Raw genomic sequence first — 56,317 nt, forward strand, 5'->3', positions numbered from 1 at the left:
CCATCTTCGCCATCAGCCGTCGCACCCGTTTGCGACTGACGCAATAGCCCTGATTGCGCAGATGTCGGGCCATCTGGCGGCTGCCGTAGAACGGCGTTTCCATGAACTGCGCGTCGATCAGCTTCATCAGCGCCAGGTTCAGCGGGGTCTCGCTGCTCGCCGGACCATGACCCACGACGACCGGCTGATGCCGATCAGGGCACATTGCCGTTTCACCGGCAAAGACGGGTGGCGAGGTTCGATCATTTCTCGCCTCCGTGTCACGCTCATCGACCGGAGGCTTTCACTAAAAAATCCCGCTCCACCACCAATTGGCCGATCTTGGCGTGCAGCTTTTCGATCTCGCCTTCCTTCTCAGCCGCCTTCGCCCCGGCCTTGCCCGAGAAAATCGCGGCCATGCCCTCGAGCGCCTGACGCTTCCAAGAGTGGATCACCGTCTGATGCACGCCGTGCTTCACCACCAGCTCGGCGATCGTCGCCTCGCCACGAATGGCTTCAAGCGCCACCTTCGCCTTGAAGTCCGCGCTGTAGTTCTTCCGTTTGCCAGCCACGCTGTTCGTCCTCGTCTTCCTTGGCGGCAAGCTTAGCAAACTGTCCGCTGGCTGGGGACCACCTCAGACTGCCCGGTCCGGTCAGCGGCCCCTTCACCATCATCATCACTTGAGGAACGACATGTCTGGCGTGAATACCACCAATCTGATCACTGCGACGCTGCTCGACAGCGTTCTGGGCAATCGGGCCGGGACCACCGTCAAAGCGTCGGTGGCAGATCTGGCGGCACAGCTCGCCGCGTCAGGGGCGATCGCCGATCGGCTCAATGAAATCGACGCCGCGCTGACCGGGGTCCCGATCGTCCTGTTTGTGGCCGGGCAAAGCAACGCCGCGAACAGGACGGCCTATGCGCCGTTTGTGGCGCCGCCGAACCTCTGGATGTGGTCCTATGCAGGCTCCACCCTGAGCAATGCTGCCGCGACGACGACGGTGGGGAACTTCGAAACCGGATCTGCTCTCGCTGGTAAGGCAAACTGGGGCATGATGATCGGGGCGCGGGCCGCGATCGACAATCCGACCCGCCCGGTGTTCGTCGTCAACATTTCCAAGGGCGGGGCGCAGATCGCACAATGGGATGTTGCCGCCGCCGATCCGAACATGTGGACCGCGACGCTGGCGAATATCCCGGCGGCGCTTGCCGAGATCGCCGCGTTGACTGGCCAAACGGTGACCCGCTTCGATGCCGCTTTCTGGTGGCAAGGCGAGTCCGACTTGGACACCAACACCACCTATGCTGCTGCACTTGATGCGCTGATCAATCGGTTTCGGGCGCAAAGCTGGTTCGGCGTCACGACACCGGTCATCTGCTCGGGCCTGTCGCCGTACTGGAACACCGATCTCAGCGTGATGAACAAGAACATTCGTCAGGCTGTGTCGATGGATGCGAGCCGCCGTCGGTTCGTGGCCACCAGTATCCTGCCTCAGGCGCTTTGGGATGCGTCTTCGAACTACATCCACATGTCCGGAGCTGGCTACTGGGAAGCTGCCAAGCTGGCCTGGGACGCTTATGCAAATGGGATCGGCTTTGATGGGGTCGGCGCGAACTGGCAATACGATCCTGAGGATACTGGTGGCTTCGTGTTCGGGCAGGGAAAGCCGCTGGATGGCTATCTGATCCAGTTCGTGAAGGATCAGCCGGGATCGACGATTGTCGCGGCTTACAATCCGAGCACAGACACGGCTGCGCGCGCGAAGTTTCAGGCGCGCGTCGCGGAAAAGCAGGTCACGCTCGAATGCGATCCGACGCTCGGGGCCAGGCTGGTTTCCACCGACGACTACATCGGGCTGATCGCAGCCGGAAAGCCTCTTTTCTTCTGCAATTCCCCGAATGCCGACAACCAGACCTCTGCGACGCTGCTTTTGCAGATCGGCGGCGCCCTCGTCTCCAAGCGCGTCCTTGTCGGCGCCGCGGATTCCGCGGGTACCGAGTTTCGGACACTGCGGGTTCAGAACTGAGACAGGGCCGATGTGCGGCCAGCCCCGAGCAATCGACAGCCCCGCAAGGCTATGCGGTGGGCGCATAGCTCACCGCAGAAGTCTTCCCGGTCGCCGGGATGGTTCAACAGTCGCGGCTTGGCGCCCAGATCACGCGTAAGTACTTGCTTTCGCGCAACTTTGCACTCAACGCTCCCGAATGCCTCCGAAGTGCAAAGTTCAGGCTGCTTCGCGTCCTCTCCAATGCGCCGTAAAATCTGTGCTTTAGGCTGTTTTTCGGCAACGTGAGCCAAGGCGCCTGCGATCACTGTTTGGACGATTATCTGCGCCCTTGTCGCAACTCGTCATGCCGTCGAAGTGCAAAGTTCGAGCGATGCCAGACGCTTCGGCCGCCATCTAACACATTGTAATTGCGCGCGTTATCGCCTGTTACCGGCTATTCCCAGCTGTTCCCGGTTTTTGTCCGATGTACCGGGTGTTTTTGTCGGGTGACAGGGTGGTCTTCTCCTCCTTCATCGAAACCTCCTGTCTGACGAGTGGGAAGACCCAAATCGTCAGCCCAGAAAGGCCTCACACAAAGCGCAACGCTGAATTGGGAGCCGAGCGCCAACCACAGGCGCCAATGCCGCGGAGCGGCTTAGTCCTCCCGCCCTTCACGTCGGGGTGAAGTTACGCCCAGCGCCCGCACAAGGGGTCGGAATGACTTGCACAAGCCTCTCGCCGTGAAATGCATCAGCGGCGGCTGCGGATGACTGCGCCCAGATGGGCCATCTGCGGTTCAGGGCCGGGTGCCTCTGTCAGCGATGCGCCAGATACTCGGCCGCGACATAGCCCGAGACGTTGGGCCGGTCGGTGAGGAAGACCCGGCACCAGACCTTGCCCGCCCGTGTCACACAGGCGCCCCGGGTCAGGCGGGTGCCATCGGGCAGGCCGATGATGATCTTGTGATCAAGGCCCGGGCCGTCGCGCAGTTTCAGAAGATCGTCGGGCCCGGCCCCCTTGACCACGGCGCCGTTCCCGGGCGCACAGCCGGCGGCGATCAGCAGGGCGAAAAGGGCGGCAAAGGGGGGGCGCATGATCTGTCCTGAGCTGTTTTTCCCAGCATAGGACATCCTTGCGCGCGCCGAAAGCCGGACGTCACCGGAACAGCTTCTGCAGCCGGGGGCGCAGCCGCAGGAAGCGGCGATAGGCGGCCTCGAAGGCCGGGGCGAGGGGCGGCCACCCGGCCAGAAGCCCAAGCGGGCGCAGGATCGGAACCGCCCGCCACATTGCGCCAAAGGCTGCCGCCCCCGAAAGCAGGCGGCCATTTTCCTCGGCGTGAAACCGGGCGAGCAGCTCGGCGCGGTCGATCGGGCAGGGGGCGTCGGGGGTGCAAAGATCAACGAAGCGGATCGCCCCGCGCCGGTCGAGCCTGCGCACAAGCGCGATCTCGCGCGCACAAAGCGGACAGCCGCTGTCGAACCAGACCGTCAGAGAAGGTGCCATGCCGGGCCTCGCTTTGTCAGAGGAATCGGCTGAAACATGGGGCGGGTCTTGCGGCGGTCAAGCCTTGCAGGGCCGGACGGACTGGGGGTCGCCCTCAGCCCGCCCGGTTCAGTCGCGGAAGGTGCGGGCCTTTTCGGCGCCTCCTCGCCACGCAAGGCCACATAGGAGAGCCCCGAGCACAGGAAGCCGAAGGGAGGCGTTCGCGTCAGCCTTCCGAAGCCTGTCGCCGCACGAACGGCACCTGCCGCTCCCGCGCTGCCCGCTCCAGCCTTGCCCCGGTCGGCTCGGACATCGGCGTCACGATGAAACCCTGCCTCGGATCGTTGTCCATCCAGGCGGAATCGAACCCGACCACGATGAGCCCGCGCCGCGCCTCCCGTTGCGTCGCTGAAAGACCGACCGCTTCGCCCATCGCCTGCTCCCCCGTGCGATCCCTTGGGACGAGGTAAGCATGCGGCGGGCGGGCGTGCAAGCGGCTGATACCATCGGCTCGGAGGACCGTCCGGTGCGACCCGCCGCCCGCAGGACAGAAAGAGCGATCCCCCGCGAGGGTGCTTGGCCTTGCTTGCCCCCTTTGCCCTTTCTTGTCCTTTCTTGACGAAAGCTTGATCAGTCTTGATATGCCGAAATCGTCGTTTCTCAGGTCTCGAGGGCGCGAAGGACATCGAGGTCGGTGGGGCGGGCCCAAGGCAGATGACGCTCGAGGATCTGTCCGATTTCCAGCATCGCGCCTTGAGCTGCGTGGGCATCGGACCGGACGGTTTCGCGGCGGATTGCGTCGTTCGGCCGTTTGGTCAGCCGAGGCAGTGCCACCACTGTTGATGCGGGCCAACCCAGCGGCAAGACCGCATGAACTGCTTCGTCGTGGCGATATTCTGCCACCAGTTCCGCCGCCGAAACCGTGCCCGGTTCGACATGCGCGAGCCGGTGCAGCAGCCACGCGATCAACCGATATTGCGCCAGCGTACCGGTGGATGACGGCAGCCCGCGCAGCAGGCTTCCCACCGGTGAAAGAAGCGTTTGGGGCTTCCCCTCCGGGCTGAGGGACGCGGTCCACAGGTCATGCGTGATCAGCCCCAACCCGGACAGCACCGCGATTTCCGCGCCGTTTCGGCCGAACCGGATCGGATGATGCGCGGCCAGATCCGCGAGGGGAAACAGGTCGAAACCCGGGCGATCTGGGTGCTGCCAATGCGCAAGAGCGAGGGATCGGGCCGCAGTCCGGCCCGCCCTTCAAGGGGATCCGTTTGCCCGGGCAGAGCAATCTCGATCAGCGCACGGAGGGCGGAAACGCCACCGAGACGGGCCGCCATTCTCGGCGCCGTCGCGCAGGCCGGGTCTCGCACGATCGGATTGGGGAACACCGCCTCTCGGGATTGAGCGGCCGGGCCCGCGGGGCGGAGCAGGCGGCAACGGGTCGCTGTGGGGTCGCGGCGGTCTGCGAGGCCGTTTTCGAGTGAGTCCACGGCTTCCAGCGCGACGAGGCGATCCACAATCTGGCCAGCTTCGTACCGGCTGCACGCGAGCGACTTCGTGATCGCCAACCGACCCGAGCGGGTAAGGGCGTTTTCGGCATCGGTTCCCGCGCCAAGAACGAGGTAGGCAATGAGTTCCGTGGCTGTCATCCCTCGTGCGATCAGTTCATCAATCGTCAGCACGTCGACAGTGAAATAACCGCCCACCTTCGGTTTTACGGCGGGTTTGCGAATGGCTTGGATCGAATTGGGCATGTCTCTCTCCGAGGCAGGAATTTCATGGATTTTCAGAGAGATGCTCTCTTGCGAGTATATCGTGATCCGCAGTCGGTCACGCCGGATTTCGAGGTTTTCCACAATCGCGGCACACCGAGCGCCTGATTTTCTCAAAATGACCTAGGAATCTTCGTCGGTCTGTTTGAGTTTTTCTTCGGGACCTCGGACGATGGGGCAGAAAGCACCGGAGCCCCTCATGGACGACGAACAGAGCGACTTGTTTGCAGATGTTCACCTCGTCGATCGCTGGCGGGCTGTTGCCGGTGTTGGTGACCAGCCCTCGCGATCCGCGACCGACAAAATCGATGGCTAAGACGTCTCAGCGCGCCTGTTTGACGACATCCATGCGCTCGCGAACCTTTGCGCCAATGCCGTCATTCCCGAGAGTTCGTCCGCACCGATTGCTCTGAAAGCGTTCCGGATTTCGCGCTGTCACGCGATGATGCACGGTTGGCTCCTGTGGATGGGCCGATCGGCACGGACCCATCGTTTTTGCGCCTGTCTCGGCACCGCTCAAGGGGCGATGGGGTGAAATGCGCCAAGCCGGAACCCGGAAGAGGCTTCGGATCAACTGCAAATTCCGGGGACCATCTCGCGTGATCATTTTCAGCGCGCCGCAGGCGCAGTTGCGGAGGTGGCGTCCCCGTCCGCGTGGGCCGCCTCCGCGTCCTGATCAAAGCGATAGCACCCTGCGTCACGAAAGCCGTGCAACCCGCTGGGGCGACCGCGTCGGACTTATGCCTCGGCTGTTGCGAATTCGGTCTGCCGGCAAGGTCGGGCGGAAAGCGGCTGCCTTCTTGTCCGTTCGCGCGATCAGGGCCTGGCGCAGTGACAACCTGCTTGCGGGAGGTTCGGCCAGCCTGAATGAAAGGCCCGGCAAATCCGGGGCGCTTCACTCTGACGACCAGGATGCACGTCAAATCAGGTGAAAATCCTGCTGTCCGCAATCGCTGCGGGAGCGGGTTTCATCCCCGATCGGCGCTGTCTTTGGAACGCAGAGCGGGGAAATCCGTGATACTGCTATTGGCGCAATCGAGAGTATCCGACCCCTCCCAACCTGCTGCGCTCCGTGCGGCAGGGTTGGTGTCGCTTTGCCGGTGCCCCTCGATCCTTCGATGACCCCGACCGACAAGGACAGATCATGCAAGTTGCGCAGGCGATTGCCGACGACAGGATCGGCGATCTGAGGAAGACCCCCACCATCGGCATCGATATCGGCTCGCGGCAGGCCAAGGCCGTGCTTCTGGACGATGCCGAGGTGCATACGGTGATCACCGCCTCCGGTGTCGATGCGCAGGACACGGCGGACCGGCTGGTGAAGAAGCTGTTGCGCCAATCGGGCCGTGACCGCGCCGACATCGCCTATGTCGTTGGCACCGGCTATGGCCGGATCGCGCTGGGCTATGACGACATCCCGACGCAGATCGTCACCGAAATTTCCTGTCACGCGATGGGCGCGCATTTCCTCAATGCGGGCACGCGCTCCATCATCGACATCGGCGGGCAGGACAGCAAGGCGATCAAGGTCGATCCCGACACGGGCCGGGTGCGGGAATTCGTGATGAACGACAAATGCGCGGCGGGCACGGGGCGGTTTCTGGAGAAGATTGCCGAACTGCTCGACTATCGGCTCGATGAACTGGGCGACCGGGCGCTCGAGGCCGAGGAGAGGGCAACGATTTCCAGCCAATGCGTGGTGTTTGCCGAATCCGAGGTGATTTCGCTGAAGGTGCGCGGCACCCGGCGCGAGGATATCGCGGCGGGCATCCACTACGCCTCGGCGCGGCGTGTGCGCAATCTGGTGAACCGCATCGGCCTTGATCCCGAGATCGTCTTCACTGGCGGTGTCTCGAACAACAAGGGGATGAAACGGGCGCTTGAGGATCTGATCGGCGCGCCGATCAGCGAAACGAAACTCGATACCACCTATGCAGGTGCCTTGGGCGCGGCGGTGATCGCGCAGCAGTATTACGATGGCGCCTTGGTGCAGTGAGGGACGAGCGATGAGATTTCAAGACGTTATCGACCCGATGCTGAGTGCCGAGCTGGCCGGGGCGACGGTGCTGGGCATCGACATCGGCTCGCGCGGGGGAAAGGCGGTGCTTCTGCACGAGGGCCATATCCATACCGCGCAGGTGGCGACCGGTGTTTTCATGCAGGACACGGCGAACGAGTTGCTGGAAGACATCCTGATGGCGTCCGAGATCGACTTTGCGGAGATCGACCATATCGTCGCCACTGGCTATGGCCGGATCGCGCTCGAATTTTCGGGCATCGCCACCGATGTGGTGACCGAAATTTCCTGTCACGCGATGGGCGCGCATTTCCTCAACGCCGCCACTCGGACAATCATCGACATCGGCGGGCAGGACAGCAAGGCCATTCAGGTTGATCCGGACACCGGCAAGGTGATCAAGTTCCTGATGAACGACAAATGCGCCGCCGGAACCGGGCGGTTTCTGGAAAAAGCCTCGGCGCTCTTGGGGTTTTCGATCACCGAGGTCGGGCCTGCGTCGCTGCGGGCCGAGACGGTGCCCAATGTCTCGAGCCAATGCACGGTCTTTGCGGAATCCGAGGTGATTTCGCTGCGTGCGCGCGGCGTGCCGCCCGAGGACATCGCGGCGGGGCTGCATTTCGCCTCGGCGCGGCGGGTGCGCAATCTGGTCTCCAAGGTGCCGCTCGAGGCCGATCTGGTGTTCACCGGAGGCGTGTCGAACAATGTGGGCATGAAACATGCGCTGGAAACGCTGATCGGCTTTCCGATCACCGTTCCGAAGCTCGACATGGTCTACGCAGGCGCGCTGGGCGCGGCGATCTATGCGCAAAAGCACCATGTCGAGGCGAAGCGGGCCTTGCGCAAGGCCGAAGCGCAGAAAGCCTATGATTTCGAGGGCTTGTCGCGCCTTCTTCAGGCAGCGGAAGATCATTTCGTGGCCAGCGACGACGCAAAAAAGGTGGGGTATCTGTGCAACTATACCCCGCTTGAGCTGCTCAACGCTTCAGGCGCGGCGCATCTGCGGCTTTTCAAATGCGGTGGCACCGAAGAGGTTTCGCGCGGCGAGCAGATCACCAAATCGGTGTTTTGCGATTTCACCAAGAGCGTGCTCGGCCATTTTGCCACCAAGCATCCGGTGAACGAGGCGATCGACAAGGTTTTCACCTTTTACACCTGCGATTCCATGCGGGCGACCTCGCAGGCGATCGACAATTTCTACAAATCCTCGCGCGGGTTCATCGTGCCCCGCAACGCTGACAGTGCCGCCTCGCGGGCGTTCTTCCGGCAGGAAATTCTGGCGTTCCGCGATGAACTCGAGACGCTGACGGGGCGCGAAATCCACGACGAGGACCTTCAAGCCCAGATCCGGCTCTACAACCGCGTGCGGGCGCTGATCCGGCAGATTTCGGAGTTGCGCAAGCGCGATAGTCCGGCGCTTTCGGGGCGCGATTTCCTTGAAGCCGTGCGGGCCTTTTTCTATCTCGAACCCGAGGCGCTGGTGCCGCTTTACGAGGATATGCACCGCCAGCTTGCGACGGCGGCCAGTTCCGGCACGCGACCGCTGCGGCTGATGATGTGCGGTGGCGTGGTGGCGGATGGCGACCGGCGCATCCTCGATCTGGTCGAAGACGACATCGGCGCGCGGATCGTGGTCGAAGATCACTGCACCGGCCTTGGCCCCTTTCTGCACCAGACCCGCGAAGGCGACGACCCCTGGGCGGCGCTGGCCGATGCCTATCTCGACCAGACGCCCTGCGCGCGGCAATTCCCGCTTGAACGGCGGATCGAGGCCGCGCTGGCCTTGGCGCGGGACTATCGCGTTGATGCCGTGCTTTACACCTATCTCAAGTTCTGCCCCTGCTACGGGCTGACCAAGAACCTGTTCCTCAAACGCTTTCAGGAGGCGGGGATCCCCGTCCTCGAACTCGGCAGCGATTATTCCGCGGGCGATCTGGGCCAGATCAAGACCCGGCTCGAAGCCTTTGTCGAGGTTCTGGCCGAGAGGGCCGAGGCGTGACCTTCCCCTGTCCCACATTCCCCGCAGACCGCGATGACGCTTGAAACGATTGACACCCGGGACGACGGCGCGTCGCTCGCCGATCTGGCGCGCGCGGGCGGCACGACCCCCGCCCGGACCGGCGAGGCGCTTGAAAGCCAGCTTGCCTATTTGCGCGAAACCCGCGCCGATCATGGCTATTCCCCGGCCGTGAACCGGTTCTTTGACCTTGTGCTGAGCTATATCGACGATGCCGAGGCGGGCCACCGCGCGGGCACCGCCAAGGCGGCGTGGATGTGTGGCGGCCTTTGGTCGCCGCTTTACTATGCCTGCGACACGATCCCGATCTCGATCAACGAGGTCGGGCGGCTCGGCTCTGCCGACGCGATGAACGTGGCCGAGGATTACTTTCAGCTGCCCAAGGAATCCTGCTCGATGGTGGGGGCGGTTCTTGGCGAATATTTCCTGCGCCGCGAGCGCACGGTGCCGCGTCTTGCCACCTACAACATGATGTGCGAGCCGCTCAACATCGCCTGGGAGCTTTTGCGTGCCGAAGGGGTGGATGTGTTCCGCGTCGAGGGCGCGAACCGACCCAACACCCAGGATGATCCGAGGCGGCTTGAACAGATCGAGAGCTTCATTCGCGATGAGCTGCGTGCGCTCTCCGTCTGGCTTCGCGGCAGCCCCGCCGACGAGACGCGGCTTGGCGATGAAATCAAGCGCTACAATCGCATCCTCGCCAAGGTTCGCCGCATCTTGCATCTGCGCACCGACAATCCGCTTTACATCCGCTCGCTTGCCACCATGTATCTGCTCATCGGCACCGGGCATTACTTCGGCAAGCCAGAGGCTTACGAAGAGGTGGTCGATGAGTTGCTTGCCGAGCTTGAGCGTCCCGGCAATCTGCGGCCCTATCCGAAAAATCTGGTGCGGCTGGTCTGGTCGGGCGGGCGCGGGCAGGAATTCGGCGTCTACAAGACGATCGACGACTCGGGCGGGGCGGTGACGGCTTGGCATACCCCCGACGAATGGACGCGCGGCTACCGCGAGGATCTGCCGCCTTGGCAGTCTTACGCCGATTACCTGATCACCGGGCGCACGATGATCGGCACGCCGGTGCGCCATCTGGCGCGGATCGAAGAGACCATCGCGCCCTTCAAAGCGCAGGGGATCCTGTTTTACGGCTATGTCGGCTGCTCTTTCGCGGGGATTCACCGAGAGATTCAGGCCACGCATTTTCAGAAGAAGGGCATCCCCACCATCGCGCTGGAAGGCTCGTTTCAGGTCGGTCCGCCCTCGGGGCAACTGCTCACCCGGATCCGGGCCTTCGTCGAAATGCTCAGCCGCTGAGCCCTCCGTGCGGTCAGATACCGCCACGGAACATCCTGCAATCGGGGGTGCAGGGGGCGTCTTGCCCGGGGCATCGGCAAGGTGAAGCCGAACGAGGCAGGGTGCCAAGGTCTCCGACGGATGCTGAAAACAGAGGTCCTCTTGGCTGCCGCGCGATGGCAAAGATCATTTCCGCCCGGGAGAAGATCTTGCTGCGCGGCCCGATGGCTGCCGGGGACAAGGCTTTCGGGGCCTGACCGCCCTGCATCACAAAGAACGTCCCTTCGCCGTTGCGGGCTGACACTGTGTGCGTTGTCCGACATCGGCAGCCTGCGCCGCGGATAGGTGCAGAGGGGGCTGTCGTGCGGCATCTGGCCGGCTATTGCCGCAGCGCCCCCGGGATCATCGAAGACCATCTGGCCACCTCGATGGCGTCAGAGGCAGCAACAGTGTCGATGACCCTTTGCCCAAGGCCCTGCCGATTGCGGGCCTGAGTCGACTCATTTGGTCGTGATTCGAGACCTTGGTCCCCAACGCGCGGGGAAAAAACTGCTGCGCGCGCAGCATGGCGCAGAAGCGTGCTTTCTGTGAAACGGCGAAAAATAGAAAAATACAATAAAAACAATGGCTAATATTGACGTTGCTGCGGCGATGGACTTGGTTTGGGGCATGAAACAGGCAAAAGCCTCACCGGAGTTCCCCAAGATGAGCACCTTGCAAACCTTCCGAAATGCCGCCCGAACACTTGCCGCTGCGGCGGCTGTGGCGGCTGCGGTTCTGCCCACCTTCGCCTCGGCTGGCCCGACGCTCGACCGCATCAAGGAGCGCGGCGTGATCAAGGTCGGCGTCGGCACCACGCCCGGCTTCTTCGCCCCCGACAGCGCGGGCAAATGGCAGGGCTTCTTCATCGACTATGGCCGGGCGCTGTCGATTGCCGTCTTTGGCAGCCCCGACAAGGTGGAATTCACCTCCTCCTCGCCGCAACAACGCCTGCCCGCGCTGCAGGCGGGGGAATTCGACGTGCTGCTGTCGGGCGTCACGGTCACCATCACCCGCGCCTTCAAGCTGGGCTTCCACTTCGGCCCGACGATCTTCTATGACGGTCAGGCGATCCTCGCGCGCAAGGATCTGGGGGTGAAGAGCGCCTCGGAACTCGACGGCGCCACCATCGGCGTGCAATCGGGCACGACGGGCGAGCTGAACATCGCCGATTTCTTCCGCAAGACCGGCAAGGCCTTCAGCCCGGTGACGATCGAGGACACGTCGGAGTTCCTCGCCGCGCTCGAAAGCGGCCGGGTCGATGCGATCACGCAAGACAGCTCCGACCTTGTGGGCAAGCTGCAACAGCTGAAGAAACCCGATGACTATGTGCTCTTGCCCGAGCGGCTGTCGAAAGAGCCGCTGGCTCCGGCCATCGTCGCGGGCGACGACCGCTGGCTCGAGATCGTCAACTGGACGGTCTATGCGACGATCCAGGCCGAAGAATGGGGCATCACCTCAAAGAACGTCGACACGTTCCTGACCTCGCAGGATCCGGCGATCCAGCGCTTCCTCGGCGTCGATCCGTCGCTGGCGCAGGATATCGGGCTCGATCCGAAATGGGCCTACAATATCATCAAGACGGTCGGCAACTACGGCGAGATCTACGAGCGCAACCTTGCGCCGCTGGGCTGGGAGCGTGGCTACAACCAGCTCTGGACCAAGGGCGGTCTGCTTTATGCGCCGCCGTTCCGGTAAGACAGCCGTGACCTTCCTCCCTGAAAACGTCACGGATCGGGCAGTCCGCCCGCAGCAGCGCGGCCCCTGGGCCGCGCTCGTTGCGTGGTGGGGTCCACGGCCCTTCGCGCAGATCGCCGTCCTTCTCGGGCTTGCGGCGCTGCTTTTGTGGTTTGGCCACAATGCCGCCGCAGCCCTGCACCGGGCGGGCATTTCGCCCGGGTTCGCCTTCCTCGGCCGCACCGCGAACTTTCAGATCGGCGAGGCGCCGATCGCGTTTCAGGCGGGCGACACCTACCTGCGCGCGATTGCGGTGGGGCTTTTGAACACGCTGAAGGCCGCGCTGGCAGGCTGCCTGTCCGCCACGATTTTGGGTGTCGCGCTCGGCGTTCTCAGCCTGACGCGCAGCCGCTTCGTGAGGGCGCTGGTGCGCAGCTATATCGAGGTGATCCGCAACACGCCGCTGCTCTTGCAACTCTTCTTCTGGATCGCGCTCGCCCATGCTTTGCCCGGCCCGCGGCAGGCGCCCGCGGCGCTGGGGGTGGTGCTGTCGAACCGGGGTATTTTCGTCCCCGCGCTCACCGCCCCGGAGGGCTGGGCCTTGCCACTGGCGGGCGTAGGGTTGGCGCTGATCTCGGCCATCCTGGGCAACCGGATTCTGGCGCGCAGCATCGGGCGCGGCTCGGCGCTTGTCTGGATCCTCGCGGTGCTGGCGGCGGGTTCGGTGGCGATCTCCAGCGGCGTCACGCTCGATCTCCCGCATCTGCAGGGGTTCAACATTCGCGGCGGGGCGTCGCTCTCGCCCGAATTCGCGGCGCTCGTCTTCGGGCTCACGATCAAATTCGCCGCCTCGATCGCCGAGATCGTCCGGGCCGGTATTCTTTCGGTGCCGCAGGGCCAGCGCGAGGCCGCCCGCGCGTTGGGGCTGAACGAGGCGCAGATCCTGCGCCTTGTCGTGCTGCCACAGGCGCTGCGGGTGATCGTGCCGCTGATCACCTCGAATTTCCTCGATCTGGCGAAGGATTCGAGCCTTGCGGTGGCGATCGGCTTTCCCGATCTGGTCTCGATCCTCAACACCACCGCCAACACCACCGGGCAGGCGATCGAGGCGGTGTTCATCATGACGGTGACCTTCCTGGCGATCAACCTGTCGGTGGCGGCGCTGATGAACCGCTATAACACCCGCGTTGCGCTGCGCGGGCAGGGCAGGGGGGCGGGCCGATGATCGGGTTCAAGTTCCGGTCCGGGGACGGTTTGCGCGCCGATCTGCGCGGTCTTGCGCTCTCGCTCGCAGCTGTGGTGCTGTGCCTTCTGGTGCTGCGGGAGTTGGCGGATTGGCTGCTGGTGCAGGCGACCTTCGCGGGCGACATGGCCACCTGCCGCGCTGCCGAGGGCGCGTGCTGGCCGTTTCTGGTGGCGAAGCTGCGCTTCATCCTGTTTGCCTTCTACCCCACCGATCAGCTTTGGCGGCCAATTGCGGTCATCGTCGGACTGCTCTCCCTGATGGGCGTTTCGGCGCTGCCGCGGTTCTGGGGCAAGGGGCTGCTGGCGGGCTGGGGCTTCGGGCTTGCGGCGGCTTGGGGGCTGATGTCGGGCGGCGTCGGGCTTGTGCCCGTCTCGGTCAACGACTGGGGCGGGCTGCCGGTGACGCTGCTCCTCTGGGCCTCCTGCATGGGCTTTGCCTTTCCGGCGGCGATCCTGCTCGCGCTCGCGCGGCAATCGCGGATGGGCGGGCTGCGCGTGCTCTCGGTCCTTTACATCGAGGTGATGCGGGCCACGCCGATGGTGGCGATCCTCTACTTCGCCATGCTGATCCTGCCGCTTGGACTGCCCGAGGGGGTGATCTTCGACAAGATCACCCGCGCCGCGATCATGACCGCGCTTTTCTTCACCGCCTATCTGGCCGAGGTGGTGCGGGGCGGCTTGCAGACCATTCCGCCCGGTCAGGCCGAGGCGGCGGCGGCGCTTGGGATTGGCTACTGGCGCATGGTGCAGCTGGTGATCCTGCCGCAGGCGCTGCAAAAGGTGATCCCGGGGCTCGTCAATCTGGCGATCGGCTTTCTGCTGGCCACCTCGCTTCTGGCGGTGATCGGGGTCTTTGACCTTTTGAACGCCGCCAAGGCCGCGACCACCGATCCGCTTTGGCTCGGCTTTCACGATGAGGCCTATCTCTTTGTTGCGGCGATCTATTTCGCGCTTTGCTTTGGCGGATCGCGCTACAGCCTCTGGCTGGAACGGCGTCTGGCCCGCGGCTGAGGGCGAGATGCGAAGCGGGCCACGGGTTGCGTCTTCCCCGTGGCCCGCTTTTTTGCTTTCGTGCCGTCCTTACCCGCGCACGGCGGCGAAGGATTGTTCCAGATCCCAGATCAGATCGTCCAGATCCTCGGTGCCGACCGAGAGCCGGATCTGCTCGGGCTTGACGCCCGCCAGCCGCTGTTCGGCTTCGGTCAGCTGCCCATGCGTGACCGTCGCCGGATGCACGATCAGCGATTTCGAATCCCCGACATTGGCCAGGAAGGAGAAAAGCTTCGTCGCCTCGATGAAGCGTTTCGCCTGTTCAAACCCGCCTTTGACGCCGAAGGTCAGGATCGAGCCGGCGCCCTTGGGCAGGTATTTCTGCGCCAACGCGTGATGCGGGCTGCTTTTCAGCCCCGGATAATTCACCCAGGCCACCTGCGGATGCGCTTCGAGAAATTCGGCAATCGCCTGCGCGTTCTTCACCTGCCGCTCGAGCCGGAACGACAGCGTTTCAAGCCCTTGCAGGAACAGGAAGGCGTTGAACGGGCTCAGCGCGGCACCGAAATCGCGCAGGTAATGCAGCCGCGCCTTGATGATATAGGCGATGTTGCCCGCACCCGGATAATTCCCCCATTTTTCCCAATGCACGAAGCCGCCATAGGCCGGATCGGGGGTGGTGAAATCGGGAAAATTGCCGTTGGCCCAGTTGAAGTTGCCGCCATCGACGATCAGCCCGCCGATCGAGGTGCCATGCCCGCCGATGAATTTCGTCGCCGAATGCACCGTGACATTGGCGCCATGATCGAAGGGGCGAAAGAGGAACGGCGTGCCGAAGGTGTTGTCGATGATCAGGGGCAGCCCATGCGCCTCGGCGATCCGCGCCACCGCCTCGAAATCGATCACGTTGATGTCGGGGTTGCCGATCGTCTCGACGAAGATCAGCTTCGTTTTCGGCGTGATCGCGCGGGCGAAATTTTCCGGGTCGGTGGGGTCGACGAGCGTCGTCTTGAGGCCGTGCTTGGGCAGGGTGTTGACGAACAGGTTGAAGGTGCCGCCGTAAAGCGTTTTCGCCGCCACGATCTCGTCGCCCGCATGGGTGATGTTGAGGATCGCAGTGGCCGTTGCCGCCGAGCCCGAGGCGACGGAGAGCGCCCCCGAGCCGCCTTCGAGCGCGGCGATGCGGTTTTCCAGCACTTCGTTCGTCGGGTTGGTGATGCGCGAATAGTCGAAGCCGAATTCCTCGACCGAGGAGATCGCCTTGGCGGCGGCGAAATCCTTGAACACGAAAGAGGTCGTTTGATAGATCGGCACGGCGCGGGCGCCGGTGGCGGGATCGGGGCTTTGGCCTGCGTGCAGCTGCTGCGTGGCAAAGCCATAGGTGCGGTCGGTCATGATCGGATCCTGTCAGGCGAAATAGGCTTCGGGCTGGATGCGGAACGGGTCGAGTTCCTCGTCCACGTCGATCTGCAGCGCGCTGTTGAAGACGTTGTTGACGATCATCAGCGCGCCGAAGGTGGTCAGCTCGACGATCTGGGTCGGGTTGAACTCGGCCGAGAGCCGCTCGAAGAGCGCATCCGAGACCCGGTTCGGGTCCTTGGCGATCTGCGTGCCGTAATCCCAGATCACCTGCTGGCGTTCGTCCAGCGTCAGCTGCTCGGGGTTTTCGCCCCAGCCCGCGATGGCGCGGCGCATGAAGGTGGTGCAAAGTTCGCAGGCATTGGCGCGCGAGATGGCAAAGCAGAACAGGATCGCCTCGCGCTGGCCCAGCCAGGGCTTGACCGCATCGAACAGCGAATACCATTCGAGCACGGCCTTCAGCGCCACGGGCGAGCGCAGAAGCGTGGCCTTCATGTTGGTCAGGGCATGGGACTTGGTGATTTCATCATGATAGGCGCGGATTTCGGGGGTGGCGGTGGCCAGATTGACCTTGGTGACGCGGGTCATGGATTTTTCCTTTGTGTGTTGGCGGAAAGGACGGGGGGAAGGACGGCGTGGATGGCGCCGGTGACGATATCGGCGATGGCCTCTAGCTCCGCGTCGGGCGTGGTCAGTGGCGGCGCAAGGCAGATCACGTCGGTGAGCACCCGGGTGGAGAGGCCGCGGGCGAACAGCTCGCGGCGCAGGCGCGGGGCCAGATCGGTCTCGGGTCCGAAGCGGCGTTTCGTGGTCCGGTCGGCGACCAGTTCGATGCCGAACAGCAGGCCAAGGCCGCGGATGTCGCCAACGTTCGGATGATCGGCCAGCCCGGCGTGCAACCGGCCAAGCAGATGCTTGCCCTTTCGCGCCGCACGCTCGGCCAACCCCTCCGCCTCAAGGATGCGGATGGTTTCCAGCGCCACCGCACAGGCAACCGGATGGGCCGAGGCGGTGAAGCCGTGCCACCAGCGTTTGGCGGGCGGTGCGGCATCAAGCGCCGCCTTGATCCGGCCGCTGACGCCGATCCCGCCCAGCGGAATGTAGCCCGAGGTGATGCCCTTGGCGAATTGCACGATGTCGGGGCGCACCCCCCAGTGCGCGACCGCAAACCAATGTCCGGTGCGGCCAAAGCCGGTGATCACCTCGTCGGCGATGAAAAGCACATCGTAGCGGTCGCAGATTTCGCGGATGCGGGGGAAATAATCGTCCTGCGGTACGATCACCCCGCCGCCACCGCCCTGCACCGGTTCCGCGATAAAGGCGGCCACGGTCTCCGGCCCCTCGCGCAGGATCGCCTGTTCCAGCAGGTCGGCGGCCTCCTGCCCGGTGCCCTCGAAGCGGTAGGGATAGGGCGAGGGGATGTGCAGGATATCGGGCGCGGGCGGGCCGAAGCCTTGCGAAAACTCGGTCACCCCGGTGACGCTCGCCGCCACCCCGGTCGAGCCGTGATAGGAATAGTCGCGCGAGATGATCTTGGTCTTGCGCGGCTGCCCCACCGATTGCCAGAACCAGCGCGCCGTGCGCACCGAGGTTTCCGTGGCCTCGCTGCCCGAGGTGGTGAAGAAGAACGCCTCGATGCCTTCAGGGGCGATTTCGGAGAGTTTCTCGGCCAAGGCCACGCCCGGGCCGTGGCTGGCCCCGGCATAGGTATTGGCGAAGGCGAGTTGTTGCAGCTGCGTGGTCGCTGCCGCGATCAGTTCCGGGCGGGCATGCCCGAGGTGAACGTTCCACATGCCCGAGAGGCCGTCGATCAGCCGCCGCCCCTCGGCATCAATCAGGAAGGCGCCTTCCCCACGAGACCAAAGCACCGGGGCGGCATGGTCGACGGGGTGGTGCTGCGGATGGATGAGATGGGCGCGGTCAGCCTCGTGCCAGCCTGGCGGAGCCTCCGCCGCGGCGGAAGGATTGAGAAAGGGATGGGTCATGCTGGATCACTCCGCCGGAACGGCTTGGGTGGCGGTTTCGAGATCGTCCTCGATCCGCCGCAGCACCTGCGGGTTCGACCAGCGCAGCCAGAGGAAATGCACGACGCCGAGGCCCAGAAGCCCAAGGAAGGCATAGGGCAGCAGGTTGAAGGGCGCGGGCGGCACCGGGTAAAGCAGCCCGATCAGCGGCAGCGACAGCAAGCCAACCGAGGCGACGGAAATCGCGACGTGGTGCGGGCGCAACTCGCCGCGCCGTGCCAGAAACACCGGTGCGCCGATCGCGACAAGGATATAGGCCGCAAGGAAGCCGAGCGTGGCGATGGTGCCAAGCCAGGCGAAGATGTCGAGCAACCCATTGCCCGCGAGCGTCAGCGGCAGGGACAGCGCCGCCACGACGAGCGCCGAGATCGCCACCGCGACATGGGGCGTTTCATGCACCTCATGCGCATCGCCCGCCCGGCCGTGAATGATCCCGTGCCGCGAGAGCAGATAGATCACGCGCGCCCCCGCATTGATCGAGGCCAGCGCCGAGGCGAAGAAGCTTGCCGAAACACCCGCTGCGATCACCGGACCCAGCACGCCCAAGCCAAGCCGCGCGGCGAGCGCCGACAGCGGCGCATCGATGCCGCCAAGCCCGGTCACCTCGCCCTGAAACGCCGCGACCAGCACATAGGCCGAGACGGTGAAGAACAGCCCGGTTGCGAGAACCGTCGTGATCACCGAGCGCGGGATCACCCGCAGCGGATCTTTCGCCTCGTGGCCAAGAACAGTGGCGCTTTCAAACCCCACGAAAGAGAAAAAGGCGAGCACGAGGCCAAGGCGCAGGTTTTCGCTCGCCACGCCCTGCAGCGTCAGTTGCGCTTGGTCGGCGCCCGCCGCGCCTTGCCAAAGGGCGACGCCCAGAACGATCAGCACCGCGCCCACGGTGATCGCCTCGAGCGTCAGCGACAGCCGGGTCGACAGCCGGATCGAGCGCCAGGCGATGGCAAAGGCCAGCCCGATGGCCAACGCCGACAGCAGCACCGCGGGCAGGTGGTTATCAAAGGCGCCAAAGGCCAGATGCAGCACTTCAAGCGCATAGCTCACCGAGCCTGCGACCACGGCCCCGGCGGTGAAAAGATAGGCGATGACGAGCGACCAGCCCGCCACCGTGCCCCAGAACGGCCCGAGACCTTGCCCCGCAAAGGCGTAAAGCGCGCCGGGCGAGGCGGAGCGGCTGGAAAAGGCGGTGATGGTGACCGAAAGCACCAGAAGGGCCAGTGTGGCAAAGAGATAGGCAAGCCAGGTGCCGTTGCCCGCGGTGGCGAAAACGCCAAGGATCACGAAGGCCGGGGTGCCCGAAGGCGCGATGGTGCCGACGGCCTGCGCGACAACGTCGAGAAAGGAGAGATGGTCACGCTTCAGCGCGCCCGAAGAGCGTTCGAGAGAGGTCATGGGTCCTGTCCATGCTGGGAATGTCGATGGGAAGGCGGGTGTTGCGGCGACAGCCTCAGGCTGCCGCCCATCTACACGGGTCCGCCGCGCCCTTGACCGAGGCAAGGATGATCGCAAACCCGGCAAAACCGGTGACCTCCTTCCAGGGCTGGGGCACAAACGACATTTCGGCCTCTTTCGGCGCTTGGGATGACTTTTCGGATGCTGCATCCTCGCCCGTAAATCACGACTCATTCAATGGATAATACTCAGCCTTTCGCGGGGCTCGCGCAGAAGGAATGCAGTGCGCAGCCCGCGCCGGGCGCAAGTTTTCTTCCCTGCGACGAGTCGGCTGGGTGTTGCAGAGCTTACGGATCAGGGGGGCGTGGCGGGTGCCTCCGCGGCCGGGCGCGGAAAAACTTTCTCTCTGTGGCGCCGGGTTTGGAAGCGGGCGTTCGTTTTGCCCGCTGTCTTCGCTGGGGCTGTTTTCTTGACCGGGTCTTGGGTGGGTGCGATAAAAAATCAAATGAAATCATATATGTGAGCTGACCTATGTCGACCTTGAAACTGACCCGCCGCCGTCTTGGCGCCTCTGTGACCGCTGCGGTGCTGGCCGCGATTCTGGCGCTGCCCGCGCAGGCGGAAGAGTTGAAGAAGGTGCGCTTTGCCTATCTCCTGTCGGATACGTTGCTCTCGGTCTTCCGGGCGAAGGATCAGGGCTATTTCGCCGCCGCGGGGCTGGATGTCGATCTGATCCCGGTGCAGGGCGGCCCGGCGGTGATCGCGGCGCTGGCCTCGGGCGAGGCCGATATCGGCTATGCCGCCCCGGTGCCGCCGCTCAATGCCCGCGCGCAGGGGGTGCCGGTGAAGCTGTTCCTGACGCTCGGCCACGAGGCTGACCCGGATCGCAAATATGTCTGGCTTGTCGCCTCGAAAGCCTCGGGGGTGAGTTCGCTTGCCGATGTGAAGGGCAAGAAGATCGCGATCAACGGCAATGGCACCGGCTGCGAACTCGCGTGGCGCGACCATCTGGCGGCGGCGGGCCTGTCCTACGACGATGCAGAGGTTGTGGTGCTGCCCTTCCCGCAGCAGGAAGCGGCGCTCGAGCAAGGCACGATCGACGTGGGCTGCGCGATCCAGCCCTTCTACGCCTCGATTTCGGCCAACCCCGAGATTGGTGCCAAGGTGATCGCGCGCGGCCTTCTGGCCGATGAAAAGGAGCCGGTGATTTCCGACAGCGTGATCGGCACCGACGCCTGGCTTTCCGAAAACGAGGACACTGCCAAGGCCTTCGCCCATGCGGTGGTGAAGGCGCGCGACGAGTTGCTGGCGAACCGGGCGCTGGTCGAAGAGGCGGCGGTGACATATCTCGACCTGACACCGGAACTGGCGAAAACGCTCGATTATTCCGTGCTCAAGCCCGAGGTGGATGTGAAACCGGGCGAGGTGCAGCGCATTCTTGATGCCTTGGTCAAGGCGGGGATCCTCAAGACGCCGCTCAAGGCCGCGGATGTTTCAATCGATCTGAAGCTTTGAGCCGATGACGGCTTTGCTTGAGGCCGGGGGGCTGGCCAAGGTCTTCCCCGGCCGCCCCGATCCGGTCGAAATTCTGCGCGACATCTCATTTGCGGTCGCGCCCGAGGAATTCGTCTCCATCGTCGGCCCCTCGGGCTGCGGCAAGACCACGCTTCTGATGTGTCTGGCGGGATTGCTGCCGCCGTCTTCGGGCTGGGTGCGATTTCGCGGCCAGCCCGTCACCGACCCGCCGCGCGGGGTTTCGGTGGTGTTTCAGGATTATTCCCGCTCGCTTTTGCCGTGGAAGTCGGCGCGCGAGAATGTGACGCTTGGCATGCGCCGGCTCGGCCTTGGTCGGGCCGCGGCGCGTGATCGGGCCGAGGCGCTGCTGGCCGAAGTGGGGCTGGCCGGGTTCGAGGGCCATTTTCCCTGGCAGCTTTCGGGCGGCATGCAGCAGCGCGTGGCCATCGCGCGGGCGCTGGCGGCGGAAAGCGCGCTTCTCTTGCTCGATGAACCGCTGGCCGCCGTCGATGCGCAGACCCGCGCCGATCTGCAGGATCTGCTGCGTGGGCTGGCGCGCAAGTTCCGGCAAGCCTGCCTTCTGGTCACGCATGATGTCGACGAGGCGGTTTACATGGCCGACCGGGTGCTGGTGCTCAGCCGCCGCCCGACCCGGATCCTGCGCGAAGTGCCGCTGGCGCTGGGCGCCGAGCGCGACCAGATCGACACCCGCGAGCGACCCGATTATCTGGCGGCGCGGCACGAGATCCTGACGCTGATCCGCGCCGCCCGACCCGAGGGGGCAGGGGCATGACCGCGCTCCTGCGCCCGGTTCTGGCGCTTGGCTTGCTGGCCGCGCTCTGGCAGGCGGTGGTCTGGGCCGCTGTCGTGCCCGAACGCTATTTCCCGCCGATCGCCACCGTGGTGCAGGCGGGAATGTCGATGATTGCCCGGGGCCAGATGCAGCAGGCGCTGTTCGACACCGGATCGCGGGCGATCCTCGGCGCCATTGCGGTCAATCTGATCGGCATCGGGCTCGGGCTTGCGGCCACGGGGGCCCCGAGCCTGCGCCGCATCCTTGATACGGTGGCGGCGATCTTGCAGCCGGTGCCGCCTGCCGCCGTCGTGCCGATGGCGGTTTTCGCGCTGGGCCTTGGCTGGAAGCTTTACGCCTTCGTCGTGGTGCTGGTGACGATCTGGCCGCCCTATCTCGCCACGGTCTCGGCGCTGGCCGCGACGAACCCGGTGCTGCTCTCGGTGGGGCGGATGGCGGGCTTCGGCCCGGTTGCGATGCTCTGGCACATCCGCTTGCCCGCCGCGATGCCCGAGATCCTGGCGGGGGTGCGCTATGCCACCACGATCGCGCTGATTGCGGTGATCGTCTCCGAGATGATCACCGGCCGCGACGGCATCGGATTTTTGTTGTTTCAAAAGGCCTTCGCCATCCGCATCCCCGAGGTGTTCGCACTGATGTTCGCGGTCGGGCTGCTGGGTAGCGCGATGGGGCTGGCTGTCAGCGCGGTCTACCGCGGTTTCGCGGGCTGGCATCTGGCGCAGCGGGGCAGGGCGGCATGAAGCGTCTTTTCCTCCATCCCGCCGCCGTGCTTCTTGCCGCGCTTCTGGCATGGCAGATCGTGGCCCTGGTCAAGACCACGCCGCTGTTCCCTGGCCCGCTCGATGTGGCGGGGGCGCTTTGGGACGATGGCCCGCGGCTGATCCGCGAAATCGGCCACACCCTGCGCCGCGCTGTTGCGGGCTTTGCGCTGGCCGCGCTGACGATGATCCCGCTTGGGCTTGCGATGGGGCGCATCCGCGCGCTGGGCTTCGTGGGCGAGCCGTTGGTCGCCATGCTCGCCACCCTGCCGCCGCCCGCCACTGTGCCGGTGGTGATGCTCTTTGCGGGCACCGGCGATCTGGCGAAGATCCTTGTCATCGCCTATGCCGCCGCGATTCCGCTGGTGATCAATGCCGCCGAGGCCGCGCGCAACCTGCATCCGATGCTCGGCCTCGTCGGGCGCTCGCTCGGGCTGACGCGGCTCGAAACCCTGCGGCTCATCGCGCTGCCCTCGGCGCTGCCGATGCTGGCGGTGGCGGCAAGGATGGCGGCTTCGGCGGCGCTTCTGGTGTCGATCACCTCGGAAATGCTGCTCTCGACCAATGGCATCGGCAACTACCTGCAGCGCGAGCAGGAAAACTTTCGCCTTGATGCGGGCCTTGCCGGGATCGTGCTGATCTCGGTCGTCGGCCTGATCCTGAACCGGCTCATCGCCGCGTCCGAACGGCGCTGGCTGGGCTGGCATTACCAATCCCGAACCGCGGAGACACAGGCATGAGCCCGACGCAGAACGTCCTTTTCATCATGTGCGATCAGTTGCGCTTCGATTACCTGTCCTGCGCCGGGCATCCGACGCTGCGCACCCCCAATATCGACGCGCTGGCCGCGCGCGGCGTGCGCTTTGACCGCGCCTATGCGCAGTCACCCATCTGCGGGCCGTCGCGGATGAGCACCTATACCGGGCGTTACATGCGCTCGCATGGTTCGACGCAGAACGGCGTGCCGCTGCGGGTGGGCGAGCCGACGCTGGGCGATCATCTGGCCGAGATCGGCGTGCGCAACGTGCTGGTGGGCAAGACGCATATGGTGGCCGACCGCGCGGGGCTGGCGCGGCTGGGCATCGACCCGGCGTCAGAGATCGGCGTGCGGGCCGCGCAATGCGGTTTCGAGCCCTACGAGCGCGACGACGGGCTGCACCCCGATGGCGGCTATGATCCCGCGCCCGCCTATGACGCTTACCTGCGGGCGCAGGGCTTTGAGGCCGAGAACCCTTGGGAATACTGGGCGAATTCCGCCGAAGGTGCGCAGGGCGAAACCCTGAACGGCTGGCTTCTGGTGCATGGCGACAAGCCCGCCCGTGTACCCGCCGAGCATTCCGAAACCGCCTATACCACTTCGCGCGCGATCGAGTTCATCGAGGGCGCGGCGGCGGCGGGCGAGCCCTGGTGCCTGCATCTTTCCTTCATCAAACCGCATTGGCCCTATATCGCGCCCGCGCCCTATCATGCGCTTTACGGACCCGCCGACGTGAAACCCGCAGTCCGCTCCGACGCCGAGCGGGCCGAGACCGCGCATCCGATCTTCCGCGCCTTTCAGCAGGAACGCTACGCGCAAAGCTTCGCGCGCGAGGAGGTGCGGCAGCGGGTGATCCCGGCCTATATGGGTCTTATTGCGCAGATCGACGACGAGCTGGGGCGGCTGATGCGGTTTCTGGACGACAAGGGCCTGCGCGACAGCACGCTGATCGTGTTCACCGCCGATCACGGCGATTATCTGGGTGATCACTGGCTGGGCGAAAAGCAGCTTTTCCATGACGTGTCGGCGAAAGTGCCGCTGATCGTGGTCGATCCCGCGCCCGCGGCCGATGCGACGCGCGGCACGGTCAGCCGCGATCTGGTCGAGCTGATCGACCTTGCGCCCACCTTCCTTGACTGGTTCGGGGCCGCGCCGAAGCCGCATGTGCTTGAAGGTCATTCGCTCTTGCCCCTCACCCGCGCCAGTGCTGCGGGGCCGTTGCGCGCCCATGCGGTCAGCGAATACGATTATGCGGTGGATGGCGTGCGCCGTCGCCTTGGCACGCAGGTGCGCGATTGCCGGTTGGTGATGATCACCGATGGCCGCTTCAAGCTCATTACTGCGCCGGGGTTCCGGCCGATCCTGTTCGATCTGGACACCGACCCGGGCGAGTTGACCGATCTCGGCGCCGATCCCGCGCAGGCCGAGACGATCGCCCGGCTGACGGCGGCGCTTCTTGATTGGTATCGGGGCGCCGCAAACCGCATCACCGTCAGCGACGGCTGGTTCAGCGATGGCGACGCGGCCGCCGAGGTCTATGACCTGCTGCTCGATCCGGGGATTTTGATCGGCTATTGGGACGAGGCGGAACTGGACGCCGAAATCCACAAGCGGGCTGCGTGGCGGGCCGCGCCGCAAAAGGGATAAAGTGGTCTCGCAAACCTCTGGAAACGTGAGGTTTGTTCCCCTTCCTGCGGGAAGAAGAAAATGGACCTGACGGGTCAATCTTGACATCCTTTGTCGTGTATCTGGCGCCCGCGCTTGTCCCGAAAGGATCGTCATGACCCGCAACACTCCGCTGCCGCAACCGACGGCTTTGACCGAAGCTCTGGCCGCGCGCTATGGCGCCGGGCTGGTGCCGAACCCGCCCGAGGATCTGCCCGCTGCTGCGGCACAGATCTTGCATCAGATCCTGTCGCACCGAACCTGGCGGTCCTTTCGCCCCGATCCGCTGCCCGCGGGGGCGGTGGAGCTGGCGATTGCCGCGGCACAATCGGCCGCAACCTCGTCGAACCTGCAATCCTGGAGCGTGATTGCCGTGCGCGATGCCACCCTGAAGGCGCGGCTGAACGCGATCGCGGGGGATCAGCCGCATGTCGCGCAAGCTCCGGTGCTGCTGGTGTTTCTGGCCGATCTGAACCGCCCGCGCCGGGTGACCGAGGCGGCGGGCGGCAAGGCGGAGGCGCTCGAGTATCTCGAAAGCCTTGTGGTCGGCATCGTCGATGCGGCGCTGGCCGCACAGAACGCCGTGCTCGCCTTCGAGGCGCAGGGGATTGGCTCCTCCTATATCGGCAGTCTGCGCAATGATGCCCATCAGGTCGCCGAACTGCTCGGTCTGCCGCCCGAGGTGGCGCCGGTGTTCGGCCTTGCCGTCGGGCTGCCCGATGACGCGCGTCCCGCGCAGGTGAAGCCGCGGTTGCCGCAAGCGGCGGTGTTCTTTTCCGAGCGCTACGATCCCGCGGCGGCACTTGCGCCGGTTGCAGAATATGACACCACGTTGCGCGCGTTTCAGTCCCGTGTCGGTCAACTTGAAGTGGGCTGGAGCCGGACCGTGGCTGAACGCCTGCGCGGCCCGGAAGCCCTGCGCGGACGCGAAAACCTGCGCGATTTCCTCCGAAATCTGGGCTTTCGCTTGAAATGACCGGCGAGGCCCGCCCGATCCCGACCAAAGAAGGACACCTCTGATGACTGCCCCCCATATTGCGCTGCCGATCCTCGATTTCTCCCTGTTTCGCGGCACGGCCGAGGATCGCGCGGCTTTCGTGGACGATTTGCGCCGCGTTCTGCACGATGACGGCTTTTTCTACCTGTCCGGCCACGGCGTGCCGAAAGATCTGATCGCGGCGCTGGTTGCCGCTTCGAAACGGTTCTTTGCCCTGCCACTGGCCGAGAAATTGAAGATCGAAATGGTGAAATCGCCGCATTTCCGCGGCTACAACCGCGCCGGGTTCGAACGCACCCGGGGCGCGCAGGACTGGCGTGAGCAGATCGATTTCAACACCGAGGGCACGGCGCGGACGATCGGCCCCGACAGCCCCGGCTGGGCGCGGCTTTTCGGCCCGAACCAATGGCCCGAGGCGGTGCCGGAGCTGAAAGAGATCGTGCTCTCCTATCAGGCGCAGGTGACGGCGATCGGTATCGATCTGCTCAAGGCGATCGCTCTGGCGCTGGGCCAGCCCGAGGACGCTTTCGCCCCGGTCTATGAGCCGCAGCCGACGCAGCTTCTGAAGTTGATCCGCTATCCCGGCCGCGATGTGGCGCAATCCGATCAGGGGGTGGGCGCGCACAAGGATGGCGGGTTGATCACCATTTTGTTGCAAGACGAGGTTCCGGGGCTGCGGGTGCAGACGGTGGATGGGCGCTGGATCGACGCGCCGCCCGTGCCCGGAACCTTCGTCATCAACACCGGCGAGCTCTTGGAACTGGCGACGAACGGTTTCGTGCGCGCCGATGTGCATGATGTGATCGCCCCGCCGCCGGGGGTGGAGCGCTTCTCCTTCGCCTTCTTCCTTGGCGCGCGCTACGATGCGACGATCCCGGTTCTGCCGCTGCCCGAAGATCTGCGCGGCCTTGAGCGCGGCCTGAGCGTCGATCCGCTCAATCCGCTCTTCCGCGAGGTCGGGCAGAACCATTTGAAAAGCCGTCTGCGCTCGCATCCCGACGTGGCGCAGGCGCATCACGCCGATCTGCTTGCCGAACTGGCAGAGGCGGTTCCGGCCTGAGCCGATCCAAAGCTTCGGGGGTTTTCGGGACCAGGCCCCCGAAGACCCGCCGCATGTCGCCGCACTTGGCGGCAGGCGCGAGCCCTTCGCTCAATGCCCGCCAAGGGCTGCGACGATGTCGTCGAGAATGTCCTCGGTCGTCTCAAGCCCGATCGAGAGCCGCACGAGGCCATCGGGAATGCCGTGGCGCGCGCGTTCGTCCGCGCCATAGGCGGCATGGGTCATCGAGGCGGGGTGCTGCACCAGCGTTTCCGCATCGCCAAGGCTCACGGCGCGGTGCGCAAGCGTCACCCGGTCCATGAAACCCACCCCGGCTTCAAAGCCGCCCTTCAGCTCGAAGGCAACAAGCCCGCCGCCGCCCGACATCTGCCGCGCCGCAACCGCATGCTGCGGATGGCTGGGCAGGCCGGGGTAATAAAGCCGCGCGACGGCCGGATGATCTTGCAGAAGCTGCGCCACCGCCGTGGCCGAGCGGACATGCTGCGCAAGGCGCAATTCGAGCGTCTTCAGCCCGCGCAGGATCAGGAAGGCGGTGAGCGGCGAGATCGTCGCGCCGGTCAGAAACCGCAGCCCGTGGCCGCGAATCTCGGCCACGAGCGCGGCCGGGCCAACCACCGCACCGGCCAGCAGATCACCATGCCCGCCCAGATATTTCGTCGCCGAATGCACGACGAGATCGGCGCCAAGGGCAATCGGGCGTTGCAGCACCGGCGTTGCGAAGGTGTTGTCGACCACCGTGAGCGCGCCCGCCGCCCGGGCCAGCGTCGAAATGCGCGCGATGTCGATCACCCGCAGGTTCGGGTTCGCCGGGGTTTCGAAATAGACGAGCTTTGCAGGCGTCGAGAGCGCCGCCGCGACCGCTGCGGTATCGGTGAAATCGACAAACTCGGTGGTGATGCCGAAGCGGCTCAGACCTTTCGAGAGCAGGGCAAAGGTGTTGCCATAAAGGATGCGGTCGGCCACGATCCGGTCGCCCGTCTGGCACAGGGTTTGCAGCGTCGCGCTGATCGCGGCCATGCCGGAGGCGAGCGCCAGCCCCGCCTCGGCGCCCTCAAGATCGGCGAGCCGGGTTTCCAGAAGCGCCTGCGTCGGGTTTTTCGTGCGCCCGTAAATGTAGCCCTCGCGCTCGCCGCGAAACAGCGCCGCGCCCTCTTCGGTCGAGCCGAACGCATAGGTCGAGGTCATGTAGATCGGCGGGGTGAGCGCGCCTTGCGCCGTTGCCGGGTCATAGCCGTGATGGATGGCGCGGGTGGCAAAACCGGGTTGGTGGTTGCGTCTGTCACTCATGGGAGGACTCCTTCACGGGGGATCAGCGGCGCGTTGATTTGCGGGGCAGGCGGGCGGATTTGCGGGATTTCTCCGGGCCCCAGAGCCGTGCGTAATAGGTGTCGGCCAGCATCAGTGCGGCCAGCGGGTTGTGACCCAGAACCCGGTCCTTGACCACGAGCACGGTGGCGGGCGCTTTCGAGGCGCGGAAAAACAGGCTGTCATGGCCGACGCAGAGGCCAAGCATGATGTTGAATTCCGAGCCATGCGCATCGAGCAACTCAGCCTGCGCGATCGGGTTGCACATCGGCTCGAAGCCGCCCGGCACAACCTTCTGCGCGTCGGTCACGCCGATTTCCTCTTTCGCCACATTGCCCGCCTTGCAGGCGACCGAGGCGACCTCGAAGCCGTGGCTTTCCAAGATCCCGGTCAGGGTACGGGAGAAATCGACGAACATGATGCAATTGGCGATGCCGAGCTTGCGATAGCCCATGCGTTTGGCAAAGGCGACGATCTCCTCGACGCGGGTCCATTTGCCGTAGCCCTCGCCTTCGATGATGGCAGCGGTTTGCGCGAACTGGCGGGTTTCGGGGGCGTCATAGAGGGGACGCGCCTCACCCAAGGTCAGCGCATCCACCTGGGATGGGCAAAAGCCGGGGCCGCGTGTGGCGGATGTGCCTTGGCGGCAGGCGCGCACCGTGGCGGGGCAATAGGCGCAGGAGGGGGCGTCGTAGCGCATCGGCGGCTCTCGGTCCTGGGGCGTGTCATCGGCGCTCATCGCGTCAGAAGCCCGGCATCGACGACGAAGGAGCTGCCCGTGACATAACGGGCCTTGTCGGAGGCCAGAAACAGCACCGCATTGGCCACATCCTCGGCCTCGATCCATGGCACCGGCAGCAGGTTGCCCGCAGAGCGTTCGGCGATTTCGGTGGCCGTCGTGCCTTCAAGAAAGGCGAGGCCGTCGTTCATCGGCGTGTTCACCCCGGTCGGATTGACGGTCAGCACGCGGATGCCATGCGGCGCAAGTTCTATTGCCTGCGAGCGCGCCAGCCCGATCAAGGCGTGTTTCGAGGCGGCGTAATGCGAGAGCCGGTTCATCCCCCGCAGCCCCGCCACCGAGGAATTGTAGACGATCACCCCGCCGCCGCGCGCGATCAGCTGCGGAATGACCTGCTTTGCCGTCAGCCAGGCGCCGGTCAGGTTGATGCCGATCATCGCGCCCCATTCCGCCTCGCTCAGCTCATGCGAAAGGCCATAGGCGGCGATGCCCGCGTTGACGAAAAGAATGTCGATGCCGCCATGCGCGGCCACGGCCTCGGCCACCGCGCGGGACAGATCCTCGGCGCTGCGCACGTCGCCCGTGTGCACGCTGGCGCGGCCGCCAAGCGCCTCGATCTCGGATTTCAGGCTCGCAAGCGCCGCGGTGCTGGCGTCGTTATAGGCGGGATAGGCGATCGGCGCGGGCAGATCGAAGCCCGCGACGGCGGCGCCCGCGCGGGCAAAGGCGAGCGCCGTGGCGCGGCCCTGTCCCTTGGCGGCCCCGGTGATGAAGACCACCTTGCCTTCGAACTCTCGGCTCATTCGCTGTCCTTTCGGTGCGGTGTCATTGGAAAAACAGGGCTTCCAGATCGCGGATGCGGTCCAGGACATGCGCCTGACCCTCCGGGCGCGGCTGGCGCGCGGCGACGATTGCCGCCATCGGATCGGGCGCAATGCGGGGGCTGCCCGAAAGCGCCTCCAGAACCGCATGGCCGCAAAACGGCACATAGGCCTCGGAATAGCCGCCCTCATGCGTCAGGATCAGCCGCCCGTCGCACAGCTCTTCGGCCGCGGATTTCAGCCGCGCGGTCATCGCCCGGAAGGTGTCGGCGCTGGCCAGCATCCGCCCCAGCGGATCATAGGCCGAGGCGTCATAGCCGCAGGCGACCACGATCGCTTCGGGCGCGAAACGCGTCAGCGCCGGGATCACCAGCCGTTCGAGGGCGTCAAGGTAGCCCGCATGGCCGGTGCCCGCGGGCAGAGGAATGTTCAGATTGAACCCCGTTCCCGCACCCTCTCCACGCGCCGTCGCTGCGCCGGTGTCATAGGGATAGTTGAATTCCTCGTGGATCGAGATCGTCAGCACGTCGGGGTCGGTCCAGAACACCGCCTCGGTGCCGTTGCCGTGATGCACGTCCCAATCCACCACGGCGATGCGGCGGGCAAGGCCTGCCGCCTGCGCCGCGCGGATCGCCACGGCGATGTTGTTCAGAAGGCAAAAGCCGTTCGGCCAGTCGGGCAGGCAGTGATGCCCGGGCGGGCGGGTCAGCGCATAGGCATTCGTCGCGCGCCCTTCGAGGACGGAGACCAGCGCGGCCTTGGCCAGCCCCGCCGACAACGCCGCAATCTCGTAGCCGCCGGGACCGAAGGGGGTGCGCCGACCAAGCTCGCCCCCGCCCGCGTCCGAAAGCGCCTTGAAGGCGTCAAGATAAGCGGCCGGATGGACGCGCAAGAGATCTTCGCGCGTCGCCTCGGGGGCGGACTGCGTTGCCAGATCCTCGATGAGCCCGGTGACCCGCATCAGGTTCACCAGCCGCCGCTTGGTTTCCGGGTTTTCGGGCAGGCCCGCGCCGGGCTGAACCAGACCGCCGACCGGCAGGGTGAAGGCGTAATTGCCCCCGCCATGCCAGAGGCTGCGTTCGTCATGGAAAAAGGCAGTGGTCACAAGGGGCTCCGAGGCTCAGTCAGGGCGGCGCTCGCCCGCGCGAATGGCGAAGGGCAGGCGGTTTTCGGGCGGCGGCAGCGGGCAGGCGGCCAGATCGGTGAAGGCACAGGGCGGGTTGAAGGCCTTGTTGAAATCCAGCACGACCCGGCCCTCGGGGCCGCCCTGTTCCACCTCGCCGATCAGGAACCGCCCCGCCGCATAGGTTTCGCTGGCGGCGGTCGCATCGCGGATCACGAACATCGGCTTGCCCGCCTTCCAATGCGTCGGGATCAGCGTCACCTCGCGGCCGTCATGGGTGAACCGGGCGCGATGGGTCAGCCGCACCTCGGTGGCGATGCCCACCACAGTGTCTATGGCGCGGGCTTCGGGGGTGTCGAGCACCTCCCATTGCGCCACGATCCGCCACGCCGGATCGACGGGAAAGCGCTCGATGCCGGCAAACCGCGCCGGTTCGGGCGAGGCCAGATCGCGCACCCGCAAGGCGCGGTTTCCGGCAAGATCGGTGATTTCCAAGAGCAGATCGCCCGTGCGCAGCCGCGGCGGCGCATCGGGCACCGGCACGAAGGGGCGCGGCCCCGCGCCGGTGTCAAGCGTCGCGCTGCCGTCTTCGGCCAGCTCCAGCACGCCAAGCCGCGCCGGGCCAACGGACAGCCGCAGATCGCAGGCCTCGTCCTGTCCGACGAGATGTCGGCCGGGGGAAAGGTCGATCCGGTCGGTCAGGTTCAGCCAGCCATCGGCGGCTTGCAGCGCCACAAGCCGCGCGGCGTGCCAGCGGGCGATGTCATCGGCGTGATCGGTCATGTCTTTTTCCTCGGTGGGGGCAGGCCCTCGAAAGCCTGCGACGGCGGCATCTGCCCACGAGAAACGGCCTGCGGTGCGAAAGCAAGCCGCAAGCCCGAAAGCGCGAGGCCAGCCGTGACGAGAGATACGGCGCCAAGAAAGAGCGTGGGCCTGTAGACCTGAATGCCGAACGGGTGCTCGGTGCCGCAGATCGACAGCGCGAATTGGCAGGCATAGGAGGCGGCGGCAAGGCAACGGGTCGCTGCGGCCCCCGACATCAGTCCGGTTTCGATCACCGGCCCATAGGCGAGCCCCCACCAGAGGGCGGCGAGGCTGGCAAGCCCAAGGCCGAGCGCGGTCAGCCCGCGCGACAGGGTGGCAAGGCTCATGCGATCGCCTCCGGGATGTCTGCGCCGAGCAGCGCCAGAACCTTTGCCCGCAGCGCCACAAGGTGCGGATCGTCGCGGTGGCGCGGATGCGGCAGGGTAACCGGCAGTTCCGCCACGATCCGCGCCGGGCGGTCGGAGAGCACGATCACCCGGTCCGACAGAAGCAGCGCCTCCTCGACATCATGGGTGACGAGCACCGCGCTGAAGCCCACCTTGCGCCAGAGCTGCAGAAGTTCGCTCTGCATCGAGAGCCGCGTCAGCGCGTCAAGCTTGCCGAGCGGCTCGTCGAGCAGCAGGAGCGGCGGGTGGTTGATCAGCGCGCGCGCCAAGGCCACCCGCTGCGCCATGCCGCCCGAAAGCTGATGCGGAAAGGCCTCGGCAAAGGCGTCGAGCCGCACCAGTCGCAACGCCGCGTCGATCTCGTCGCCCCGGTGTGCCGCACTGCCATCGGTTTCAAGCCCAAGCGCCACATTCCCCCGCACCGTGCGCCAGGGAAACAGCGTCGGATCCTGAAACACCAGAATGCGCGACCGGTCGGGCGCGGTGACGTCGGTTTCGCCCGCAACAATCCGGCCTTCGAGCGGCGGCTCGAGCCCGGCAATCAACCGCAGAAGCGTCGATTTTCCGCATCCCGAAGTGCCCAGAAGCGAGACGAATTCGCCCGGCTTCAGATCAAGCGAGATGTTTTCCAGCACCGGCAGGGCGCGTCCCTCGATCCGGTAGCTGTGCGAGAGGTTTTCGATGCGCAGAGAAATGCCCTGCGGCGGGAACGCGCTTCCATCGGCCATCAGAGGAATCCTTCCTGCCCGCGCAAGAGACGGTTTCGCGCGACGAAGAGCAGTTTCACCAGCCCCGCACAAAGCACCGCCATGATCAGCAACGTGGCGTAAACATTGGCATAAGCGGAATAGGCGGTCTGGAACTGGATGTACCAGCCAAGCCCGTATTTCGCGCCGAGCATCTCGGCCACGACCATCACCGCGAAGGAATAGTAAAGCCCCATGAAGAGGCCGACAAAGACATGGGGCAGGGCGGCAGGCACCGCGACGCGCGAGATCAGGAACAGGGTTGAGGCGCCCAGATTGCGCGCGACGTCGAAATAGGCGCGGTTGACTGAGGCGACGCCCGCCGAGGTCAGGATCGCCACCGGAATGCCCGAGGCAAGCGCCACGATGAAGATCGAGGCGTCGAAGGTGGTGGGGAAGAAGTAGAAGGTGACGGGGATCCAGGCCGTGGCAGGCACCGGCCCGATCAGCTTCAGAAGCGGCATCCCCCAATAAGAAAAGCGCGGCGACCAGCCAAGGCCGACCCCGGTCAGGAAGCCGACGATGACGCCGCTGAAATAGCCGAGCGCCCAAAGCCGCAACGTGTAAGCGATGCACAGCCCAAGGCGCGCGCCGTCCGAGACATAGACATGCAACAGCCCCTGCGGCGGCGAAAAGAACGGTTTCGGCAGCCAGCCGGTTTTCGCGGTGGTGAACTCCCAAAGCGCAAACCAGATCCCGAGCGCGATCAGCCACGGCCCGGCCGCTTTTACCGCCCTGCCAAACCGGCCAAGCCCCTCGGCGGTGAAGGCGAGCGTGACAAGCGTCAGCGCCCCCGCCGCTGTCAGGGCGGCAAAAAGTTCGGTGCTGCCCCACGGAATGACATCGGGCAGCGCCAGCGTGATGCCGGATGCCGCCGCCCAGACGAGGCTTGCAAGAAGCCCCGCAGGCCAGATTTTTGCCAGACCCGCAGGGGCCTCCAGCCCGCGCCGGGCCGGAGAGGTGATCGTGTCTGTCATCGGCCCGTCATCCCAGCAGGTTCACGGTGATGCGGCGGGCGAATTCCTCCGGGTCGGTGCCTTCGTCGATCACCTTGATCAGCTTGAGATCCGAGGAAGCGCGGGCGATCTCGCGCACCAGCGGCTCGCCGACGGGATGGTTGTGCAAAACGAAGCCCGCCAGAATTTCCGCCAGATCCTCGGTCGAGAGCCCGGCGGGGTTGAGCGCCTCCTTGTACCAGGCGGCGACCTCTTCGGGGTGGGCGGCGGCGTATTCGTGGATCTCGATATTGGCCGCAGCGACCCGTTGCAAGGTATCGCGGTTTTGTTCGAGGAACGGGCCGTTCGCGCCCAGCACGCAGCAGACCGCATCCTGGAACACCCCGGTCTGGGTGTCGGCGATCAGCTTGAACTTGTGTTGTTTCTGGAGGCTCCAGGCCCAGGGGTCGAGCTGCGCCACCGCATCGGCCTCGCCGCGCGCGGCAACCTCGCCCAAAAGGTCGAACGGTGCGACGATCCAGTTGACATCGCGTTCGGGGTCAAGCCCGGCCTTGGCCAGCGTGACTTGGAACGACTGCTTGGGCGGCGAGGCGACATCATAGCTGACGATGGTCTTGCCGCGCAGGCCTTGCAGATCACTCACGCCCGAGGCTTCGGTGGCGAGAAGCCGGGTGCAGCCGCCATGCGTGCCCGCAAAAAGCTTGACGTCAAAGCCCTGTTCGAGCGGCTTGAGCCATTCGAAGGTCAGCCCCGAGCCGATGTCGGCCTTGCCGGTGGCGAGCGCCTGAATCAGCGTCTGGCCGGAGGCGCCCTGATTGAACAGCTCGACATCGACGCCCTGCTTGGCAAAGAAGCCCTTCGCCACGCCAAAGCCAAGCGGCGAATGGCAGGCGGCGACCTCGGTCCAGGCCAGGCGTACCTTCGGCGCGGGACCGGCGATGGCCGGGGTGAAAAGCCGTGCGCCGCCAGCGGCAAGCGCGCCGGAGGCAACGACAGTGACGGCTGCGCCCTTGATCAGGCTGCGGCGGCTGAGGCGGGAAGGGGAAGGCGTCTGGGGCATCGGAAGTCCTTGCGGCATCATGGGGAGGCGGGCATGGGGAAGGGTGCCGGGGTGTCCCGGCCCGAAAGGTTCAGGCCGAGAAGGTTCAGGCCGAACGGGCCAGCGGCAGCTTGGCGATATGGTCCAGCGCCTGATCGAGGTCGCCAATGATATCCTCGGGATGCTCAAGCCCGATCGAGAGCCGCACATAGCCCGGCGTGACGCCTGCCGCGAGTTGCTCGGCCGCCGAGAGTTGCTGGTGCGTGGTCGAAGCCGGGTGAATGGCCAGACTGCGCGCATCGCCGATATTGGCAACGTGGTGGAAGAGCTTCAGCGCATCGATGAAATCGCGCCCGGCCTCGACCCCGCCCTTGAGCTCGAAGCCCACCAGCGCGCCGTGACCGCCCTGCAGATAGGCATCGGCCCGCCGCCGCGCCTCGCCCGATTGCAGGCCGGGATAGATCACCTTTTCGACCTCGGGACGCGCGGACAGGAACTCGGCCACTTTCGCGGCATTGGCATTGTGCTGGCGGATCCGCAGCGGCAGGGTTTCGAGCCCCTGAATGAACAGGAACACGTTTTGCGGCGCCGCCGCCGCGCCGATGTCGCGCAAAAGCTTGACCCGGGCGCGCAGGATATAGGCGATCGGCCCCAAGGGCTTGGCCGCCTCGGTCCAGATCGCGCCGTGATAGGCCGGGTCGGGCTGGGTGAGCAGCGGGAAGCGCTCGGCATGGGCCTCCCAGTCGAAGGTGCCGCCATCGACGATCGCCCCGCCGATCGCCGTGCCGTGCCCGCCGATGTATTTCGTCGTCGAATAGACGACCACCGCCGCGCCATGGGCCAGCGGCCGTGCCGTCAGCGGCGCCGCCGTGTTGTCGAGGATGAGCGGAATGCCGAGCTTGCGGCCGCGCTCGGCCACCTCGGCAATCGGGAACACTTCCAGCTTCGGATTGGGCAGCGTCTCGCCGAACCACGCCCGGGTGCGGGCGTCGCTGGCACGGACGAAGTTTTCCGGATCGTCATGGCTGACGAAGCGAACCTCGATGCCGAACTGCGCCAGCGTTTGCGAGAGCAGCGTGACGGTGCCGCCGTAAAGATCGGTCGAAGCGACGATGTTGTCGCCCGCCTGCGCGATGTTCGTCAGCGCAAAGAACGTGGCCGCCTGACCGGAAGCAAGTGCGAGCGCCGCCACCCCGCCTTCGAGCGCGGCGAGCCGTTCTTCGAACGCATCCTGCGTCGGGTTCTTCATCCGGGTATAGACTTGCCCCACCTCTTCGAGCGCGAAAAGCCGCGAGGCATGAGCGGTATCCTGAAACTGGAACGAGGTGTTCTGGTAGATCGGCACGGCGACCGAACCGGTCGTCGGATCGACGCGCCAGCTGCCGCCATGGAGCGCCAGTGTTTCGGGATGAAGGCTGTCGGTGGTCATTGCATTGTCCTGTTCTGAAGCCCTGTTCGGGCGGTTCTCAAAGTGCCGCCGTGAGAAGGCGCGCAGGGGAAGGGGGCGAAAATGGCCTGCGTTCCTGCTGCAAGGCTTTGACGTGATGTCGTTTTTCGCTTTTTTCGGGTTGCTACACTTCGACTCTTAGTTCGACATAAGCTCGATCGATTTGGTTGATTATTAATAGCCGAGATCACGACGCGCGTTGTTTCAAAGTTATGGCGGGTGGCGCTGGGTTTATTTTCTCCTCGGGTGCGCAAAGGGAAGGAATGTTCCGCGCCTCTCCCGTGAGGGGCTTTCCGATCAGAGGTATCGGGCTGCCGGGAATCGCACTGCGCCGCGCCTGTAGAACAGCTTGCCTGAGATTTCGGCCGGTGCCCGGTTCGCCCCGCTCGGCCGCCGGCAAAGCGACGAGAGAAGGAAACTCTTCCCGCGGCTTGCGCCGGGGAAGGTTCGCTCTGTTGCCGTTCACAAAAGACGATTGAATTTGACGTGATTTGGCTCGACCCTGATCTGGCGCAATCGGCAGACCTGACACCTCAAGATTGCGCGCCTGGCGGTCGGGCCTCGGCCGTCGGATCAGGAAGGCCAGAACATGCCGAAATCAGTTTTCATGCCCGCGGTCTCTCTCGCTGTTTGCCGCAAACCCGCCTTGGCGGACATTTTCCGCGGCATCGTTCTGGCCCTTCCCCCCGTCGAAATTCTTGCGGTCGGCCTGCGCGCCTGACCCGCCCCATTCCCCAAAGATCAGGTTCCGACATGCCCCTTTCGCTCACCCGTCGCGCGCTGCTGCTCTCCTCCGCCGCGCTTCTTGCCATGCAAGCCCTGCCGACATCGGCCCGCGCCGCAACATCGGGCCGGATCACCATCGCGGCCGACAGCGAGCCCGCCCAGCTCAACCCGGCCATTGCGGCCTCGAACGGCACCTTCTTCATCGCCTCGAAAGTGATCGAGCCGCTGGCGGAGGCCGCCTATGACGGCACCGGGCTGCGGCCCTTGCTGGCGACGGGCTGGGAAGGCTCGGAGGATGGCCTTTCCGTCACCTTCCATCTGCGCGACGGGGTGCGCTGGCACGATGGCAAGCCCTTCACCTCGGCGGATGTGGCCTTCTCGGCCTTGCAGGTCTGGAAGCCCATGCAGAACATCGGCCGCACGCTACTGGCCAATCTGACCGCCGTCGACACGCCCGATGCGAAAACGGCGATCTTCCGCTTCTCCAAACCGACGCCGCTGCAACTGATCGAAAAGGCGCTGCCCGTGGTGTCGTCGGTGCTGCCCAAACATGTTTACGAGGGCACCGACATTGCCAGGAACCCGGCGAATTCCGCGCTGATCGGCACCGGGCCCTTCGTCTGGGGCGACTACAAGCCGGGGCAATATTACCTGCTCAAGCGCAACCCGAGCTATTGGCAGCCGGATCTGCCCCGCGCCGAAGAGCTTGTCTTCACCGTCCTGCCCGACCGGGCCTCGGCGGCGAGCGCGCTTGAGGCGGGCGATGTGCAGCTTGCGGCCTTTTCGGCGGTGCCACTCGTCGATCTGGCGCGGATCGGCGCGGTTCCGGGGCTGGCCGTGATCACCAAGGGCTACGAGGCGCTGACCTATCAACTGATCGTCGAGATCAACCACCGCAACGAGCCTCTGGCCAATCTGAAGGTGCGGCAGGCCATTGCCCATGCGATCGACAAGAAATTTGTCCGTGACACCATCTTCCTTGGCCATGCCACTGAGGCCACCGGCCCGGTGCCGACGAATGATCCGACCTTCTACACCTCGGACGTGACGCCGCATGCCTTCGACATCGAAAAGGCGAAGGCGCTGCTCGACGAGGCCGGGTATCCGGTGGGGGCCGACGGCAAGCGCTTTGCCCTGAAGCTTCTGCCCGCGCCCTATTTCACCGAAACCCGTCAGTTCGGCGATTATCTGCGGCAGGCGCTTGCCGCGGTGGGGATCGAGGCCACGATCGTCGCGCAGGATGCGCCCGGCCATCTGAAAGCGGTCTACACCGATCACGACTTCGACCTTGCCGTCGCGCCGCCGGTGTTTCGCGCCGATCCGGCGATCTCGACCACCAACCTCGTGCGGTCGGGCCTGCCTGCCGGAGTGAATTTCTCCAATCAGGGCGGGTATTCGAATGCCGAACTGGATAAGCTGATCGACACCGCGCTGACCACGCTCGATCCGGCGAAACGGGTGGAGCTTTATCACCGCTTCCAGCAGCTGGTGACGCAGGATCTGCCGTTGATCAACGTCGTGGACTGGACCTTCACCTCGGTCGCTGCGACGCAGCTTTCGGGCCTTGCCACCAACCCGCGCTGGGCGGTGTCGAACTGGGCGGAGCTTGCGCTTGCCTGAGGTGAGCCGATGACGGCGGTTTTGCGCCTCGTGATCTCGCGGCTGATCGGCGGCATTCCGGTGCTGCTGATCGTGCTCGCGGGGGTGTTCGCGTTGCTCGAAGCGGCGGGGGGCGATGCGATTGACGCCTATTTCGCCAGTATCGGCGGCGGCGATGCCGCGCTTGCGGCGCAGTTGCGCGCCGAGCATGGGCTCGATCATTCCGCCCTTCAGCGTTTCCTGTTCCTGCTCGGGCATCTGGCACAGGGCGATCTGGGCTGGTCGGTGGCGCAGGGCCGCCCCGTCGCCCCCCTGATCGCCGAGCGTCTGCCCGCCACGCTCGCGCTGATGGGCTCGGCAACGGCGTTTTCTTTCACGCTGGGTTCGGGGCTTGGCATTCTGGCCGGGCGGCGCCCCGGATCGGCGCTGGACCGGCTCTTGTCGGGGGGCGCGCTGCTTTTGCATGCCGTTCCGGGCTTCTGGCTCGGCCTCGTGCTCTCGGTCGTCTTCGCGGTCAAGCTGCGCTGGCTGCCGGTTTCCGGGATCGAGACCATTGCCTCGGGCAAGACCGGCCTTGCGCGGGTGGCCGACATTGCCGCGCATCTGGTCTTGCCCGTTGCCACGCTCACCCTGATTTATCTCGCGCTCTTCCTGCGGGTGATGCGTGGCGCAATGGCCGAGGTCTGGGCACAGGAGTTCGTTCTTGCCGCACGGGCGCGCGGCATCGCCCCCCGCCGCATCCTGCTCAACCATGTCGCGCGTACTGCGGTCTTGCCGCTTGTGACGCTGCTTGGCCTGCAATCGGCCGCGATGCTGGGCGGCTCGGTGGTGATCGAGAGCGTCTTCGGCATCGCCGGTTTCGGGCGTCTTGCCGCCGAGGCGGTGGCCGGGCGCGATCCCGCGCTGCTGCTGGCGGTGATCCTCGTTTCGGCCGTGCTGGTGGTGGGGTGCAATTCTCTGGTCGATCTGGCCTATGGCCTGCTTGATCCGCGCGTGCGGCCTGTCGCGCACAGGCGCGAGGTCTGAGATGTCCACCTCCGCCTTCCATCGCCCCGAGGCGCGGATCGGCGCGGCCCTTCTTGCGGCGCTGGGCCTGCTTGCACTTCTTGCCCCGGTGCTTTCCCCCGGGGATCCGCTGGCGATTTCGGGGCTGCCGCTGGTGCTGCCCTTCACCGAGGCTCTCCATCCGCTCGGCACCGACCGGCTCGGCCGCGATCTGATGGCCGGGCTGATCCACGGCGCGCGCATCTCGATGACGGTGGGGCTGCTGGTGGCGCTCGTGGCGCTGACGGCGGGGATGCTGGTCGGCACGCTGGCCGGGCTGATCGGCGGCTGGACAGAGGCGATCTTGATGCGGATCGTCGAGGCGTTTCAGATCGTGCCCGGGTTTCTGCTGGCATTGGCTTTTGTCTCTGTCACCGGGCCGCGCCTGTCCACCGTCGTCGTGGCGATTGCCCTTGGCGCCTGGACGGGGCCTGCGCGGCTGGCGCGCGCCCGGGTTCTGGTGCTGCGCGAAAGCGATTTCGTGGCGGCGGCGCGGGTTCTGGGCCATCATCCGCTTGAAATCGCGCTGCGTCAGGTGCTGCCACTGGCTCTGCCGCCGGTGCTGTCGCTCACCGCGATCATCGTTGCGGGTGCCATCCTGACCGAGGCGGCGCTTTCGTTCCTCGGTCTTGGCAATCCCAATGCGGTGACCTGGGGCGCGATGATCGCCGAGGGGCGCAACCAGCTGCGCTCGGCCGCCTGGCTCTCGGTTCTGCCCGGTCTTGCGCTCTTGCTGACCGTGGTGGCCATCTATCTTCTGGGCGAGGCTGTCGCCGACAGCCTTGGCGCACGGGACCGCAGATGACCGCGGCGCCGCTTTTCCAGCTGCGCGGTTTTGGCCTGCGCTATCCGGGCCAAGGCCGGCCGGCGCTGACGGGGATCGAGCTTGATCTGGCGCAGGGCGAAAGGCTGGCGTTGATCGGCCCGTCCGGGTCGGGCAAATCGACCCTTGCGCGTGCAATCGCCGGGCTTTCGCCCCCCGCCAGCACCCCTGAAGGCGGCATTCTCTGGCCCGGTGGCCCGATGCGGGCCGGGCGCGATATCGGCTTTGTATTTCAGGACCCGGGCGGCAGTCTCAATCCGCTTTTGACGATCGGCGCGCATCTGCTGGAGGTCTTGCATCGCCATGGCCAGCTCTCGCGCAAGGCCGCCTTGGCGCGGGCCGAGGCGCTTCTCGATCAGGTGCATCTGCCCGATCCCTGCGCCGCGCTTCAGGCCTATCCGCACCAGTTCTCGGGCGGCCAGCGTCAGCGCATCGCCATCGCGCTGGCGATCGCCGCCGGGCCGAGGCTTTTGATCGCCGACGAGGCCACTTCGGCGCTCGATACTTTGGTGCAGGCGGAGATCGTGGCGCTCTTGCGCGATCTGACCGGGGCCGCGGGCATGGCGCTGATCTTTGTCACCCATGACATCGCGCTTGCCGCGGGGCTTGCCGACCGGATCGCGGTGCTGGAGGCCGGGCGGCTGGTCGATTGCGGACCTGCGGCGCGGGTGATCGCGACGCCGCAAGCCGCCCAGACCCTTGCCTTGCTTGCCGCCCATCTCGATCTGGCAAGCCCGCGCCTTGTCGGAGACCGACCATGAGCCTTCTGACGGTGGAGGGGCTGCGCAAGACCCACCCCGGCGCCCGCGGGGGGATTGCGCTTGATGATCTGTCGCTGACGCTTGCCCCCGGCGAGACGCTGGGCCTTGTCGGCCCCTCGGGATGTGGCAAATCGAGCCTTGCGCGGGTGCTGTTGCGGCTTGACCGGCCCGATGCCGGGTCGATCCGCTTCGAGGGGCAGGATTGGCTTGCCCTGCAAGGCGGGGCGCTGCGCCGGGCGCGCGGGCGGATGCAGATGGTGTTTCAAGATCCCGGCGCCGCCTTTCATCCGCGCGCAACGGTCGCAGGCGCGCTGGCCGATGCTTTGCGCCTGCATGTGCCCGCCCCGCGCAAGGATTGGCCCGGGCTGATTGCGGCGCGGCTCGATCAGGTGGGGCTCGCCCCCGATCTGGCACCGCATCCGGTTGCCACGCTCTCGGGCGGACAGCGCCAACGCCTTGCCATCGCCCGTGCGCTTGTCCCCAACCCGAAGCTGATCGTGCTCGACGAGGCGGTTTCCGCGCTCGACACCGTGACCCGAGGGCAGATCCTCGCACTTCTGGTGCGGTTGCAGCGCCAGCTTGGCCTTGCGCTTTTGGTCATCAGCCATGACCTTGCGGTGGTGCGCGCCGTCTCGCATCGGATCGCGGTGATGCAGGCGGGCCGGATCGTCGAGACCGGCCCCGCGGATCAGGTTCTAGATCGACCGCAAAGCGAGATTGCCCGCCGCCTGATTGCCGCCGTGCCGCAATTGCCCCGAACCGGAGACCCGCCATGACCGATGCCCTCTGGACCCCGCTTGCCGATGTGCCGCCGTTCCCGGCCGCGGGCTTTGCGCCGCTGGCCGATGCGCTGGCCCGGGTGCTGCGGACAAAGAACGATCTGCTGCTGGTACAGGCCGAGGCTGCGGTGGCGCTTGAAGCGGTGGCGCAGTCGCTGGGCCGACCGGGGCTGCGGGCGCTGGTGCTGGTCAGCTCTCTTTACGGGCGCTGGTTTGCGGGCTGGCTGCGGCGCGCGGGCGCCCATGTGCGCGAACTGGCCGCGCCCCCCGGGCAGCCGATGGCGGCGCCCGAGGTGGCCAAGGCGCTGGCGTCGGAGCGCTTCGATCTGGTTTTTGTCGTCCATGCCGAAAACGCTTATGGCATCTTGAATCCACTGGAAGACATCGCCGCCCTTGTGAAAGCGCAGGGTGCGCTTCTGGTGGTCGATGCGGTGGCCTCTGTCGGCGGCCATGCGCTGGATGTGGATGCACTCGGCGCGGATCTTGTGGTGATCGGGCCGCAAAAAGCTTTGGGCGGGCAGGCGGGCGTTTCGGCGGTGGCAGTTTCTGCAGCCGCTTGGGAGCGGGTGGCGCCGCCCGGAGAGGCGCCCTCGGTGCTGTCGCTCGCCGATCTGCGCGCGGGTTGGCTTGAAACCGGGCGCAAGGCGCTGCCCGGAACGCCGTCGGCCCTCGAATTTCACGCTCTGGCGCAGACCTTGGCACAAGTCGAGCGCGAGGGGCTTTCGGCGCTTCAGGAGCGTCATGCCTCTGCCGCCCGGGCCGCGCGGGCGGGCGCGCTGGTGCTGACCGGGCAGGCGTGGGTGGCACCGGAGCAGGCTTCGAATCTTGTCACGGCGGTGGCACTGCCCGAGGGCATTTCCGCGGCGCAGGTGCTGGACGTGGCTGGTCCGGGCATGCGCTTTCGGCCGGGGTCGGACCGGGGGGCGAGCGGCTGATCCGTCTCAACCACACCGGGGCGCGGGCGCGTCGCGCTGTCGTGCTCGAAGATCTCGTCGTGCTCACCCGTGCCCTTGGACGGCTTGGGCACCGGGTCGACCCGGGCGCGGTTCTTTTCGCGGCAAGCGGGGCCGGTACCTGAGCCGCAGTCGCCACAACTTTAACGCGCAAGGCGGCTGTGGGCAGCAATCCGTTCTCTTTCCGAGCTGTCGGGAAGAAGCTGCTCCTCTTTCAACGACTTAAAACGCGATTGAAGATGTCGTGATTTATCGTGTTCCTTGGGCCTCGAAGCCCGGCGCGGTTCAAACCTGTGCCGGAATGAAATGCTCAACTGAAGGAGTGCCTTGCATGGCGTTCGCATCTCTGGCCGTCAGTGGTCTTCGTCTTTCCCTGTCGGCTGGCCTTGTGGCTCTGGCCCTTGGCGTCTCCCCCGCGGCCCTTCTGGCCGGAGAGGCGGACCCGGCAGCGATTCTGCGCATCGGCTCGCTTTACGAGCCGCAGAACCTCGACAACACCGCGGGCGCGGGGCAGGGCATCAACGAGGCGTTCAACGACAATGTCTACGAGGCGCTTTACCGGCTTGCCGATGACGGCGCCGTCGAACCGGTTCTGGCCGCGGGCCATGAGGTCAGCGCCGATGGGTTGACCCATACCTTCACGCTGAAAGACGGGGTGAAGTTCCATTCCGGAGATCCGCTCACCGCCAAGGACGTGAAATATTCGATCGAGCGGGTGATTGCGGAAGGGTCGAAAAGTTCGCGCAAGAAAAGCCTCGCCCCGATTGCGAAGATCGAGACCCCGGACGATCGGACCGTGGTCATCACGTTGACATCAAAGTCGATCTCGCTGCCCTACAACCTCTCTTATGTCTGGGTGGTGAACGATGCCGCGGGCGACATCACCGGCAAGGAGGATGGCACCGGCCCCTATGCGCTGACGGGCTGGAAGCGCGGTTCGACGCTGTCGCTCAAGGCGTTTGACGGCTACTGGGGCACGAAGCCCGAAAACGCTGGCGCGGTGTTCAGCTATTTCACCGAGGCCGCCGCGCTCAACAACGCGCTTCTGACCGATGCGGTCGACATCATCACCTCGGTGCAAAGCCCCGATGCGCTGTCGCAATTTTCCGACACCTCGGCCTTCACCATCGCCGAGGGCAAATCGACGACGAAGCAGCTTCTGGCCTGGAACGACCGGGTGGCGCCTTTCAACAACCTCAAGGTGCGCAAGGCGCTGGCGCGGGCGATTGATGACAAGAAGCTGCTTGAAGCGATCTGGGGCGAGCGGGGCACGCTGATCGGCTCTTTCGTGCCGCCGACCGATCCGTGGTATGTCGATCTGACCGGGGTCGACGCCTATGATCCGGCAAGCGCCAAGGCGCTTCTGGCCGAGGCGGGCTATCCGAACGGCTTCAGCTTCACCCTCGATACGCCGAACTACGATCCGCATCCGATCACCGCGGAATTCGTCAAGGCGGAGCTGGCGAAGATTGGTGTCACGGTGAATATCAACATCATCACCGCCAACGAATGGTATGAGAAAATCTACCAGAAACACGATTTTCAGGCGACGCTGCAGGAGCATGTGAACCACCGTGACATCGTGTTTTACGGCAACCCGGATTTCTACTGGGGCTATGACAATCCGAAGGTGACCGGGCTGATTGCCGAGGCCGAAACCAGCGATACCGAGGCGGGGCAGACCGAACGCCTGACCGAGGCGAACCGGATCATCGCGGAAGACGCCGCCTCGGACTGGTTCTTCCTCTATCCGCAACTCGTCGTCTCGAAAGCGGGCGTCAGCGGCTACCCGGTCAACGGGCTCAACGCCCAGTTCTTCCTGCGCGATATCCGCAAGGAGGGCTGAGCGGAAAGACCCCGATCATGACGCGCTATCTGATGCGGCGCACGCTGGTGCTGGTCCTGTCGCTGATCGCGGCGGGGCTGGTGCTGTTCGTGCTTCTGCGCTTGTTGCCCGGCGATCCGGCGGCGGCGCTACTCTCGGTGGGCGCCGATGACGCCCAGATCGCCGCCGTGCGCGCCGAACTCGGGTCCGACCAACCGATTGCCGTGCAACTCGGTCACTTCCTTGCGGATCTGGCCCGGTTTGATTTCGGTCGGTCCTTTGTCAGCAACGCCCCCGTCGCGCCCGAGATCCTGTCGCGGCTGACGGTGACGCTACCGCTGACGCTTGCGGCCTTTGCGCTGGCGCTGGCCTTTGCGGCTCCGCTTGGCATTCTGGCGGCGCTGCGGGCGGATCGCTGGACGGGGGCGGCGCTTTCGGCGCTGTCGCAGCTTGGGCTGGCCGTGCCGGTGTTCTGGATCGGTCTCATGCTGGTCTGGATCGTTGCGGTGCGCGCCCGCCTGCTGCCGGCCAGCGGCTTTCCAACCGAGGGCTGGTCCGACCCGATCGCGGCCGCTCGCGCGCTGGCGCTGCCGGTTCTGACCGTCGCGCTGGTGATGGGGGCCTCGCTCCTGCGCTATATCCGCTCGGCCACGCTGGATGTGCTTGGCGCCGACTATCTGCGCCATGCCCGCGCGCTGGGCGCAAGTTTCCCCGAGGCGCTGATCCGGCATGGCCTGCGCAATGGCGCTGCGCCGGTGATTTCGATCATCGGGATCGAACTCGCCTCGACGCTGCTTGGCGCGGTGGTGGTGGAGCGCGTCTTCGCCCTGCCGGGGCTCGGCTCGATGCTGGTGCTGGCGATTGCGCAGCGCGATTATCCCTCGGTGCAGGGGGTGCTGATGGTGACGACGCTGCTGGTTCTCCTGATCGGCTTTGCGGCCGATGTGGTGCAACGCCTGATCGATCCGCGGCTGCGCGCTGAAGAACGGGGTGCAAGCTGATGAAACGGTTGACTTATCGGCTGGGTCTATTGGGTCTTGGCCTGACCCTTGCGGTGGCGTTGCTGAGCCTTTTCTGGACGCCCTGGCCGCTCGACGGCATGACCGGCGGACGCCTTGCCGGGCCTTCTGCCGCGCATTGGGCCGGGACCGACCGGCTGGGCCGCGACAGTCTCTCGCAGGTGATGGTTGGCGCGCGGATCGCGCTGACGGTCGGGGTGGGGGCGGCCTGCCTGGGCGGGCTGATCGGCACTTTCGTCGGGGTCGTGGCGGCCTTCGCGCAGGACTGGCTCGAGGATACGCTTGCCGCCGCGTTCGATATTCTGATCGCCTTTCCCACCCTGCTTCTGGCGATGCTGATCGTTGCCGCAAGCGACGAGGCGAGCCTTTCGAGCGCCATTCTCGCGATCGGGATCGCAATGTCGGCGATCATCGCGCGGCTGGTGCGGGTTCTGGCGCGGCGGGTTCTGGCGCTCGATTTCATCACCGCGGCGCGGTGTTGCGGGGCGAGTTGGCCGCGCATCGTGCTCACCCATCTTCTGCCCAACATCGCGCCGACGCTGCTGGTGGCGCTGGCGCTGCAAGCCGGTCTGGCGGTGATCGCCGAGGCTTCGCTCTCTTATCTCGGGCTTGGCGCGCCGCCGCCGAATGCCTCCTGGGGGCAGCTGCTCTATCAGGCGCAGGCGACGGTCTACACCGCGCCGCTGGGCGTTCTGGTGCCGGGGGCGGCGCTTGTGGCGCTGGTTCTGGCGATCAATTTCGTGGCCGACGGGCTGCGCGACCGGCTCGATGCCGAGGCGGAGGCGCCCAGATGAGCCTGCTTTCCACCCTCGGGCTGAGCATTCGCGCCGGCACCCGGTGTCTCGTCGAGGATGTTCACTTCAGCCTTGCGCCGGGGGACCGGCTGGGCCTTGTGGGCGAAAGCGGCTCGGGCAAGTCGCTCACTGCGCTGGCGCTGCTCGGGCTGTTGCCGCCGGGGCTTGTGGCCTCGGGCTCGGTCCGTCTTGCGGGCCAGCAGGTGATCGGCCGCCCCGATCGGCAGATTGCGCCGGTGCGGGGCGCCGTGGCGGCGATGGTGTTTCAAGACCCGCGCGCGGCGCTTGACCCGCTGATGACGCTTGGTGCGCAACTCGCGGTGCCGATCCGGCGTCGTGCGAAAGCGGAGGGGCGCCGGCTCTCGCGTCACGATCTGCGCGACCGGAAGATTGCCGCGCTGGAGCGGGTGGCCATCGACGCGCCCGAGCGGGTGCTGGCGGCCTTCCCGCATCAGGTCTCGGGCGGGCAGCGCCAGCGCGTGGCGATTGCGATGGCGCTGGCCTGCCGTCCGCAGCTTCTGATCGCCGACGAGCCGACGACGGCGCTTGATGTCTCGACCCAGGCCGAGGTTCTGGCGCTGCTTGATCGGCTCGTGCGCGAGGAGGGGCTTGCCCTTCTCTTCATCAGCCACGACCTGCCGGTGGTGGCGGGCATCGCCGAACGGGTGGCGGTGATGGCTGCGGGCCGGGTGGTCGAGACCGGGCCGGTGGCGGAGATTTTCTCAACGCCACGCGCCCCCTACACGCAAGCCTTGATCGCCGCCGCGCGGCGGCTCGATGATGCATTGGGACTGCGAAGATGAGTTTGCTTGCCCTTGAACAGGTTCACTTCGGCTTTTCCCGAGGGACGAAGGTGCTGCGCGATGTCTCGCTTTCCGTGACGCAGGGCCAGAACCTTGGCATCGTTGGCGAAAGCGGGTCTGGCAAGTCGACGCTGCTTCGGCTGCTTCTGGGGCTGGCCGCGCCGCAGACGGGGCGCGTGCTGAGCGCGGGGCAGCCGCTCGACCGCAGCACGATGCAGGCGCATCGGCGCTTCGTGCAGCCGGTGTTTCAGGATCCCTACACCTCGCTTGATCCACGTATGACGGTGCGGCAGATCCTTACCGAGCCGCTGCGCGCCCTTGGCCTTGCGGCCGATCCCGAGGCGGAGGTGCTGCGCGCGCTTTCGGCGGTGCGGCTTTTGCCGGAAGCGGCCGACCGGCGCCCGCGGGACTTCTCGGGTGGGCAGCGCCAGCGCATCGCGATTGCGCGCGCGCTGATTGCCCGGCCGAAGGTGTTGCTTGCCGACGAGCCGGTGAGCGCGCTCGATCTTTCGACGCGGGCGAGCCTCATCGACCTTTTTGCGGCGCTCTCGCAGCAGCTGACGCTGGTGCTGGTTTCGCATGATCTTGCCGTCATTGCGGCGCTTTGCCCAAGCCTTGTGGTGATGGAGCAGGGCCGCATCGTCGAGACAGGCCCGACCCGGCAGATTTTGGATGCCCCGGCGCATGCCTATACCCGGCGCCTGCTGGCAAGCCTGCCGCGGCTGCCGCGCTAAGGGGCCACGTGTCGGAGAGGGTCGAATCGCCGTCGCAGGAAGACGGCGCCTGTTTTCTTCGTACAACCCTGCGGAGAAATCCGGCGTCCAAAACCGGGGCCAAGATCGCTGAATATATTCTACTGATCTGGTCGTGATTTTTCGTATTCTGATCTCGGAACGGCGCTGAGCCGCCCCTGCCGCACCGGGCTTCTCCGGTCAAGGCAAGGCTGTCCCGACGCGGGGCTTGCTCGGCTGCAGGGCCGGCGCCGTTCCACGAATTTCCCCCGCGGCCGACTAGCCGCAACCATACCCGCGTTCTCTCGCCACAAACCTTCCCCAGCGGCCCGGCCGCTGCCCATTTCAAGGACCGACCATGAGCTTTCCCAAACTTCTGGCCACGCTTGCCGTGGCCGTGCTGACCACGACGGCCGCTTTCGCGGAAGATGATGCCAAGGTGATCCGCTTCGGTTTCCCCGGTGTGGGCGCCGACAATCGCCCCTACAGCCATTCCACCGCGATCGCCTATGCCCGCACCCGCGAAACGCTGGAAAAGGATTTCGCCAAGGACGGGATCAAGATCGAATGGACCTTCTTTCGCGGCGCGGGACCGGCGCTGAACGAGGCGGTGGCGGCGGGGCAGTTGGATTTCTTCCTGCTCGGCGATCTGCCCGCGATCGTCGGTCGGGCGAATGGGCTGCACCACAAGTTCCTCTTCGCCACCGGCCGCAATGACCCGATCTATCTGGCGGTCGCGCCGGGCAGCGACATCAAGACCGTCGAGGATGTGAAGGGGCACAAGGTGGCGCTCTTCAAGGGCACCAACCTGCAAAACGCCACCGACCGCATTCTGGACCGCCATGGGCTGAGCGAGAAGGACGTGAAATTCATCAACCTTGACGCCAATTCTGCCGTGGCCGCGCTCACCTCGGGCAATGTCGATGCGGTTTTCGGCGGGCAGGAATATCTGGCGCTGGCGCAAAAGGGCGTGGTGACGATCCCCTACACGACGAAGGGCGACGATCCGACGCTGGGGCGCAATTCCTCGTTCCTTGTGACCGAGGCTTTCGCAAAGGAAAACCCGAAGCTGACGCAAAAGGTGGTGACCTCGCTCATCGCCACCACCGCCTTCGTGACCAAGGATGAAAACCGCGCCGAGGTCTTTGACGCCTGGACCGCCTCGGGGTTCCCGACATCCACCTTCGAGGCGAATTTCGAGGGGGTGCGGCTGTCGCAGATCCTCAACCCGCTGATCGATGACTATGTGGTCGGGCGCTACACCGAGCAGGCCGCGGCGGCCAAGGGTTACGGGCTTTTGAAGGGCGATCCGCAGATCGCGACCTGGTTTGATCGCAGCTATCTCGACACCGCGCTGAAAGAGCTCAAGCTCGAGCATTTCTGGTCGCAACGCGGCGCCGATGGCGAGCCGGTCGAGATCGGCACGAATGATGCGACGACTGGAACCAATGGCTGAACGCCCGCCGGTCCGGGCTGTCCGGACCGGCCTTTTCCGATGAGGCCGACCATGACCCTGATCCACAGCTCTCCCGCCCCGGTTCCTTTCGCGCCGCGCACTGCCCGTGCGCTTGTCCAGAGCCTCGCGCCGCTTGGCGCGCTGTCGGGGCAGATCCTGCTCGGGCTTTCCTTCCCGCTGGCGCTGCTCGCGCTTTGGTCGCTTGGCGCGGCGCGAGGCTGGGTGCCGCCGCAGATCCTGCCTGCGCCTTCCGTCGTCTGGCAAAGCTTTCTTGACCTTTGCGCCGATGGCAGCCTTGCGCTGCATACGAACGCCAGCCTGATCCGCGTGGCCGAGGGGTTTGCGCTGGGGGCCACGGTCGGTTTGGTCTTCGGCGCGGCGGTGGGGCTGGTTCCGGCGCTGCGCGCCTGGGTCTGGCCGCCGGTGCAGGCGGCAACGCGGGTGAACGTGCTCGCCTGGATGCCGCTGCTTACGCTGTTTCTCGGCATCGACGAGGCGCTGAAGGTGGTGGTGATCGGCTGGTCGGTGTCGATCCCGGTGATCCTGGCCACCGCGCGGGCGGTGGGGGATGTGCCTGCCACTTTGCGCGAGTTGGGGGCGGTTCTGAACCTGACCCGGGCGCAGCGGCTGCGGCTGATCGTGCTGCCGCAAGCGCTGCCGCAGATTGCGACGGGGCTGCGCGAGGGGCTTGCGAACGCTTGGCAGAGCCTTGTGATCGTGGAGCTTTTCGCCTCGTTCGAGGGGCTTGGCTATCTGATGACCTGGGGGCGGCAGCTGTTTCAGCTTGATCTTGTGCTGGTCGCCATGGCGGTGATTGCCGTCCTTGGCTTCAGCCTCGATCTGTCCCTGCGCGCGGTTGAGCGCTGGCTGCAACCCTGGCAGACGGGGGCCGGGCATGGCCGGTGACCTCGCAACGCCGCGTAGCCGGGATTTGCGGCCGATCCTGTCCTTCGTTTTCGTGCTGATCCTGTGGGATCTGGCGCATCGTTTCGCCCTGGTCGATCCGCGGTTTCTGCCCGCGCCGCTCGACATCCTGACCCGCCTGATCAGCGAACTGAGCGCGGGCACGATCCTGAGCGATCTGGCCGCCACCTTGCGGCGCAACCTTCTCGGCTTTCTGATCGGGGCCGCTGCGGGGGTGAGCCTTGGCGCCGTTCTGGGCGCATCGCGGCGCATCGGCCAGATCGTCGGGCCGACTGTGGTGGCGCAGCGCCAGACCGCGCTTTTCGCCTGGGTGCCGCTTCTGGCGATGTGGTTTGGCGGCGGCGATAGCGGCAAGATCGCCTTCATCGCCTTGGCCGCGTTCCAACCCACAGTGATCAACACTTGGCGCGGCATCGCGCTGGTGCCCGAACCCTTGCGCGAACTGGCGGCCAGCCTGCGGTTCTCGCAGGGGCAATATCTGCGCCATGTCGCGCTGCCCGCGGCGGCCCCGCAGATCTTCACCGGGCTGCACACGGCACTGATCTATGCCTGGCTCGCGACCGTCGGCTCCGAGCTGTTCATGAACATCACCCCCGGTCTTGGCGGGCGTCTGAGCGAGGGCAGCCAGATGTTCGAGATGGACCTGCTGTTTCTCGCCATCGCGATCTTCGGCGCTGTCGGGCTGATCTACAACAGCCTCGCCGAAGCGCTCGAGGCCCAGCTTCTGAAAGGACACCGGCCATGACCGAACCGACACCCGCCTTGCAGATCCGTGCCCTGAGCAAGGTTTTTGCCCTGCGCGAGGGCGCGCTCGAAGTGCTGCGCGACATCACCCTGACCGTCGATCCGGGCGAATTCGTCACCATCGTCGGCGCCTCGGGTTGCGGCAAGTCCACGCTGTTGCGGCTGATCCTCGGGCTTGATCGCGACTTTCGCGGCGAGATCCGCGTTGACGGCGTGCCGGTCACCGGCCCCGCCGCCGACCGGGCGATCGTGTTTCAGGATCATCGGTTGCTGCCGTGGCTCACCGCCGAGGCGAATGTGGCGGCGGCGCTTCTGAACAGCCCGCTTGATGCCGAGACCCGGGCGCGGGAGGTGCGCGAACACCTTGATCTTGTCGGGCTTTCGAAATTCGCCAAGGCTTGGCCCCGGCAGCTCTCGGGCGGCATGGCGCAGCGGGTGGCGATTGCCCGCGCGCTGGTCGGGCGGCCGCGGTTTCTGCTCCTTGACGAGCCCTTGGGGGCGCTTGATGCGCTGACGCGGCTCAGGATGCAGGAGGAGTTGAAGCGGATCGTGGCGCATGAGGGGGCGACGGCGCTGCTCGTCACGCATGATGTCGACGAGGCGGTGTATCTCGGCCATCGGGTGGTGGTGATGCAGCCGCACCCCGGTCGGATCGCCACGATTCTGGAGGTGCCGCCCGAGGCGCGGGCGGATCGCTCGAGCCCGGCTTTCGTGGCGCTGCGCGACCGGATTTTGGGGCTTCTGGGCGTCGGGGCGATTGAAGCACTGGCAGTTTGAGGGCGCGCTCGCGAACATCAGGCCCCGCCCAACGGCGGGGCTTTCGTCATCGCTCGATCCCGGCGCGTCGATCCAGTGCGATCACCCAGAGGATCGCGAAGACCGAGGCGAGGCCCGAGCCGAACATGATCCCCACAAGCGGCAGTTCTCCGGTTTGGGGGCCAAGCACCGCACCCGCCAGCGCCGCCAAAGCTGCGCCGCCACCGATCATGATCGCGCCACCGAGCCCCGAGGCAGTCCCCGCCAAGGCGGGCTCGATCGACAGCATGCCCGCATTGGCGTTCGGCGTGGCAAGCCCGTTGCCCAGCCCCACCGAAATCATCATGGCGAAGAAAAACACCGGGTCGTGCAGCCCGGCGAGCGTGCCCAGAAGCAGCACCCCCATCCCGCCTGCGGTGACGGCAGTGCCCCAAAGCACCATCCGGTTCAACCCGATGCGGGTCGAAAACCGCCCCGAGAGCGCATTGCCGAGCGAATAGCCTGCGGCCGAGACGGCAAAGCCGATGCCCACCTCGGTCGCGCCGAGATGAAAGACCTGATCGCCGACGAAAGGCCCGCCGCCGAGATAGGCGAAGAAGGCCCCCGAGCCGAAGGCCGCCGCCAGCGCATAGCCCCAGAACCGCCCGGAGCCGAGCAGCGCCGGATACTGGCGAAGTTGCTTGGAAAAGCTTGAGGGCCGTTTCGGCAGCGTTTCGCCCAGATCCGCCCAGACAAGCGCCGCGACGATCAGGCCAAGGCCAAAGAGCAGAGAGAAATTCGCCCGCCAGCCGAAAGCCTGATCGAGAAACCCGCCCAAGACCGGCCCGATCATCGGCACGAGCGACATGCCCAGCGTCACATGGGCAATCCGCGCGGCGGCCTCTGGCCCCTCGGTCACGTCGCGGATCACCGCGCGCGAGAGCACCATGCCCGCAGCGACAACCGCCTGCGCCATCCGGCAGGCCAGAAAGGTGGCGGCGTCGCGGGCAAGCACTGTGCCGAGGCTCGCGAGCAGAAACAGTGCCAACGCGCCGATCAGCACCCGCCGACGCCCGAACCGGTCCGAGATCGGTCCGATCAACACCTGCAGCACCGCGCTGAGGCCAAGGTAAAGCGCGACCGACAGCTGCAACACCGCATAGGGCGCGCCGAAATCCTGTGCCATGCCGGGCAGCGAGGGCAGGAACACATTGGTCGACAGCGCCGAGAGCCCGGCAAGCGCGGTGAGGGTGAGCAAATGCGGCGGCGTTTGCCGATCAAGAAAACGGGTGTCTGACATGCGCCAAGGCTAGGGCAGGGGGCCTTGGCTGTCCATTTCGTCCCGCGCCCGGTTCGGGGAAGAAAAGCGCCGTTCCGGGGGGCGGATTTGGAGGACGCTTTTCTGACTGCTCAGCGGGCCGCGATCTGCTCGGCCATGACGCAGAGCATCTCGAACATCAGGCTGATGCCGAGCCAGGCGGTGTTGCCCGAGGGATCGAAGGGCGGCGAGACCTCGACCAGATCGGCGCCGACAATGTCGAGCCCGCGCAGGCCGCGGGCCACTTCAAGCGCGGTCCACGACGTCGGGCCGCCCACTTCGGGCGTGCCGGTGCCGGGCGCGAAGGTCGGGTCGACGAAGTCGATGTCATAGGTGACATAGGTCGGTCCGCTGCCCGCAATCTCGCGCGCCTCGGCCATCACATCCGCCGCACCGCGGGCATGAAGTTCGCCCACCGGGATGATGCGGATGCCGTTCGCGGCGGCGAAATCCCAATCCTCGCGGCCATAGGCGGTGCCGCGAATGCCGATCAGGCAATAGCGTTTCGGATCGATCAGCCCCTCCTCGACCGCGCGGCGGAAGGGGGTGCCGTGGGTATAACGCGCGGTGCCGAAATAGACATCGTTCAGATCGGTATGGCTGTCGAACTGAATGAGCCCCACCGGCCGCGTCTTGGCGACCGCGCGCAGGATCGGCAGCGCGCAGAGGTGATCACCCCCCGCCGTCAGCGGCCGGATGCCCGCCGCCACGACCCGGTCGTAAAACGCCTCCATCCGCGCGAGGCTGTCCATCAGATCGCCCGGATTGGGCGCCACATCGCCCAGATCGGCGCAGCGCGCCAGCTCGAACGGCGCCACCCAGGTATGCCCGTTCATCGCGCGGATCATCGTCGAGGCATCGCGCAACTGCCGCGGCCCGTGGCGCGGTCCGGGGCGGTTCGTCGTGCCACCATCCCAGGGCGCGCCGATCAGACCGATCTGCACCTCGGCAAACCGCGGGTGACCTGCGGGCACATGCGGCAGGCGCATGAAGGTCGGCACACCGGCAAAGCGCGGCAGATCGAGGCCTGAAACCGGGGTGAAAAAGCCATCGCTCACGGGGATCTCCTGTTCTTCGGGATGCGGGTCGATGCAGATTAGCTTCCCCTTGCGGAGAATTTCCTTCTGAAAATCGACTGTCTTTGGAATTCAATTTGGTAAGTGAATATGCAAAAAATCTACAAACAAAGTCGTGATAATGGCCCATGTCCGCGCAACCGCTTTCCGACGACGAGATCCGCAAGACAACCTGTTACATGTGCGCCTGTCGCTGTGGCATCGACGTGCATCTGCGCTCGGGCGAGGTGCGCTACATCGAGGGCAACCGCGATCATCCGGTGAACCGGGGCGTGATCTGCGCCAAGGGGGCCGCGGGGATCATGCAGGTGACCGCGCCCGCCCGGTTGCGCGCGCCGCTCAAGCGGGTGGGGCCGCGCGGCTCTGGCGCGTTCGAGGAGATCAGCTGGGACGAGGCGCTGCAGATCGCCACCGGCTGGCTTGCGAAGATCCGCTCGGAAGCCCCTGAAAAGTTGGCTTTTTTCACCGGCCGTGATCAGTCGCAAAGCTTTACCGGCTGGTGGGCGCAGGCCTTCGGCACGCCCAATTTCGCGGCGCATGGCGGGTTCTGCTCGGTCAATGTCGCGACGGCGGGGATCATGTCGATCGGCGGGGCGTTTTGGGAATTCGGCGAGCCGGATTGGGAGCGGGCGAAGATCCTGCTGCTCTTCGGTGTCGCCGAGGATCACGACAGCAATCCGATCAAGCGTGGGCTTGGGGCGATGAAAGCGCGCGGCGCCCGGGTGGTGTCGATCAACCCGATCCGCACCGGCTACAATGCCGTGGCCGATGAGTGGCTTGGCATCACGCCGGGCACCGATGGGCTCTTGATCCTTGCGCTCGTGCATGAGCTGCTGATCGCGGGGGGGATCGATCTCGACTATCTGGCCCGTTTCACCGATGCGCCTTGCCTGCTGATTCCGGGCGAGGGGCCGGAGAGCGGGCTTTATCTGCGCGATGCCGAGGGGCGGGTGCAGGTGATCGACCGCCGCACCGGGGCGCTTGCGCCATTCGACGGCGAAGGCGTCGACCCCGATCTGCGCGGCGGCTTGGCCGGGCATCGCACCGTCTTCGAGGCGCTGGCCGAGCGCTATCTGAACCCCGGTCATTCGGCGGAGGCGGTGGCGGATCGCGTCGGCATCCCCGCCGGGCAGATCCGCGCGCTGGCCGCCGAACTGGCGCGCGTGGCCTTTGACGAGGCGATCGAGATCGACCAGCCTTGGACCGATTTTCGCGGTCATCACCATGACCGGATGATCGGCCGTCCGGTCGGTTTTCACGCCATGCGCGGGATTGCGGCGCATTCGAACGGTTTTCAGACCGCCCGCGCGCTGCATCTGTTGCAGATGCTTCTGGGCGCGATCGAGACCCCGGGCGGGCTGCGCTTCAAGCCGCCTTACCCGAAGCCGCTCGCCGCCCATCCGGTGCCGCATTTCACCGCCACGCCGGGGGCGCCGCTCAAGGGTCCGCATCTGGGCTTTCCGCGCGGCCCCGCCGATCTGGCGCTCTTGCCCGATGGCAGCGCGGCGCGGATCGACGAGGCCTTCACCTGGGAAAATCCGTTTTCCGCCCATGGCTTGATGCAAAGGGTGATCGGCAATGCCCATGCCGGGCGGCCCTACAAGATCGACACGCTCTTTCTTTATATGGCGAACATGGCGTGGAACTCCTCGATGAACCCGGGGGAGGTGGCGCGCTGGCTCACCGACCGCGACGAGACCGGCGCCTATGTCATTCCGCACATCATCCTGTCGGATGCCTATGCCAGCGAAACCGTCGCCTATGCCGATCTGGTGCTGCCCGACACGACCTATCTGGAACGGCATGACGCGATCAGCCTGCTGGATCGGCCGATTGGCCGGGGCGATCGGCTGGCGGATTCGATCCGCTGGCCGGTGCTGGCGCCCGACCGCGACGTGCGGCCGTTCCAGTCGGTGCTGATCGATCTGGGCGCGCGGCTCGGCCTGCCGGGCTTCGTCACCGCCGAGGGGGCGCCCGCCTTC

General features: G+C 65.8%; 52 protein-coding genes and 1 pseudogene (1 of these 53 cut by a window edge). 31 read left to right on the forward strand and 22 right to left on the reverse strand.

Annotated elements, in window-relative coordinates; all coding sequences use genetic code 11:
• A pseudogene (locus C8J30_RS18980) lies at positions 1 to 551 on the reverse strand (IS3 family transposase); the annotation flags it as partial.
• A 121-nt stretch (positions 552 to 672) separates the two neighbouring features.
• Here C8J30_RS18980 and C8J30_RS00015 point away from each other — a divergent pair.
• A complete protein-coding gene (locus C8J30_RS00015; RefSeq protein WP_110803693.1) occupies positions 673 to 2,007 on the forward strand; it encodes a sialate O-acetylesterase in 1,335 nt (444 codons plus the stop codon).
• A gap of 776 nt (positions 2,008 to 2,783) precedes the next feature.
• Here C8J30_RS00015 and C8J30_RS00020 read toward each other — a convergent pair.
• The 5 genes from C8J30_RS00020 to C8J30_RS00040 all read right to left on the reverse strand — a co-directional run bounded on the left by C8J30_RS00020 (position 2,784) and on the right by C8J30_RS00040 (position 5,201).
• Positions 2,784 to 3,062, reverse strand: coding sequence for an SH3 domain-containing protein (locus C8J30_RS00020; RefSeq protein WP_110804250.1), 279 nt, complete (start codon positions 3,060 to 3,062; stop codon positions 2,784 to 2,786).
• A gap of 61 nt (positions 3,063 to 3,123) precedes the next feature.
• On the reverse strand, positions 3,124 to 3,471 hold the full coding sequence (locus tag C8J30_RS00025; RefSeq protein ID WP_110803694.1) for a thiol-disulfide oxidoreductase DCC family protein: 348 nt from the start codon (positions 3,469 to 3,471) through the stop codon (positions 3,124 to 3,126).
• A gap of 205 nt (positions 3,472 to 3,676) precedes the next feature.
• The gene (locus C8J30_RS00030; RefSeq protein ID WP_110803695.1) at positions 3,677 to 3,883 is read right to left on the reverse strand and encodes a hypothetical protein; all 207 of its coding nucleotides are present in this window, start codon (positions 3,881 to 3,883) and stop codon (positions 3,677 to 3,679) included.
• A 227-nt stretch (positions 3,884 to 4,110) separates the two neighbouring features.
• A complete protein-coding gene (locus C8J30_RS00035; RefSeq protein ID WP_110803696.1) occupies positions 4,111 to 4,551 on the reverse strand; it encodes a hypothetical protein in 441 nt (146 codons plus the stop codon).
• Entirely contained in the window at positions 4,542 to 5,201 is a 660-nt protein-coding gene (locus C8J30_RS00040) for a hypothetical protein (RefSeq protein ID WP_110803697.1), read from the reverse strand. The genes C8J30_RS00035 and C8J30_RS00040 overlap by 10 nt, the downstream gene beginning before the upstream one ends.
• 1,162 nt (positions 5,202 to 6,363) lie before the next feature.
• On the opposite strand from C8J30_RS00040, the gene C8J30_RS00045 reads away from it, so the two are divergent.
• The 6 genes from C8J30_RS00045 to C8J30_RS00070 all read left to right on the forward strand — a co-directional run bounded on the left by C8J30_RS00045 (position 6,364) and on the right by C8J30_RS00070 (position 14,515).
• Complete coding sequence (locus C8J30_RS00045; protein ID WP_110803698.1) at positions 6,364 to 7,215, forward strand: acyl-CoA dehydratase activase; 852 nt, start codon at positions 6,364 to 6,366, stop codon at positions 7,213 to 7,215.
• A 10-nt stretch (positions 7,216 to 7,225) separates the two neighbouring features.
• Positions 7,226 to 9,235, forward strand: a complete 2,010-nt coding sequence (locus C8J30_RS00050; protein WP_110803699.1) for a 2-hydroxyacyl-CoA dehydratase — start codon at positions 7,226 to 7,228, stop codon at positions 9,233 to 9,235.
• 33 nt (positions 9,236 to 9,268) lie between these two features.
• Positions 9,269 to 10,564 (forward strand): 2-hydroxyacyl-CoA dehydratase family protein, encoded by a 1,296-nt coding sequence (locus C8J30_RS00055; RefSeq protein ID WP_110803700.1) that lies wholly within the window; start codon positions 9,269 to 9,271, stop codon positions 10,562 to 10,564.
• A 684-nt stretch (positions 10,565 to 11,248) separates the two neighbouring features.
• Positions 11,249 to 12,280, forward strand: coding sequence for an amino acid ABC transporter substrate-binding protein (locus C8J30_RS00060; RefSeq protein ID WP_110804251.1), 1,032 nt, complete (start codon positions 11,249 to 11,251; stop codon positions 12,278 to 12,280).
• Positions 12,281 to 12,287: 7 nt separating this feature from the next.
• Positions 12,288 to 13,484 (forward strand): amino acid ABC transporter permease, encoded by a 1,197-nt coding sequence (locus tag C8J30_RS00065; protein ID WP_220033677.1) that lies wholly within the window; start codon positions 12,288 to 12,290, stop codon positions 13,482 to 13,484.
• Entirely contained in the window at positions 13,481 to 14,515 is a 1,035-nt protein-coding gene (locus tag C8J30_RS00070; protein ID WP_110803702.1) for an amino acid ABC transporter permease, read from the forward strand. The genes C8J30_RS00065 and C8J30_RS00070 overlap by 4 nt, the downstream gene beginning before the upstream one ends.
• A gap of 69 nt (positions 14,516 to 14,584) precedes the next feature.
• On the opposite strand, the gene C8J30_RS00075 is transcribed toward C8J30_RS00070, so the two are convergent.
• Genes C8J30_RS00075 through C8J30_RS00090 form a run of 4 tightly spaced genes read right to left on the reverse strand, consistent with a single transcriptional unit; the run spans position 14,585 to position 19,272 of the window.
• A complete protein-coding gene (locus C8J30_RS00075) occupies positions 14,585 to 15,889 on the reverse strand; it encodes an O-acetylhomoserine aminocarboxypropyltransferase/cysteine synthase family protein (protein ID WP_110803703.1) in 1,305 nt (434 codons plus the stop codon).
• A gap of 12 nt (positions 15,890 to 15,901) precedes the next feature.
• Positions 15,902 to 16,441 carry a carboxymuconolactone decarboxylase family protein gene (locus tag C8J30_RS00080; RefSeq protein ID WP_110803704.1) on the reverse strand — a complete coding sequence of 180 codons (540 nt, stop codon included), beginning with the start codon at positions 16,439 to 16,441 and terminating at the stop codon, positions 15,902 to 15,904.
• A complete protein-coding gene (locus C8J30_RS00085; protein WP_110803705.1) occupies positions 16,438 to 17,838 on the reverse strand; it encodes an aminotransferase family protein in 1,401 nt (466 codons plus the stop codon). The genes C8J30_RS00080 and C8J30_RS00085 overlap by 4 nt, the downstream gene beginning before the upstream one ends.
• 6 nt (positions 17,839 to 17,844) lie before the next feature.
• Entirely contained in the window at positions 17,845 to 19,272 is a 1,428-nt protein-coding gene (locus C8J30_RS00090) for an APC family permease (protein WP_181420717.1), read from the reverse strand.
• Between the two features lie 540 nt (positions 19,273 to 19,812).
• Between C8J30_RS00090 and C8J30_RS00095 the strand changes: the two genes are divergently transcribed.
• The 7 genes from C8J30_RS00095 (at position 19,813) to C8J30_RS00125 (ending at position 26,838) form a co-directional block, all read left to right on the forward strand.
• Entirely contained in the window at positions 19,813 to 20,787 is a 975-nt protein-coding gene (locus tag C8J30_RS00095; protein ID WP_220033678.1) for an ABC transporter substrate-binding protein, read from the forward strand.
• A 4-nt stretch (positions 20,788 to 20,791) separates the two neighbouring features.
• Positions 20,792 to 21,580, forward strand: coding sequence for an ABC transporter ATP-binding protein (locus C8J30_RS00100; RefSeq protein ID WP_110803708.1), 789 nt, complete (start codon positions 20,792 to 20,794; stop codon positions 21,578 to 21,580).
• Positions 21,577 to 22,341, forward strand: a complete 765-nt coding sequence (locus C8J30_RS00105) for an ABC transporter permease (protein ID WP_110803709.1) — start codon at positions 21,577 to 21,579, stop codon at positions 22,339 to 22,341. Before C8J30_RS00100 ends, C8J30_RS00105 begins: the two co-directional genes overlap by 4 nt.
• The gene (locus C8J30_RS00110; protein WP_110803710.1) at positions 22,338 to 23,099 is read left to right on the forward strand and encodes an ABC transporter permease; all 762 of its coding nucleotides are present in this window, start codon (positions 22,338 to 22,340) and stop codon (positions 23,097 to 23,099) included. Before C8J30_RS00105 ends, C8J30_RS00110 begins: the two co-directional genes overlap by 4 nt.
• On the forward strand, positions 23,096 to 24,763 hold the full coding sequence (locus C8J30_RS00115; protein WP_110803711.1) for an alkaline phosphatase family protein: 1,668 nt from the start codon (positions 23,096 to 23,098) through the stop codon (positions 24,761 to 24,763). The genes C8J30_RS00110 and C8J30_RS00115 overlap by 4 nt, the downstream gene beginning before the upstream one ends.
• A 133-nt stretch (positions 24,764 to 24,896) precedes the next feature.
• Positions 24,897 to 25,757: a nitroreductase family protein gene (locus C8J30_RS00120; RefSeq protein ID WP_110803712.1), complete on the forward strand. Its 861-nt coding sequence runs from the start codon at positions 24,897 to 24,899 to the stop codon at positions 25,755 to 25,757.
• Between the two features lie 43 nt (positions 25,758 to 25,800).
• Entirely contained in the window at positions 25,801 to 26,838 is a 1,038-nt protein-coding gene (locus tag C8J30_RS00125; protein ID WP_110803713.1) for an isopenicillin N synthase family dioxygenase, read from the forward strand.
• 90 nt (positions 26,839 to 26,928) lie between these two features.
• Here C8J30_RS00125 and C8J30_RS00130 read toward each other — a convergent pair whose 3' ends face one another.
• From C8J30_RS00130 to C8J30_RS00175, 10 genes are all read right to left on the reverse strand, one after another.
• Positions 26,929 to 28,125, reverse strand: a complete 1,197-nt coding sequence (locus tag C8J30_RS00130) for a trans-sulfuration enzyme family protein (protein ID WP_110803714.1) — start codon at positions 28,123 to 28,125, stop codon at positions 26,929 to 26,931.
• 22 nt (positions 28,126 to 28,147) lie between these two features.
• A complete protein-coding gene (locus C8J30_RS00135) occupies positions 28,148 to 28,882 on the reverse strand; it encodes a DUF1847 domain-containing protein (protein WP_220033679.1) in 735 nt (244 codons plus the stop codon).
• A complete protein-coding gene (locus tag C8J30_RS00140) occupies positions 28,879 to 29,685 on the reverse strand; it encodes an SDR family oxidoreductase (RefSeq protein ID WP_110803715.1) in 807 nt (268 codons plus the stop codon). The genes C8J30_RS00135 and C8J30_RS00140 overlap by 4 nt, the downstream gene beginning before the upstream one ends.
• Before the next feature lie 22 nt (positions 29,686 to 29,707).
• Positions 29,708 to 30,808, reverse strand: coding sequence for a class II histone deacetylase (locus C8J30_RS00145; RefSeq protein ID WP_110803716.1), 1,101 nt, complete (start codon positions 30,806 to 30,808; stop codon positions 29,708 to 29,710).
• A 15-nt stretch (positions 30,809 to 30,823) separates the two neighbouring features.
• Complete coding sequence (locus tag C8J30_RS00150) at positions 30,824 to 31,609, reverse strand: DUF1684 domain-containing protein (protein WP_110803717.1); 786 nt, start codon at positions 31,607 to 31,609, stop codon at positions 30,824 to 30,826.
• Entirely contained in the window at positions 31,606 to 31,977 is a 372-nt protein-coding gene (locus tag C8J30_RS00155; RefSeq protein ID WP_110803718.1) for a hypothetical protein, read from the reverse strand. Before C8J30_RS00155 ends, C8J30_RS00150 begins: the two co-directional genes overlap by 4 nt.
• On the reverse strand, positions 31,974 to 32,765 hold the full coding sequence (locus tag C8J30_RS00160; RefSeq protein ID WP_110803719.1) for an ABC transporter ATP-binding protein: 792 nt from the start codon (positions 32,763 to 32,765) through the stop codon (positions 31,974 to 31,976). Before C8J30_RS00160 ends, C8J30_RS00155 begins: the two co-directional genes overlap by 4 nt.
• A complete protein-coding gene (locus C8J30_RS00165) occupies positions 32,765 to 33,760 on the reverse strand; it encodes an ABC transporter permease (RefSeq protein WP_110803720.1) in 996 nt (331 codons plus the stop codon). Before C8J30_RS00165 ends, C8J30_RS00160 begins: the two co-directional genes overlap by 1 nt.
• A 7-nt stretch (positions 33,761 to 33,767) precedes the next feature.
• Entirely contained in the window at positions 33,768 to 34,799 is a 1,032-nt protein-coding gene (locus C8J30_RS00170) for an ABC transporter substrate-binding protein (RefSeq protein WP_110804253.1), read from the reverse strand.
• An 85-nt stretch (positions 34,800 to 34,884) separates the two neighbouring features.
• Positions 34,885 to 36,207: an O-acetylhomoserine aminocarboxypropyltransferase/cysteine synthase family protein gene (locus C8J30_RS00175; protein ID WP_110803721.1), complete on the reverse strand. Its 1,323-nt coding sequence runs from the start codon at positions 36,205 to 36,207 to the stop codon at positions 34,885 to 34,887.
• Positions 36,208 to 36,814: 607 nt separating this feature from the next.
• Between C8J30_RS00175 and C8J30_RS19195 the strand changes: the two genes are divergently transcribed.
• The 16 genes from C8J30_RS19195 (at position 36,815) to C8J30_RS00250 (ending at position 51,983) form a co-directional block, all read left to right on the forward strand.
• Positions 36,815 to 36,946 (forward strand): hypothetical protein, encoded by a 132-nt coding sequence (locus C8J30_RS19195; protein ID WP_281269347.1) that lies wholly within the window; start codon positions 36,815 to 36,817, stop codon positions 36,944 to 36,946.
• A 32-nt stretch (positions 36,947 to 36,978) separates the two neighbouring features.
• A complete protein-coding gene (locus C8J30_RS00180; protein ID WP_110803722.1) occupies positions 36,979 to 38,571 on the forward strand; it encodes an ABC transporter substrate-binding protein in 1,593 nt (530 codons plus the stop codon).
• A 9-nt stretch (positions 38,572 to 38,580) separates the two neighbouring features.
• Positions 38,581 to 39,576, forward strand: a complete 996-nt coding sequence (locus C8J30_RS00185; RefSeq protein ID WP_110803723.1) for an ABC transporter permease — start codon at positions 38,581 to 38,583, stop codon at positions 39,574 to 39,576.
• Between the two features lies 1 nt (position 39,577).
• Positions 39,578 to 40,399: an ABC transporter permease gene (locus C8J30_RS00190; RefSeq protein WP_110803724.1), complete on the forward strand. Its 822-nt coding sequence runs from the start codon at positions 39,578 to 39,580 to the stop codon at positions 40,397 to 40,399.
• Positions 40,396 to 41,178, forward strand: a complete 783-nt coding sequence (locus C8J30_RS00195; RefSeq protein ID WP_110803725.1) for an ABC transporter ATP-binding protein — start codon at positions 40,396 to 40,398, stop codon at positions 41,176 to 41,178. Before C8J30_RS00190 ends, C8J30_RS00195 begins: the two co-directional genes overlap by 4 nt.
• Positions 41,175 to 41,954 carry an ABC transporter ATP-binding protein gene (locus C8J30_RS00200; RefSeq protein ID WP_110803726.1) on the forward strand — a complete coding sequence of 260 codons (780 nt, stop codon included), beginning with the start codon at positions 41,175 to 41,177 and terminating at the stop codon, positions 41,952 to 41,954. The genes C8J30_RS00195 and C8J30_RS00200 overlap by 4 nt, the downstream gene beginning before the upstream one ends.
• A complete protein-coding gene (locus C8J30_RS00205) occupies positions 41,951 to 42,892 on the forward strand; it encodes an aminotransferase class V-fold PLP-dependent enzyme (protein WP_245909674.1) in 942 nt (313 codons plus the stop codon). Before C8J30_RS00200 ends, C8J30_RS00205 begins: the two co-directional genes overlap by 4 nt.
• Positions 42,893 to 43,241: 349 nt before the next feature.
• Positions 43,242 to 44,756, forward strand: coding sequence for an ABC transporter substrate-binding protein (locus C8J30_RS00210; RefSeq protein ID WP_110803727.1), 1,515 nt, complete (start codon positions 43,242 to 43,244; stop codon positions 44,754 to 44,756).
• Between the two features lie 17 nt (positions 44,757 to 44,773).
• A complete protein-coding gene (locus C8J30_RS00215; protein ID WP_110803728.1) occupies positions 44,774 to 45,736 on the forward strand; it encodes an ABC transporter permease in 963 nt (320 codons plus the stop codon).
• A complete protein-coding gene (locus C8J30_RS00220) occupies positions 45,736 to 46,548 on the forward strand; it encodes an ABC transporter permease (protein WP_110803729.1) in 813 nt (270 codons plus the stop codon). Before C8J30_RS00215 ends, C8J30_RS00220 begins: the two co-directional genes overlap by 1 nt.
• Complete coding sequence (locus C8J30_RS00225; RefSeq protein WP_110803730.1) at positions 46,545 to 47,351, forward strand: ABC transporter ATP-binding protein; 807 nt, start codon at positions 46,545 to 46,547, stop codon at positions 47,349 to 47,351. The genes C8J30_RS00220 and C8J30_RS00225 overlap by 4 nt, the downstream gene beginning before the upstream one ends.
• Positions 47,348 to 48,085 (forward strand): ABC transporter ATP-binding protein, encoded by a 738-nt coding sequence (locus tag C8J30_RS00230; RefSeq protein ID WP_110803731.1) that lies wholly within the window; start codon positions 47,348 to 47,350, stop codon positions 48,083 to 48,085. The genes C8J30_RS00225 and C8J30_RS00230 overlap by 4 nt, the downstream gene beginning before the upstream one ends.
• 355 nt (positions 48,086 to 48,440) lie before the next feature.
• A complete protein-coding gene (locus C8J30_RS00235) occupies positions 48,441 to 49,538 on the forward strand; it encodes an ABC transporter substrate-binding protein (protein ID WP_110803732.1) in 1,098 nt (365 codons plus the stop codon).
• 51 nt (positions 49,539 to 49,589) lie between these two features.
• Positions 49,590 to 50,444, forward strand: a complete 855-nt coding sequence (locus tag C8J30_RS00240; RefSeq protein WP_110803733.1) for an ABC transporter permease — start codon at positions 49,590 to 49,592, stop codon at positions 50,442 to 50,444.
• Positions 50,434 to 51,207: an ABC transporter permease gene (locus C8J30_RS00245; protein ID WP_110803734.1), complete on the forward strand. Its 774-nt coding sequence runs from the start codon at positions 50,434 to 50,436 to the stop codon at positions 51,205 to 51,207. The genes C8J30_RS00240 and C8J30_RS00245 overlap by 11 nt, the downstream gene beginning before the upstream one ends.
• On the forward strand, positions 51,204 to 51,983 hold the full coding sequence (locus C8J30_RS00250; protein ID WP_110803735.1) for an ABC transporter ATP-binding protein: 780 nt from the start codon (positions 51,204 to 51,206) through the stop codon (positions 51,981 to 51,983). Before C8J30_RS00245 ends, C8J30_RS00250 begins: the two co-directional genes overlap by 4 nt.
• A gap of 46 nt (positions 51,984 to 52,029) precedes the next feature.
• On the opposite strand, the gene C8J30_RS00255 is transcribed toward C8J30_RS00250, so the two are convergent.
• Both C8J30_RS00255 and C8J30_RS00260 read right to left on the reverse strand, forming a co-directional pair.
• Entirely contained in the window at positions 52,030 to 53,241 is a 1,212-nt protein-coding gene (locus C8J30_RS00255) for a multidrug effflux MFS transporter (protein WP_110803736.1), read from the reverse strand.
• Between the two features lie 110 nt (positions 53,242 to 53,351).
• Positions 53,352 to 54,317 carry an agmatinase gene (locus C8J30_RS00260; RefSeq protein WP_110803737.1) on the reverse strand — a complete coding sequence of 322 codons (966 nt, stop codon included), beginning with the start codon at positions 54,315 to 54,317 and terminating at the stop codon, positions 53,352 to 53,354.
• A gap of 146 nt (positions 54,318 to 54,463) precedes the next feature.
• Between C8J30_RS00260 and C8J30_RS00265 the strand changes: the two genes are divergently transcribed.
• On the forward strand, positions 54,464 to 56,317 hold the 5' portion of the coding sequence (locus C8J30_RS00265) for a molybdopterin-dependent oxidoreductase (RefSeq protein WP_110803738.1). Its footprint extends 906 nt past the window's final position; only the first 1,854 of its 2,760 coding nucleotides appear in the window; it begins with the start codon at positions 54,464 to 54,466; the stop codon falls past the right edge of the window.

It is taken from the genome of Rhodobacter viridis (assembly GCF_003217355.1).
Classification (GTDB): Bacteria; Pseudomonadota; Alphaproteobacteria; order Rhodobacterales; family Rhodobacteraceae; genus Rhodobacter; species Rhodobacter viridis.

Bases quoted from the DNA above. Each gene is read 5' to 3' on its own strand.
- C8J30_RS00015 (WP_110803693.1), top strand. From the start codon at position 673: ATGTCTGGCGTGAATACCACCAATCTGATCACTGCGACGCTGCTCGAC.
- C8J30_RS00020 (WP_110804250.1), bottom strand. From the start codon at position 3,062: ATGCGCCCCCCCTTTGCCGCCCTTTTCGCCCTGCTGATCGCCGCCGGC.
- C8J30_RS00025 (WP_110803694.1), bottom strand. From the start codon at position 3,471: ATGGCACCTTCTCTGACGGTCTGGTTCGACAGCGGCTGTCCGCTTTGT.
- C8J30_RS00030 (WP_110803695.1), bottom strand. From the start codon at position 3,883: ATGGGCGAAGCGGTCGGTCTTTCAGCGACGCAACGGGAGGCGCGGCGC.
- C8J30_RS00040 (WP_110803697.1), bottom strand. From the start codon at position 5,201: ATGCCCAATTCGATCCAAGCCATTCGCAAACCCGCCGTAAAACCGAAG.
- C8J30_RS00045 (WP_110803698.1), top strand. From the start codon at position 6,364: ATGCAAGTTGCGCAGGCGATTGCCGACGACAGGATCGGCGATCTGAGG.
- C8J30_RS00050 (WP_110803699.1), top strand. From the start codon at position 7,226: ATGAGATTTCAAGACGTTATCGACCCGATGCTGAGTGCCGAGCTGGCC.
- C8J30_RS00055 (WP_110803700.1), top strand. From the start codon at position 9,269: ATGACGCTTGAAACGATTGACACCCGGGACGACGGCGCGTCGCTCGCC.
- C8J30_RS00060 (WP_110804251.1), top strand. From the start codon at position 11,249: ATGAGCACCTTGCAAACCTTCCGAAATGCCGCCCGAACACTTGCCGCT.
- C8J30_RS00070 (WP_110803702.1), top strand. From the start codon at position 13,481: ATGATCGGGTTCAAGTTCCGGTCCGGGGACGGTTTGCGCGCCGATCTG.
- C8J30_RS00075 (WP_110803703.1), bottom strand. From the start codon at position 15,889: ATGACCGACCGCACCTATGGCTTTGCCACGCAGCAGCTGCACGCAGGC.
- C8J30_RS00080 (WP_110803704.1), bottom strand. From the start codon at position 16,441: ATGACCCGCGTCACCAAGGTCAATCTGGCCACCGCCACCCCCGAAATC.
- C8J30_RS00085 (WP_110803705.1), bottom strand. From the start codon at position 17,838: ATGACCCATCCCTTTCTCAATCCTTCCGCCGCGGCGGAGGCTCCGCCA.
- C8J30_RS00090 (WP_181420717.1), bottom strand. From the start codon at position 19,272: ATGACCTCTCTCGAACGCTCTTCGGGCGCGCTGAAGCGTGACCATCTC.
- C8J30_RS00100 (WP_110803708.1), top strand. From the start codon at position 20,792: ATGACGGCTTTGCTTGAGGCCGGGGGGCTGGCCAAGGTCTTCCCCGGC.
- C8J30_RS00105 (WP_110803709.1), top strand. From the start codon at position 21,577: ATGACCGCGCTCCTGCGCCCGGTTCTGGCGCTTGGCTTGCTGGCCGCG.
- C8J30_RS00110 (WP_110803710.1), top strand. From the start codon at position 22,338: ATGAAGCGTCTTTTCCTCCATCCCGCCGCCGTGCTTCTTGCCGCGCTT.
- C8J30_RS00115 (WP_110803711.1), top strand. From the start codon at position 23,096: ATGAGCCCGACGCAGAACGTCCTTTTCATCATGTGCGATCAGTTGCGC.
- C8J30_RS00120 (WP_110803712.1), top strand. From the start codon at position 24,897: ATGACCCGCAACACTCCGCTGCCGCAACCGACGGCTTTGACCGAAGCT.
- C8J30_RS00125 (WP_110803713.1), top strand. From the start codon at position 25,801: ATGACTGCCCCCCATATTGCGCTGCCGATCCTCGATTTCTCCCTGTTT.
- C8J30_RS00130 (WP_110803714.1), bottom strand. From the start codon at position 28,125: ATGAGTGACAGACGCAACCACCAACCCGGTTTTGCCACCCGCGCCATC.
- C8J30_RS00135 (WP_220033679.1), bottom strand. From the start codon at position 28,882: ATGAGCGCCGATGACACGCCCCAGGACCGAGAGCCGCCGATGCGCTAC.
- C8J30_RS00140 (WP_110803715.1), bottom strand. From the start codon at position 29,685: ATGAGCCGAGAGTTCGAAGGCAAGGTGGTCTTCATCACCGGGGCCGCC.
- C8J30_RS00150 (WP_110803717.1), bottom strand. From the start codon at position 31,609: ATGACCGATCACGCCGATGACATCGCCCGCTGGCACGCCGCGCGGCTT.
- C8J30_RS00155 (WP_110803718.1), bottom strand. From the start codon at position 31,977: ATGAGCCTTGCCACCCTGTCGCGCGGGCTGACCGCGCTCGGCCTTGGG.
- C8J30_RS00160 (WP_110803719.1), bottom strand. From the start codon at position 32,765: ATGGCCGATGGAAGCGCGTTCCCGCCGCAGGGCATTTCTCTGCGCATC.
- C8J30_RS00165 (WP_110803720.1), bottom strand. From the start codon at position 33,760: ATGACAGACACGATCACCTCTCCGGCCCGGCGCGGGCTGGAGGCCCCT.
- C8J30_RS00170 (WP_110804253.1), bottom strand. From the start codon at position 34,799: ATGCCCCAGACGCCTTCCCCTTCCCGCCTCAGCCGCCGCAGCCTGATC.
- C8J30_RS00175 (WP_110803721.1), bottom strand. From the start codon at position 36,207: ATGACCACCGACAGCCTTCATCCCGAAACACTGGCGCTCCATGGCGGC.
- C8J30_RS19195 (WP_281269347.1), top strand. From the start codon at position 36,815: ATGCCGAAATCAGTTTTCATGCCCGCGGTCTCTCTCGCTGTTTGCCGC.
- C8J30_RS00180 (WP_110803722.1), top strand. From the start codon at position 36,979: ATGCCCCTTTCGCTCACCCGTCGCGCGCTGCTGCTCTCCTCCGCCGCG.
- C8J30_RS00185 (WP_110803723.1), top strand. From the start codon at position 38,581: ATGACGGCGGTTTTGCGCCTCGTGATCTCGCGGCTGATCGGCGGCATT.
- C8J30_RS00190 (WP_110803724.1), top strand. From the start codon at position 39,578: ATGTCCACCTCCGCCTTCCATCGCCCCGAGGCGCGGATCGGCGCGGCC.
- C8J30_RS00195 (WP_110803725.1), top strand. From the start codon at position 40,396: ATGACCGCGGCGCCGCTTTTCCAGCTGCGCGGTTTTGGCCTGCGCTAT.
- C8J30_RS00200 (WP_110803726.1), top strand. From the start codon at position 41,175: ATGAGCCTTCTGACGGTGGAGGGGCTGCGCAAGACCCACCCCGGCGCC.
- C8J30_RS00205 (WP_245909674.1), top strand. From the start codon at position 41,951: ATGACCGATGCCCTCTGGACCCCGCTTGCCGATGTGCCGCCGTTCCCG.
- C8J30_RS00210 (WP_110803727.1), top strand. From the start codon at position 43,242: ATGGCGTTCGCATCTCTGGCCGTCAGTGGTCTTCGTCTTTCCCTGTCG.
- C8J30_RS00215 (WP_110803728.1), top strand. From the start codon at position 44,774: ATGACGCGCTATCTGATGCGGCGCACGCTGGTGCTGGTCCTGTCGCTG.
- C8J30_RS00220 (WP_110803729.1), top strand. From the start codon at position 45,736: ATGAAACGGTTGACTTATCGGCTGGGTCTATTGGGTCTTGGCCTGACC.
- C8J30_RS00225 (WP_110803730.1), top strand. From the start codon at position 46,545: ATGAGCCTGCTTTCCACCCTCGGGCTGAGCATTCGCGCCGGCACCCGG.
- C8J30_RS00230 (WP_110803731.1), top strand. From the start codon at position 47,348: ATGAGTTTGCTTGCCCTTGAACAGGTTCACTTCGGCTTTTCCCGAGGG.
- C8J30_RS00235 (WP_110803732.1), top strand. From the start codon at position 48,441: ATGAGCTTTCCCAAACTTCTGGCCACGCTTGCCGTGGCCGTGCTGACC.
- C8J30_RS00240 (WP_110803733.1), top strand. From the start codon at position 49,590: ATGACCCTGATCCACAGCTCTCCCGCCCCGGTTCCTTTCGCGCCGCGC.
- C8J30_RS00245 (WP_110803734.1), top strand. From the start codon at position 50,434: ATGGCCGGTGACCTCGCAACGCCGCGTAGCCGGGATTTGCGGCCGATC.
- C8J30_RS00250 (WP_110803735.1), top strand. From the start codon at position 51,204: ATGACCGAACCGACACCCGCCTTGCAGATCCGTGCCCTGAGCAAGGTT.
- C8J30_RS00255 (WP_110803736.1), bottom strand. From the start codon at position 53,241: ATGTCAGACACCCGTTTTCTTGATCGGCAAACGCCGCCGCATTTGCTC.